General features: G+C 66.7%; 38 protein-coding genes. 27 read left to right on the forward strand and 11 right to left on the reverse strand.

Annotated elements, in window-relative coordinates:
- Positions 1-149 precede the first annotated feature (149 nt).
- Positions 150-1,049: a LysR family transcriptional regulator ArgP gene (locus JF66_RS04210; RefSeq protein WP_035875602.1), complete on the reverse strand. Its 900-nt coding sequence runs from the start codon at positions 1,047-1,049 to the stop codon at positions 150-152.
- Between the two features lie 69 nt (positions 1,050-1,118).
- Here JF66_RS04210 and JF66_RS04215 point away from each other — a divergent pair, with 69 nt between their 5' ends.
- Both JF66_RS04215 and JF66_RS04225 read left to right on the forward strand, forming a co-directional pair.
- The gene (locus tag JF66_RS04215; protein ID WP_369797947.1) at positions 1,119-1,748 is read left to right on the forward strand and encodes a LysE/ArgO family amino acid transporter; all 630 of its coding nucleotides are present in this window, start codon (positions 1,119-1,121) and stop codon (positions 1,746-1,748) included.
- Positions 1,749-3,147: 1,399 nt separating this feature from the next.
- On the forward strand, positions 3,148-3,642 hold the full coding sequence (locus JF66_RS04225; protein WP_156109652.1) for a hypothetical protein: 495 nt from the start codon (positions 3,148-3,150) through the stop codon (positions 3,640-3,642).
- Between the two features lie 342 nt (positions 3,643-3,984).
- On the opposite strand, the gene JF66_RS04230 is transcribed toward JF66_RS04225, so the two are convergent.
- On the reverse strand, positions 3,985-4,584 hold the full coding sequence (locus JF66_RS04230) for a TetR/AcrR family transcriptional regulator (protein ID WP_035875607.1): 600 nt from the start codon (positions 4,582-4,584) through the stop codon (positions 3,985-3,987).
- Positions 4,585-4,702: 118 nt separating this feature from the next.
- Here JF66_RS04230 and JF66_RS04235 point away from each other — a divergent pair, with 118 nt between their 5' ends.
- Genes JF66_RS04235 through JF66_RS04265 form a run of 7 tightly spaced genes read left to right on the forward strand, consistent with a single transcriptional unit; the run spans position 4,703 to position 12,330 of the window.
- Positions 4,703-6,310 carry a carboxyl transferase domain-containing protein gene (locus JF66_RS04235; protein WP_035875609.1) on the forward strand — a complete coding sequence of 536 codons (1,608 nt, stop codon included), beginning with the start codon at positions 4,703-4,705 and terminating at the stop codon, positions 6,308-6,310.
- Between the two features lie 8 nt (positions 6,311-6,318).
- Positions 6,319-8,424, forward strand: coding sequence for a biotin carboxylase N-terminal domain-containing protein (locus JF66_RS04240; RefSeq protein WP_081882137.1), 2,106 nt, complete (start codon positions 6,319-6,321; stop codon positions 8,422-8,424).
- Positions 8,421-9,587 carry an acyl-CoA dehydrogenase family protein gene (locus JF66_RS04245; RefSeq protein WP_035875610.1) on the forward strand — a complete coding sequence of 389 codons (1,167 nt, stop codon included), beginning with the start codon at positions 8,421-8,423 and terminating at the stop codon, positions 9,585-9,587. The genes JF66_RS04240 and JF66_RS04245 overlap by 4 nt, the downstream gene beginning before the upstream one ends.
- Before the next feature lie 34 nt (positions 9,588-9,621).
- Complete coding sequence (locus JF66_RS04250; protein ID WP_035875612.1) at positions 9,622-10,392, forward strand: CoA transferase subunit A; 771 nt, start codon at positions 9,622-9,624, stop codon at positions 10,390-10,392.
- A complete protein-coding gene (locus JF66_RS04255; protein WP_035875614.1) occupies positions 10,389-11,045 on the forward strand; it encodes a CoA transferase subunit B in 657 nt (218 codons plus the stop codon). Before JF66_RS04250 ends, JF66_RS04255 begins: the two co-directional genes overlap by 4 nt.
- Positions 11,042-11,527, forward strand: a complete 486-nt coding sequence (locus JF66_RS04260; RefSeq protein WP_035875615.1) for a MaoC family dehydratase — start codon at positions 11,042-11,044, stop codon at positions 11,525-11,527. The genes JF66_RS04255 and JF66_RS04260 overlap by 4 nt, the downstream gene beginning before the upstream one ends.
- Positions 11,524-12,330 carry a CoA ester lyase gene (locus JF66_RS04265; protein ID WP_035875617.1) on the forward strand — a complete coding sequence of 269 codons (807 nt, stop codon included), beginning with the start codon at positions 11,524-11,526 and terminating at the stop codon, positions 12,328-12,330. The genes JF66_RS04260 and JF66_RS04265 overlap by 4 nt, the downstream gene beginning before the upstream one ends.
- A gap of 14 nt (positions 12,331-12,344) precedes the next feature.
- On the opposite strand, the gene JF66_RS04270 is transcribed toward JF66_RS04265, so the two are convergent.
- The gene (locus tag JF66_RS04270; protein ID WP_035875619.1) at positions 12,345-12,848 is read right to left on the reverse strand and encodes a glutathione peroxidase; all 504 of its coding nucleotides are present in this window, start codon (positions 12,846-12,848) and stop codon (positions 12,345-12,347) included.
- Between the two features lie 303 nt (positions 12,849-13,151).
- Between JF66_RS04270 and JF66_RS22855 the strand changes: the two genes are divergently transcribed.
- Positions 13,152-13,328, forward strand: coding sequence for a hypothetical protein (locus JF66_RS22855; protein WP_156109653.1), 177 nt, complete (start codon positions 13,152-13,154; stop codon positions 13,326-13,328).
- 294 nt (positions 13,329-13,622) lie between these two features.
- A complete protein-coding gene (locus tag JF66_RS04275) occupies positions 13,623-15,308 on the forward strand; it encodes a ribonuclease J (RefSeq protein WP_035875621.1) in 1,686 nt (561 codons plus the stop codon).
- Positions 15,309-15,526: 218 nt separating this feature from the next.
- Here the strand turns inward: JF66_RS04275 and JF66_RS04280 are convergent, their stop codons facing one another.
- Entirely contained in the window at positions 15,527-17,140 is a 1,614-nt protein-coding gene (locus JF66_RS04280; protein WP_035875623.1) for a peptide chain release factor 3, read from the reverse strand.
- A gap of 247 nt (positions 17,141-17,387) precedes the next feature.
- Here JF66_RS04280 and JF66_RS04285 point away from each other — a divergent pair, with 247 nt between their 5' ends.
- Entirely contained in the window at positions 17,388-18,458 is a 1,071-nt protein-coding gene (locus JF66_RS04285; protein WP_081882138.1) for an aldo/keto reductase, read from the forward strand.
- A 62-nt stretch (positions 18,459-18,520) separates the two neighbouring features.
- On the opposite strand, the gene JF66_RS04290 is transcribed toward JF66_RS04285, so the two are convergent.
- The gene (locus tag JF66_RS04290; RefSeq protein ID WP_035875625.1) at positions 18,521-19,111 is read right to left on the reverse strand and encodes a TetR/AcrR family transcriptional regulator; all 591 of its coding nucleotides are present in this window, start codon (positions 19,109-19,111) and stop codon (positions 18,521-18,523) included.
- A gap of 200 nt (positions 19,112-19,311) precedes the next feature.
- Here JF66_RS04290 and JF66_RS04295 point away from each other — a divergent pair, with 200 nt between their 5' ends.
- Both JF66_RS04295 and JF66_RS04300 read left to right on the forward strand, forming a co-directional pair.
- The gene (locus JF66_RS04295; RefSeq protein WP_035875628.1) at positions 19,312-20,661 is read left to right on the forward strand and encodes a pitrilysin family protein; all 1,350 of its coding nucleotides are present in this window, start codon (positions 19,312-19,314) and stop codon (positions 20,659-20,661) included.
- 67 nt (positions 20,662-20,728) lie between these two features.
- On the forward strand, positions 20,729-21,331 hold the full coding sequence (locus tag JF66_RS04300) for a histidine phosphatase family protein (protein WP_035875629.1): 603 nt from the start codon (positions 20,729-20,731) through the stop codon (positions 21,329-21,331).
- 13 nt (positions 21,332-21,344) lie between these two features.
- Here JF66_RS04300 and JF66_RS04305 read toward each other — a convergent pair whose 3' ends face one another.
- Positions 21,345-21,821: a GNAT family N-acetyltransferase gene (locus tag JF66_RS04305; RefSeq protein WP_035875631.1), complete on the reverse strand. Its 477-nt coding sequence runs from the start codon at positions 21,819-21,821 to the stop codon at positions 21,345-21,347.
- Between the two features lie 62 nt (positions 21,822-21,883).
- Here JF66_RS04305 and dapB point away from each other — a divergent pair, with 62 nt between their 5' ends.
- Entirely contained in the window at positions 21,884-22,639 is a 756-nt protein-coding gene (gene dapB, locus JF66_RS04310) for a 4-hydroxy-tetrahydrodipicolinate reductase (RefSeq protein WP_035875633.1), read from the forward strand.
- Complete coding sequence (locus tag JF66_RS04315) at positions 22,636-23,079, forward strand: hypothetical protein (RefSeq protein WP_035875635.1); 444 nt, start codon at positions 22,636-22,638, stop codon at positions 23,077-23,079. Before dapB ends, JF66_RS04315 begins: the two co-directional genes overlap by 4 nt.
- Before the next feature lie 396 nt (positions 23,080-23,475).
- Here the strand turns inward: JF66_RS04315 and JF66_RS04320 are convergent, their stop codons facing one another.
- Positions 23,476-24,084, reverse strand: a complete 609-nt coding sequence (locus tag JF66_RS04320) for a class I SAM-dependent methyltransferase (RefSeq protein WP_035875637.1) — start codon at positions 24,082-24,084, stop codon at positions 23,476-23,478.
- A gap of 41 nt (positions 24,085-24,125) precedes the next feature.
- On the opposite strand from JF66_RS04320, the gene hflX reads away from it, so the two are divergent.
- The 3 genes from hflX (at position 24,126) to metE (ending at position 29,312) form a co-directional block, all read left to right on the forward strand.
- Positions 24,126-25,667 (forward strand): GTPase HflX, encoded by a 1,542-nt coding sequence (gene hflX, locus JF66_RS04325; RefSeq protein ID WP_035875638.1) that lies wholly within the window; start codon positions 24,126-24,128, stop codon positions 25,665-25,667.
- Between the two features lie 286 nt (positions 25,668-25,953).
- Positions 25,954-26,982: a methylenetetrahydrofolate reductase gene (locus JF66_RS04330; RefSeq protein ID WP_051973113.1), complete on the forward strand. Its 1,029-nt coding sequence runs from the start codon at positions 25,954-25,956 to the stop codon at positions 26,980-26,982.
- The gene (gene metE, locus JF66_RS04335; protein WP_156109654.1) at positions 26,979-29,312 is read left to right on the forward strand and encodes a 5-methyltetrahydropteroyltriglutamate--homocysteine S-methyltransferase; all 2,334 of its coding nucleotides are present in this window, start codon (positions 26,979-26,981) and stop codon (positions 29,310-29,312) included. Before JF66_RS04330 ends, metE begins: the two co-directional genes overlap by 4 nt.
- Positions 29,313-29,335: 23 nt before the next feature.
- Here metE and JF66_RS04340 read toward each other — a convergent pair whose 3' ends face one another.
- Together JF66_RS04340 and lexA are read right to left on the reverse strand one after the other, a co-directional pair.
- Positions 29,336-30,565 (reverse strand): glycosyltransferase, encoded by a 1,230-nt coding sequence (locus JF66_RS04340; protein ID WP_197059318.1) that lies wholly within the window; start codon positions 30,563-30,565, stop codon positions 29,336-29,338.
- 372 nt (positions 30,566-30,937) lie between these two features.
- Positions 30,938-31,642 (reverse strand): transcriptional repressor LexA, encoded by a 705-nt coding sequence (lexA, locus tag JF66_RS04345; RefSeq protein ID WP_035875643.1) that lies wholly within the window; start codon positions 31,640-31,642, stop codon positions 30,938-30,940.
- A 292-nt stretch (positions 31,643-31,934) separates the two neighbouring features.
- Here lexA and JF66_RS04350 point away from each other — a divergent pair, with 292 nt between their 5' ends.
- Genes JF66_RS04350 through JF66_RS04385 form a run of 8 tightly spaced genes read left to right on the forward strand, consistent with a single transcriptional unit; the run spans position 31,935 to position 41,713 of the window.
- Positions 31,935-32,300: a LysM peptidoglycan-binding domain-containing protein gene (locus tag JF66_RS04350; RefSeq protein ID WP_035875646.1), complete on the forward strand. Its 366-nt coding sequence runs from the start codon at positions 31,935-31,937 to the stop codon at positions 32,298-32,300.
- Between the two features lie 53 nt (positions 32,301-32,353).
- A complete protein-coding gene (locus JF66_RS04355) occupies positions 32,354-33,451 on the forward strand; it encodes a histidinol-phosphate transaminase (RefSeq protein ID WP_035875648.1) in 1,098 nt (365 codons plus the stop codon).
- Between the two features lie 9 nt (positions 33,452-33,460).
- Positions 33,461-34,084 carry an imidazoleglycerol-phosphate dehydratase HisB gene (gene hisB, locus JF66_RS04360; protein WP_035875650.1) on the forward strand — a complete coding sequence of 208 codons (624 nt, stop codon included), beginning with the start codon at positions 33,461-33,463 and terminating at the stop codon, positions 34,082-34,084.
- Positions 34,081-34,713, forward strand: a complete 633-nt coding sequence (gene hisH, locus JF66_RS04365; RefSeq protein ID WP_035875652.1) for an imidazole glycerol phosphate synthase subunit HisH — start codon at positions 34,081-34,083, stop codon at positions 34,711-34,713. Before hisB ends, hisH begins: the two co-directional genes overlap by 4 nt.
- 58 nt (positions 34,714-34,771) lie before the next feature.
- The gene (gene priA, locus JF66_RS04370; RefSeq protein ID WP_035875654.1) at positions 34,772-35,518 is read left to right on the forward strand and encodes a bifunctional 1-(5-phosphoribosyl)-5-((5-phosphoribosylamino)methylideneamino)imidazole-4-carboxamide isomerase/phosphoribosylanthranilate isomerase PriA; all 747 of its coding nucleotides are present in this window, start codon (positions 34,772-34,774) and stop codon (positions 35,516-35,518) included.
- The gene (locus JF66_RS04375) at positions 35,502-36,329 is read left to right on the forward strand and encodes an SseB family protein (protein ID WP_081882139.1); all 828 of its coding nucleotides are present in this window, start codon (positions 35,502-35,504) and stop codon (positions 36,327-36,329) included. Before priA ends, JF66_RS04375 begins: the two co-directional genes overlap by 17 nt.
- Positions 36,330-36,354: 25 nt before the next feature.
- Positions 36,355-40,941, forward strand: coding sequence for an ATP-dependent helicase (locus JF66_RS04380; protein ID WP_035875656.1), 4,587 nt, complete (start codon positions 36,355-36,357; stop codon positions 40,939-40,941).
- A complete protein-coding gene (locus JF66_RS04385) occupies positions 40,934-41,713 on the forward strand; it encodes a DNA-formamidopyrimidine glycosylase family protein (protein WP_035875658.1) in 780 nt (259 codons plus the stop codon). Before JF66_RS04380 ends, JF66_RS04385 begins: the two co-directional genes overlap by 8 nt.
- 182 nt (positions 41,714-41,895) lie before the next feature.
- Here the strand turns inward: JF66_RS04385 and JF66_RS04390 are convergent, their stop codons facing one another.
- Together JF66_RS04390 and JF66_RS04395 are read right to left on the reverse strand one after the other, a co-directional pair.
- Positions 41,896-42,135, reverse strand: a complete 240-nt coding sequence (locus JF66_RS04390) for a hypothetical protein (protein ID WP_035875659.1) — start codon at positions 42,133-42,135, stop codon at positions 41,896-41,898.
- 4 nt (positions 42,136-42,139) lie between these two features.
- Entirely contained in the window at positions 42,140-42,487 is a 348-nt protein-coding gene (locus JF66_RS04395; RefSeq protein WP_231556288.1) for a DUF1844 domain-containing protein, read from the reverse strand.
- Positions 42,488-42,769 lie beyond the last annotated feature (282 nt).

The following is a 42,769-nucleotide window of genomic DNA, read 5'->3' on the forward strand; positions in this document are numbered from 1 at the left end:
ACCACTCCGCTGGTCGAGGCGCGACACTCCGCTGGTCGAGGCGCGACCACTCCGCTGGTCGAGGCGCGACCACTCCGCTGGTCGAGGCGCGACGAAGGAGCGATCGAGACCCCGTGACCCGATCTCGCATCCGAGTATCGGAGCTGTGGCTAGAACGACCGAAGCGTTGCATGCGCCTCGTCCCGCACCGCCATCGAGACGGCGTCGAGCAGGGGCGACGAGAGGTTCCATCGCTGCCAGTACAGCGGAACATCGACTGCGAGGGTCGGCGCGAGGTCCACCAGTCGACCGTCGACGATCTCCTCGGCGCACTGCTGCTCGGGGAGCATGCCCCAGCCGAAGCCCAGCAGGATCGCGCGCACGAAGTCGTTCGACGTGGGGATGTAGTGGGTGGGGCCACTGCTGCCGCCGCCGGCGTGGTCGCGCAGGAACGCCTCCTGCAGGTCGTCGTTGCGTTCGAAGGCCACGACGGGTGCCTGAGGCAGCCCGGACAGCCCGGGTCCGGCCGGCAGCCAGCGGGTGACGAACTCGGGTGTTGCGACCGCGCGATACCGCATATTGCCCAGGGCTTCCGTGACGCAGCCCTGTACGGGTTCCCTCGTGGAGGTCACGGCGGCCATGACCGTTCCGGCGCGAAGCAGTTTCGTCGTGTGTTCCTGGTCCTCCCGATGCAGATCGAAGGCGACTCCGAGACGGTCGCCGAGCCCGGCCAGAGCGTCGAGAAACCACGTCGCGAGGCTGTCGGCGTTCACGGCCAGTGGTATCAGCAACGCGTCGCCGTCGGAGCGGCCCTCCTGCAGCTCGCGAACCGTGTCTGCCTCCAGCAGCTCGACCTGTCGGGCGTAGCGCAGGAGCACGTCGCCCGCGTCGGTCAGCCGGATGGGTGTCGTGCGCTGCACGAGCACGCGCCCACAGGTCTGCTCCATGGCCTTCACTCGCTGTGACACCGCCGAGGGAGTCACGTGCAACCTCGCGGCGGCGGTCTCAAAGGAGCCCTCACTCACGAGGGCGAGCAGAGTGGCGAGCTGTTCAAGCGTGAAGCGCTGCATAAGCTCAGGTTATCCAGCCTTAGAAACAATAGCTGTACTGAATCACTCCGTGGATCTAGCGTTACAGATGTGATCATCTCCTCAACGCTCCTCCCGGCCCTGCTCGGGCTCGCGACCGGCCTCTCCCTCATCATCGCGATCGGCTCACAAAACGCCTTCGTGCTGCGGCTCGGCATCGAGGGACGCAATCGAGTCATCGTGCCGGTGGTCGCGATCTGCGCGCTGTCGGATGCCGCACTCATCATGGCCGGAGTGTTGGGGCTGGGGATTATCGTGGCCGCGGCTCCGGTGGCGGTGATCGTGATTCGTGTCCTCGGGTCCGGCTTCCTGATCATCTATGGGCTCTTCGCTGCCAGGCGAGCGATTCGCCCCGGCGCACTCGTCGTGTCGGGCGTGGTGGCGTCCACGGGAATGCGGGTAGCCGTCATGTCGGTGCTCGCTCTCACCTGGCTGAATCCCCATGTGTATCTGGACACCGTGCTGTTCCTTGGTGCCGTCGCCAACCAGCAGGGCACGGCGGAGCGCTGGTGGTGGGCCGGAGGTGCCGTCGCGGCGAGCTTCGTCTGGTTCTCGGCGCTCGGCTTCGGGGCGCGCCTCCTGCGTCCGATGTTCGCCAAGCCGGGGTCGTGGCGCATTCTCGACGCGGTGATCGCCGTGGTGATGATCGCCTTGGGCATCCGACTGGCCCTCGGGCACTAAGCCTTGGCCTCTCGAGTGCTTGGCCTCTCGAGTGCTTCGTCGGTCGAGTGCCTCGTCGGTCGAGGCGCGAGGCACGAGCGATCGAGACCCGGCGAGACGATTTTCAGAGGCGGGCCACGTCGAGGACTGCCTTGTGGGGTCTCGATCGCTCCTTCGTCGCGCCTCGACCAGCGGAGTGGGCGGACTTCTAGCCCGGTGGTCGGCTGGGGGTATTGGCTCGGTGGCTGGCGGCGGGCCGCCACGTGCGGGTCGGGTCGAAGAGGCTTGGGTCGAGCCTGTCGAGATCACCGGGCCGCGTACTTCGGGTCGGCCGCGCACCATGCGGATCTCCCAGCCGGAGGTGTGGATCGTCTCGTAGTGGTACCAGCACAAGAGGCATCCGTTCTCGACGTCGGTCTTTCCGTGGTGCTGCCACGGGATGATGTGGTGAACCTCGCACCAGGCGGCGGCTCCTCAGACTGGCTTGGGTCGAGCCTGTCGAGACCAGCACGCAGCCGCCGTCCCTCGCGGCGATCGCCCGTCGCTGGCTGGGGGTGAAGAACCGCTTCTTCTCACCGAGGTGGAGTACTTCGCCGTTCTCGCCGAGGATCACGTTTTGGAACCCGCCGGCGCGCATCTTCTGCCGCACCACCCCTTCCGTCTCGGGGGTGATCGCGCCGGTCGCCGACGCCACGAGCGCTCGTTCCACCCGGTCGAGGTCGTCCGGGGCGACCCGCCGGGCCAGGGGCTCCAGTGCCGTGACAATCACCTCGGCCGCGTCCACCCCGAGTTCACCGGAGGCGAGTCCCTGAGCGACCGCCGGGTGCTGCACCGGAAGCTCCTGCCCGAGCAGCCCGCTTGCGGCACTGGCCGCCCCGGTGATCAGGCCGCCGAGGCGCATCCGCCGTTTCGCTTCCGAACTCGACACCCGGGTCACTCCGGTGATCAGCTCGTACTTGCCCCGGCAACCGTTCTTATATGCCAGAGACTCATGACCCAGCGCCGAATCTGCCCTGGCCGCCACGTCTGTCGCCGACAGCACCCTGACGCCATCCACCCGGCGGCCGATCTTCTCCACCACCGCCATCACGGCGAGAGAACCAGCGCCGTTGAGCCTGGTGAAGTTCACCTCGGCCAGCGCAGCCGCCATCGAGGCCTCGGCCAGCTCTAGCTGGGCGATCACCTCGACATCAGACTTCTGCGTCGTTGACATACCCCCATTCTCCCACGAATCGAACAGAAAGACGAGGATTTATCATTACCAATTCGGAACAATAGAATATTTCTTCCCACTCTCCAGCGCCGCCGCCGTTGGAGGCATGCTGCCTGTTCAACCCGACCTGCGGGCATCGCCGACCGTTCGACAACGCTAGGCTTGGCCGGAAACACTCGGGTGGTGGGGGGACGAATGCAGCGAATCGTGGATATCCGCATAGTGAGGTGGCCCTTCAAGCTCCTGTATGTCGTCGGGGCATGGCTCGTTGGATTTCCCGTCTCGGCTCTCCTGGCTGCAGTGAACGCTCCCGTTCTGGTCGGAAGCCCGCTCAGTGCGGCAATTGCCCTCGCAAGCGTCATGGCCGGGGCAAGGGTGTTCCGTGGCCGAGGTGAACCGGTTGCGCCTCGCCGTCCGTGGTGGAAGATGACGTCCAGGCCGTTGTTGAGTCGCGTGCTCGGCATCATCTTTGTGGTGTCGGCGGCGTCAGCTGTGTTCACTCTTGTCACTGCGCCTCTCGGGGTGGATAGCTCTCTACGGTCATTGCAGTCTCTCGGACCGATGGCCGTCGCCGAGATGACCATCAACGCCCTCCTCATGGCTGTGCTCGCATTCCTGTATCTGAATTCCGCCGTTCGACTGAGGAACATGCCTGCCCGCGTGCGTGAACCGAAGTTCAGAGCGAGAGTGAAGCTCACGTAGGTCGGACGCGGCGTTCTCATTCGCCACCAGAATGACGCCGCGGATCGATCGGATAATGACCGGCGTCCGATCCCGTCATCGCCCGGGTTTCCGGAGAGACGGGCCGTCGCGGCAACCGGCGGGGCCTCGCCTGCGTGTTTCTTCGCGGGTACCCTCGCCGCATCGCCTCTGCGAAATTCACCGTCGTCATTGTCTGGTCGCTGCGGCTCTGCGTCGCGAGCGACGTGTCGCCCGTGCAACTGCTCCTGAGCGTTCCGGTGGCGGCCGTGGGGATTCTCGGGACCGGGCAGTGGTGGAAGACAGCACAGATCACCCGACGTAGTCCGTCAACGGCCGCGACGGTTACGCGGCGGTCGCGCCGAGGGCGGCGAGGGCCATTTCCTCGAGGAGGGCGCGCACGGAGGCCGTCGACGAGGCGCGCGCGCTGTGCGGCGTGGAGTTCAGCAGACCGAACGTTGCATGGGCACGGATGCGCAGCAGTGCCACGTCCACCGAAGGATGCACGCGTTGCAGAACCTGCACCCACAGCTCCACGTACTCGCGCTGCAGCGCTCGCACCCGGTGGCGGTCCGACTCGGCCAGACTGTCGAGGTCACGATCCTGTACGCGGATCACGTCGGGGTTGGTGAGCGCGAAGCGCACATGGAAGCGCACGAGGTCACGGAGGGCGGCCGTGGCATCCGCCGTCTCGGTCAGCACGGCCCGGCCGCCGGCCACGAGGTCCTCGCTCACGTCGATGAGGAGGGCGGCGAGAACGGCCTGCTTGCCGTTGAAGTGCCGATAGACGGCCGGCCCGCTCACGCCGACGGCCGCGCCGAGGTCTTCGATGGAGACCCGGTTGAATCCCGACCGGGCGAAGAGCGTGGCGGCGGCGCTGAGCAGCGCCGAGCGACGGTCGGCCTTGGCCTGGCTGCGCGGCGTCGTGTCTGTCGGTGCGCTCATGGAGTTGCCGCCTTTCAGCTGGACATTTCAGTTAATCCTCACTAACCTGAATTTCAGTTAGTGAACACTAACTGTACTTGATGCCGGGTGATCCGGCCTCACCAACGGGAAGATGTCGATGGAGACACTCGCGAGTCAGCTCGACTCCTCTGCACAGTCGTTCGTGACCAACGATGCCGCCCAGCGGCAGCTCGTGGCCGAGCTGAAACAGCGGCTCGCCACGGCCGCTCTCGGTGGCCCGGAGAAGTCCCGGCAGCGACACCTCTCCCGCGGCAAACTGCTGCCGCGCGATCGCGTCGACCAGCTGCTCGACGAGGGCAGCCCGTTCCTCGAAATCGCACCCCTCGCCGCGACCGGGCTCTACAACGAGGACAGCCCCGGCGCGGGCGTCATCGCCGGAATCGGCCTCGTGCACGGCCGCTTCGTGCTCGTGATCTCCAACGACGCCACGGTCAAGGGCGGAACGTACTACCCGATGACGGTGAAGAAGCACCTGCGGGCCCAGGAGATCGCCCTGGAGAACCGGCTGCCCTGCGTGTATCTCGTCGACTCCGGCGGAGCCTTCCTGCCTATGCAGGACGAGGTCTTCCCCGACCGGGACCACTTCGGTCGCATCTTCTACAACCAGGCGCGGATGTCCGCAGCCAAGATTCCGCAGATCGCCTCGGTGATGGGTTCCTGTACCGCCGGCGGCGCATACGTGCCCGCCATGAGCGACGAGACCGTGATCGTGCGCGACCAGGGCACGATCTTTCTGGGCGGTCCACCCCTCGTCAAGGCGGCGATCGGCGAGATCGTCACGGCCGAGGAACTCGGCGGCGGGGAGCTGCACTCCCGCGTCTCCGGCGTCACGGACCACCTCGCCGAAAACGACGAGCACGCCCTGCAGATCGTGCGCGATATCGTGTCGACGCTGCCGCGTGCGCACGCACCGGCCTGGGACGTCATTCCTACGGTCGACCCGGTCGCCGACGAGGGGGAACTGTACGGCGCCGTTCCCGTCGACGTGCAGGGCCAATATGACGTGCACGAGGTGATCGCCCGCATCGTCGATGGCAGCGAATTCCACGAATTCAAGCGCGAGTACGCCACCACGCTCGTCACCGGGTTCGCCCACATCCACGGGCACCCGGTGGGGATCGTCGCCAACAACGGCATCCTCTTCGCCGATTCCGCCCTCAAAGGCGCGCACTTCATCGAGCTCTGCGACCAGCGGGGGATTCCGCTGGTCTTTCTGCAGAACATCTCCGGTTTCATGGTGGGCCGCGACGCCGAGGCCGGCGGCATTGCCAAGCACGGCGCCAAGATGGTCACCGCGGTCGCCACGGCGCGCGTACCCAAACTCACGGTCGTGATCGGCGGTTCCTTCGGTGCCGGAAACTACTCGATGTGCGGCCGGGCTTACTCGCCGCGCTTCCTCTGGATGTGGCCGGGCAGCCGCATCTCGGTGATGGGCGGCGCCCAGGCATCATCCGTGCTGGCGACCGTGAAGCGCGAGCAGATCGAGGGCGGCGGCGACGACTGGTCGTCCGAGGCCGAGACCGCGTTCAAAGAGCCCATCCTCGAGAAGTACGAGACACAGGGCAGTCCCTATTACTCGACCGGCCGCCTCTGGGACGACGGCGTCATCGACCCCGCCGACACCCGCACGGTGTTGGGCCTCGCCCTCTCCGTGTGCGCCACCGCGCCGCTGGCCGATTCCGCCTTCGGCCTCTTCCGGATGTGAGTGAGACCATGACCGAGACATTTGAGACAGACACATTCGAGACAGAGGCCGTCGAAACCGTGACAGTGACCTTCGACACCGTGCTCGTGGCCAACCGCGGTGAAATCGCCTGCCGCATCATCCGCACGCTGCGCGAGCGCGGCATCCGCTCGATCGCCGTGTACAGCGACGCCGATCGCGGCGCGCGGCATGTGTCACTGGCGGATGCTGCGGTGCGCCTCGGCGCCGCCGCCCCGGCCGACAGCTACCTCAACATCGAAGCCGTGCTGGCGGCAGCCGCGCAATCCGGGGCCCAGGCCATCCACCCCGGCTACGGATTCCTCAGTGAGAACCAGGCCTTCGCACAGGCGTGCGTCGATGCCGGAATCGTGTTCATCGGCCCGAGCGTGCACGCGCTGAACATGATGGGCGACAAGATCCGCTCGAAGAACCATGTCGCCGGCTACGGAGTGCCCGTCATCCCCGGGGTCGCCGAGCCGGGGCTCAGCGACGAGCAGCTCATTACGGCCGCCGTCGACGTGGGCTACCCGATGCTGATCAAGCCGTCCGCCGGCGGTGGCGGCAAGGGCATGCACATCGTTGAACGCGCAGAAGACCTCCCGGCGACGCTTGAGACCGCCCGGCGCGTGGCGCTGAGCGCCTTCGGCGACGACACGCTGCTGCTCGAGCGTCTCGTCGCAACGCCGCGCCACATCGAGGTGCAGGTGCTGGCCGACAACCACGGTGCCGTGATCCACCTCGGTGAGCGTGAATGCTCGCTGCAACGCCGCCACCAGAAGGTGATCGAGGAGGCGCCCTCTCCGCTGCTCGACCCCGCAACCCGGGCACGGATCGGTGAGGCCGCCTGCGCCGCCGCGCGCAGCGTGGGCTACAGCGGTGCCGGTACGGTGGAATTCCTGGTGTCGGCTGCCGCCCCCGACGAGTTCTTCTTCATGGAGATGAACACCCGCCTGCAGGTCGAACATCCGGTCACGGAGATGGTCACCGGCATCGACCTCGTGGACTGGCAGGTGCGCATCGCCGCGGGGGAGCACCTCACCGTGGCCCAGTCCGACGTATCCCTCACGGGGCATGCGATCGAGGCACGGGTGTACGCCGAAAACCCCGAGCGCGGCTTCCTGCCGACGACCGGCACCGTGCTGCAGCTGCACGAGGCCGGCGGCGCGGGTGTGCGAGTGGACAGCTCGCTCACCCCCGGCCTCACGATCGCCTCGCACTACGACCCGATGCTCGCCAAGGTGATCGCGTGGGCACCGACCCGGCTGGCGGCCATCACCCGGCTCGACCGGGCCCTCGCGGACACGGTCGTGCTCGGTGTGCAGACCAATACCGAGTACCTGCGGCTTCTCCTGGCGGATGCCGACGTGCGCGCCGGCCGCCTCGACACCGGGCTGATCGAACGCACGCTTCCCGAGCTGCGGTTTCGCGGAGCCGACGACCACCTGCTGGCTGCCGTCGCGCTGTTCCTGCACTCGCTCGCCGGGTCCGCGCCGTCCGACGCGCATCCCGTCTGGGCGCGGCCGAGCGGTTGGCGGATGGCCTCTCCCCGCCCCGTGCGCTATTGCCTGGGAGTGAGCGCGACCGACGCGGTTGACGTGCGCGTGGCGGGGGAGCCCGGGGCGGCATCCGTGTCGATCGGAGACGGTTCGGCCGTTCCAGCCGGCCTCACGCCCGTCGGTGACCGCCCGGGTGCGTTCGCCGTCGACTACGCCGGTCAGACCCGTGTGTTCGTCATGACCGGGTCCGGAGCGAGCGTGCACATCGGCGCCGACGGGTTTTCGATGGAGCTGCGACACCGGTCACGGGCGGAGCAACTCGCCGAACACCTCGCGAGCCGTGACCGTGTTCCCGGGGCGGTGAGTCCCGATGTGCGCTCGCCCATGCCCGGCACCGTCATCGCGGTGCACGCCGCCACCGGCGACACCGTTGCGGCGGGGCAAACCATCCTCGTGGTCGAGGCCATGAAGATGGAACACAAACTCGTGGCCGCCACGGCGGGCCGCGTCACCGTGAACCTCAAGACCGGCGATCGTGTGGCGCTGGACCAGATCGTGGCATCGATCGCCACCGACACCACCCCAGTAACCATCTCAGACAAGGGAGACTCAGAATGAGCTACGAACTCACCCCCGAATACCAGGCCCTCAGCGACACCGTTCGCGATTTCGCCGACACCGTTGTGGCCCCCGCCGCGTATGAGTACGACACCAAGCGCAGCCTCCCGTATGGCATCATCGCGCAGATGGGAGAGATGGGGCTCTTCGGGCTTCCGTTCCCCGTGCAATACGGCGGCCAGGGCAAGGACTACTTCGCCCTCTGCCTCGCCGTGGAGCAGCTTGCCCGCGCCGACCAGAGCATCGCCGTCACCCTCGAGGCCGGCGTGGGCCTCGGCATCATGCCGGTGTACCGCAGCGGCACCGAGGCGCAGAAGGAAGAGTGGGTGCCCCGCCTCGCGAGCGGGTCGGCGCTCGCCGCGTTCGGCCTCACCGAAGCGGATGCCGGCTCCGACGCTGCCGGCACCAAGACCACCGCCGAGCTCGCGGGCGGCGAATGGGTGATCAACGGCACGAAGCAGTTCATCACCAACTCCGGTTCAGAGATCACCCGCCTTGTGACGGTGACCGCGGTCACGGGGGAGTCCACGCGCGCCGACGGGTCGATCAAGAAGGAACTCACCGCGATCCTGGTGCCCACGCCGACGCCCGGGTTCACGGCGCTGCCGCCCTACGACAAGGTCGGCTGGCACACGTCCGACACGCACCCGCTCGTGTTCGACAACGTGCGTGTTCCGGAGGCCAACCTGCTCGGTGAACGCGGCCGAGGCTTCGCCAACTTCGTGCAAACCCTCGACGAGGGCCGCATCGCCTTCGCCGCGCTCTGCACCGGCGCGGCGCAGGGCTGCCTCGAAGAGTCGATCCGCTACGCGAACAGCCGCAACGTTTTCGGCCGCTCCATCGGGTCCAACCAACACATCGCCTTCAAGATCGCCAGGATGCAGGCGCGTGTGCACACCGCACGCCTCGCGTACTACGACGCCGCACTGAAAATGATCAACGGCAAGCCGTTCAAGATGGAGGCGTCGATCGCCAAGATGGTCGGCAGCGAAGCGGCCATGGACAACGCCCGTGACGCCACGCAGATCTTCGGCGGATACGGCTTCATGAACGAGAACCCGGTCGCGCGGCACTATCGTGATTCGAAGGTGCTCGAACTCGGCGAGGGCACGACAGAGGTGCAGCTGATGGTCATTTCTCGTGCCCTGGGTTTCGCCGGCTGAGCCCTGCCGACCACATGCCGAACGGGAGAACTGAATGATTGACAAGGTTGTCAGCAGTGCCGCGGAGGCGGTGGCCGATATTCCCGATGGCGCGAGCATCGCGGTCGGCGGGTTCGGCCTCTGCGGAATCCCGGAGGCGCTCATCGAGGCGCTGTACGACCAGGGAACCACCGACCTCGAGACCATCAGCAACAACTGCGGTGTCGATGGGTGGGGACTCGGCCGGCTGCTCGCCGACCACCGCATTCGACGCACCGTGAGTTCGTACGTGGGAGAGAACAAGGAGTTCGCCCGCCAATACCTGTCGGGTGAGCTCGAGGTTGAACTCACCCCGCAGGGCACGCTGGCCGAGAAGCTCCGCGCGGGCGGCGCCGGCATCCCGGCGTTCTTCACCCCTGCCGGGGTGGGTACCCAGGTGAGCGAGGGGGGCCTGCCGCAGCGCTACCGTGCCGACGGCACGGTAGCGAAGGCATCAGAGCCGAAGGAGGTGCGCCGCTTCGACGGCGCCGATTACGTGATGGAACGCTCGGTCACTCCCGATTTTGCTTTCGTGCACGCGCTCAAAGGCGACCGCTACGGCAACCTCGTCTTCCATGCCGCGGCCGCGAATTTCAATCCGCTCGCCGCAATGGCGGGCAGGATCACCATCGCCCAGGTCGAGCAACTCGTCGAGCCCGGCGAACTCAACCCCGAGCACATCCATACCCCCGGCATATTCGTGCAGCGGGTCGTTGTCGTCGGCGAGGTGGAGAAACGCGTCGAACGTCGAACCGTGTCGCCGGAACCCGGGGAGGGGACCGAATGAGCCTCAGCAGGGAACAGCTCGCGGCGCGTGTCGCCCTCGAGCTCACAAACGGTCAGTATGTCAATCTCGGCATCGGGATGCCCACGCTGATACCGAACTACATCCCCGATGACATCGAGGTCGTTCTTCATTCCGAGAACGGCATACTGGGTGTCGGTCCCTACCCGACCGAGGCGAACATCGACCCTGACCTCATCAACGCGGGCAAGGAAACGGTCACCGTGAACACCGGTGCGGCCTTCTTCGACTCCGCGGCATCCTTCGGCATGGTGCGCGGCGGCCACGTCGACGTGGCCGTGCTCGGCGCCATGGAGGTTGCCGCGAACGGCGACCTGGCGAACTGGATGGTCCCCGGCAAGATGGTCAAGGGCATGGGCGGGGCGATGGACCTCGTCTTCGGGGCGAAACGTCTCATCGTGATGATGGAACACACCGACAAGTTCGGCCATCCCAAGATCGTGACCCGGTGCAGCTTGCCGCTGACCGGACGCGGCTGCGTCAACCTGATCGTGACCGACCTCGCCGTGATCGAGGTCACGTCCGCGGGCCTTGTGCTGCGTGAGACGGCCCCCGGCGTGAGCGTCGACGAGGTCGTCGCGGCAACCGGCGCAGATCTTCGAATTGACCTGAATCCCCTGGAGAGCATCCGATGAAAGACGATCGACCGTCCGTCGAGCAGCGCGGGCTGTTCTTTGAGGAATTCGACCTCGATGTGCGCTACCTGCACCGTCCGGGGCGCACGGCCACCGAGGCCGACAACGTGATGTTCACCACCATGACCATGAACACCCAGGGGTTGCACCTCGACGCGGCGTGGGCGGCTACACAGCCGTTCGGCGAACGCCTGATGAACTCCATGTGGACACTGTCCACCATGGTGGGCTCCTCCGTCGCCCAGCTCACCCAGGGCACGATCGTGGCCAACCTGGGCTTTGCTGAGGTGACCTTTCCGCATCCGATGCACCACGGCGACACGCTCTACTCCGAGACCGTTGTCACCAGCAAGCGGCTCTCCAGCTCGCGCCCCGGGCAGGGCATCATCACCCTCACCCACACCGGTCGCAACCAGTACAAGGACGTGGTGGGCACTGCCGTGCGAACCGTCATGGTGTGGTGCCAGGACGCGCGACCATGACGTTCCAGCTCGGTCCTGCTCTGCTTTTCTGCCCGGCCGACCGGCCTGAGCGCTATGCCAAAGCCGCCGAGCGCGCGGACGAGGTCATCCTCGACCTCGAAGACGCCGTGGCACCGGGCGCTAAGGACGAGGCGCGACTCGCGCTCGTGGGGCATCCGCTCGACCCCGATCGCACGATCGTACGCGTCAACCCGGTCGGCACCGCCGAGTTCGCCCTTGACCTTGCCGCCCTCGAGGCCACGGACTATCGCTTCGTGATGGCCGCCAAATCCGAGACGGCCACCCAGATGGCGGCCCTGTCGTCGTATCGCGTTGTCGCGCTCTGCGAGACCGCCGCCGGTGTTCAGGCAGCCGCGCTTCTGGCTGCCGCGCCGAACGTGGTCGCCCTGATGTGGGGCGCCGAAGACCTCATCGCCTCACTCGGCGGAACGTCCAGCCGCTTCGCCGACGGTCGTTACCGGGCTGTGGCCCGCCATGCCCGCTCGACCGTCCTGCTCGCGGCGGGCTCGCGGGGTAAGGCCGCCATTGACTCCGTCTACCTCGACATTCCCGATACCGCCGGACTCGCGGCCGAAGCGGAAGATGCTGTGGCAAGCGGATTTCGTGCGACCGCCTGCATCCATCCGAGTCAGGTCGAGGTCATTCGGGCCGCCTATCGGCCGACACCGGATGCCGTGGCTCAGGCCCGCGCCCTCTTGGACGCCGCGCAGGGCCAGCGCGGCGTCTTCCAATTCGCGGGCCGCATGGTCGACGGTCCCGTTTTGCGCCACGCCGAGACGGTACTTCGCCGCGCCGGAGCCTGAGCCGCCTTCGAGCTCTAGGCGGCGGTTTCCGCGAGGGACTTCTCGATCGCGGCCACGATTTCCTTCGACTGCGGCTCCACGTTTGACGCGAAGCGATTGACGATTTTTCCTTCGGGGGTGACCAGGAACTTCTCGAAGTTCCACTTCACGAGGCCGGGAAGGATGCCAGTCTTGAACTTGGTGAGCTGAGTGAAAAGAGCGTGCTGGTCCTTGCCGCGCACGTCGATCTTGGTGGTCATCGGGAACGTCACGCCGTAGTTCATGTCGCAGAACTCCGCGATGTCTGTTTCGGTTCCGGGTTCCTGGCCCATGAACTGGTTGCTCGGCATGCCGAGGATCACCAGGCCGTCTGTGGCGTACTTCTTGTACAACGCTTCGAGTCCCGCGTACTGCGGCGTGAAGCCGCATTTGGATGCGGTGTTGACAACGAGCACGGTCTTGCCGCGGAATTCACCGAACGTCGTCTCGGTGCCGTCGATGAGGGTGAGGGGGATCTCGTAAAGCGAAGTGGTGTCCATGAAGGCGATGCTATCGGCGTGGCCTCGGAGGTGGCTGCGTGCGGGCTGCGGCCGCGGCCGCGCGGCTGGTCACCGCCTGTGTAGATGCTGTGCCCCCGGTCACTATTGCACCTTTATGCGCACGTATGAAGTATCGTAAAGACATACCCGGAACTACGTGAGGCTGATTGTGGCCCCTGTTCCGGCCCGCGCGGCGCAGCGCAGACTTCCCGCCGACCGGGCCCACCCGCGTATGAACAGCACCTGTGTTATTTCTGCCACCCCGGCCCGTTGTTCGGCATTCGCAGTAACACAAGGAGCACCATGAATTCCTACGTCACACGCACCACCCGTCACACCGATGAGACCACCGGTTATGTCAGCCTCAGTGGACACCGCGCAACGGTCGGCACCGGCTACGTCACGCACCAGAGCCAGCAGGAGCAGGTTGGCGGCTACGTGTCGTCGACCGGCAAGAAGACTGGGCGTCGCGCCGCCTAACGGTCGGCCGTTGTCTCAAGGAGGGTCCCGCCACGTGGCGGGGCCCTCCTTTTGTGTGTGCGGTGCGAGGGTTTGTCCGGCCCCGGTACACTGGAAGAGCTAGTGGCACAACGCACGCCTGTCGTGCCCGCCATTTTTATGACTCAGGCCAGGCATCCGGTTCACGTCATTCGGGCTGAAGCTATTCGGTTCGAGCTCGTGAGGCCCAGGTCGCCGGCTTCCGGTCTACACCCCCTGCACGCCTGCGTCTCCTTCTGCTGAGACCTGCACAACGTACAAATAGAAAAGAGATTCATGAGTACCCACGACCTGGACCTGTCTGCTCCTCCGGTTCTGCCCTCGCGCGGCCTGCGCATCATTCCGCTCGGCGGACTGGGCGAGATCGGTCGCAACATGACCGTCTTCGAGCACAAGGGCAAGCTGCTCATCATTGACTGCGGTGTTCTCTTCCCGGAAGACAACCAGCCCGGCATCAACGTGATCCTGCCTGACTTCTCCATCCTGCGCGATCGCCTGCAGGACATCGAAGCCATCGTGCTCACCCACGGCCACGAAGACCACATCGGCGCGGTGCCCTACCTCCTCAAGGAGCGCGGCGACATCCCCGTGATCGGCGCCAAGCTCACCCTCGCCTTCCTCGCGGCCAAGCTGCAGGAGCACCGCCTCAGCCAGAACTTCGTCGAGGTCAAGGAGGGCGAACGTCGCACAGTCGGCGTCTTCGACCTTGAATTCATCGCGGTGAACCACTCCATCCCCGACGGCCTTGCCATCGCATTGCGGACCGAAGCCGGCCTGCTGCTGCACACCGGTGACTTCAAGATGGACCAGTTCCCCCTCGACAAGCGCCTCACCGACCTCGGTGCCTTCGCGCGCCTGGCCGAAGAGGGCGTCGACCTGTTCCTCACCGACTCGACCAACGCCGAGGTTCCCGGATTCACCACCGCCGAGAAGGACATCGGACCCGCGATCGACACCGTGTTCCGCACCTCCCCGCGCCGCATCATCGTGTCGAGCTTCGCGAGCCACGTGCACCGCATCCAGCAGGTCATCGACGCCGCGGTCAAGCACAACCGCAAGGTGGCCTTCGTCGGCCGTTCCATGGTTCGCAACATGGGAATCGCAACCGAGCTGGGCTACCTCAAGGTGCCCAAGAACCTGATCGTGGACATGAAGGCCCTCGAGCGCATGAAGGACGACAAGGTCGTCCTCATCTGCACCGGCTCACAGGGAGAGCCCATGGCCGCCCTGTCGCGCATGGCCAACCGTGAGCACATCATCAAGATCGGCGAGGGCGACACCGTTCTGCTCGCGAGCTCGCTGATCCCCGGAAACGAAAACTCGATCTACCGGGTCATCAACGGCCTGACCCGCTGGGGCGCCAATGTCGTGCACAAGGGCAACGCCAAGGTGCACGTCTCCGGCCACGCGAGCGCCGGTGAGCTCGCGTACTGCTACAACATCGTCAAGCCCACCAACGTCATGCCCGTGCACGGCGAGTGGCGCCACCTCAAGGCAAACGCCGAGTTGGCCGTGCAGACCGGTGTTGAAGAAGACCGCGTTCTCATCGTCGAGGACGGCGTTGTCGTCGACCTCATCGACGGTCGCGCGTCGATCACCGGCCGCGTTCAGGCCGACTACGTGTTCGTCGACGGCATGACCGTCGGTGGCGCATCCGAAGCAGCCATGGAAGACCGTCGCCGCCTTGCCGAAGACGGCACGATCACCATCCTCGGCATTCTGAACGCGAAGACCGGCCTGCTCTCCGAGCCGGTGGAGTTCCTCGCCCGTGGTTTCGTGCACGACGACGAGTGGGTCCGCGGAGCCACCAAGGTCATCGACGAAGCCATGAAGGTCGCCAACCGCGTGAAGACCGTCAACGGCGCAGAGCTCGAAGACCTCTTCACCTCGTCCGTGAGCCGTTGGATGCAGCGCAAGTACCGCCGCAGCCCGCTGATCACCTCGGTGGTCGTCGACGCCTAAGCGCCACACACAACAAAGCCGGCCGACCCCTCGGGGTCGGCCGGCTTTGTTGTGCCCGGTTGCATTCGACCGGATGCCGCCTCTGCGGCGGATACAGGAACTTCCGTCCCCTCGATGCCGGCGCCCGCACTGTTCCGGCGGCGACGACATCCGGTCGTGGCTGGTTTCATGAAGTCGCCACGAGGGCAGGGCGGTGGGGGCGAGTCGGGGCGCGGCGGCTAGCGAAAGTCGTCGACCGTGGCGTTCGCGATGTCCACGAGCACGAGGGCGGGGTTCTCCTTCTGAATGGCCTGCAGACGCCACGGCGTGCTGAAGAGCGCAAGCAGTGTGTCGTCGGAGCGAGTGAACACCTCGACCTGGCGCATCGGGGCCAGCAGCAAGGCGCTCGCCTTGTCCGTGCGGCGGGCCACCTGATAGGGCAGCGCCTCCATGCGGATATCGGCGTGGAAGTCGTGAATCATGCGGTCCTCCACGACCTCGAACTGCATCGGACCCACGGCGCCGAGCACGGGCGCCTGCTCTCCGCGCACCTCGGAGCGCATCACCTGGATCACGCCTTCGTGGTCGAGCTGCTCAATCCCACGACGGAACTGCTTGTGCTTGCTGCTGTCCACCGGGCGAATGGCGCGAAAGTGCTCCGGGGAGAACAGGGGGAGCGGCGGATATTCCACCGGCTCGTGCTCAAAGATCGAGTCGCCCACACGCAGCGCCGAGGCATTGACGAGCCCCACGATGTCGCCGGGCCACGCCTGGTCGATGACGGTGCGCTCACGGCCGAACAGCTGTTGGGCGTACTTCGTTGCAAAGGGGCGACCCGTGGCGGCATGCGTCACGATCATGCCCCGACGAAATTCTCCGGAACACACCCGAACGTACGCCACGTGGTCGCGGTGCGCCGTATTCATACCGGACTGTACCTTGAACACGAAACCGGAGAAAGCGGATGTCACGGGGCGGGGCACACCGGTGATGTCCGGTCGCGCCTCGGCCGGGGGAGCGAACTCCACGAGCGTGTCGAGCAATTGCTGCACGCCGAAGTTCGCGACGGCGGCGCAAAACAGCACCGGTGTCGTGTCGCCGGCCAGGAACAGCTCGGAATCGTGGTTTTGGCCTTCGGAGTCCAGCAGTTCGGACTCGTCCGTCGCGTTGGTCCAGGCGGCGCCTTCCTCGTCCGCGGCATCCGCAGCGCTCACCCGAGTGGAGACGGCGGCGGTCGCGCTGCCGGGAGTGCGGGTGAAGCGCAGAAAATCACCCGAGCGACGGTCCATCACACCGCGCAGGTCGCCGGCTTCGCCGACCGGCCAGTTCAGCGGCGTGGGCAGCAGGCCGGTGCGGTTCTGGATCTCGTCCATGAGCGCCAGAGCGGATGCACCGGGCCGGTCCCACTTGTTGATCACGGTGATCACGGGCAGGCCGCGTTGCTTGCACACCGCGAAAAGCTTCATGGTCTGCGGCTCAAGGCCCTTGTTCGCGTCAACGAGCATCACGGCGGCATCGACGGCGGAGAGCACCCGGAAGGTGTCCTCGGAGAAGTCGGCGTGTCCGGGGGTGTCCACGAGGTTGATCACGGCGTCGTCGTACTCGAACTGGATGGCGGCACTGGTCACGGAGATGCCTCGGGCCTTTTCCATCTCCATCCAGTCGGAGACGGTGCCGCCGCGGCCGGCTTTTCCGTGCACGGCTCCAGCGTGCGTGATCGCGCGCGCGTGCAGCAGCAGGGCCTCCGTCAGGGTGGACTTACCCGCGTCGGGGTGGGAAATCACCGCGAAGGTACGTCGACGACGTGCCTCGACGGGCACGTTGATGTTGGTCACTTCAGCGAGTTGAGTCATGAATGCTTTCCGGCGAATGATTCGGCAGGCCAAAAGTGGGCCCTACATCGGCTTCCGCACGAATTCGCTCTCCCCCCTACCCTAACTTGCGCCCGTGGGAGTCGGCCCCGAAACGACTCTTCCGCTCGTGGCCGTGCGGGGCGGGCCAGAATGCCTTTTTGTGACTTTTTTTCGCACAACGTGTCGCGTCGCCATGGCGAAACCGGGGGATCGCATTAGTGTCACTGCCAAGAGTGAGGAGACAGGGATGTCCCGATTGGCTGTTTTGCGACCAGCACACCCCACAGGGGCCCACGCCATCGTGCCGGGAGACAGTGGGACCCCGTCGCCGCCGAACTCGCCGCCTCACCCCCAGCTCCCGTTCATCGGGCCTGTTCTCGAGACCGATGTGGGCGGTGTCCCGAGCCGGCGGCTCATCGCCGATACGACCCTGTCGGTGCATGCGCTCGCCCTCGGGTGCAGCGCGTTCGGTTGGTCGGTCGACGGCGAGATGAGCAGGCAGATCCTTGACGCGCATCGCGACCTGGGCGGAAACTTCCTGGACACCGCCGACAGCTATTCGGCGGGCCGCAGCGAAATCATGATCGGCTCATGGTTGCGCACCCGGGGCGACCGCGACAAGACGGTCATCGCCACCAAGATCGGCCGAAACCTCGATAATCCAGGCCTGAGCCCCCGCAACATCATCGGGGCCGTGGATGCCTCGCTCGAGCGTCTCGGAACCGACTACATCGATCTGCTCTACTTTCACTTCGACGATGTGCGGGTTCCCCTCGAAGAGAGCCTCGGCGTCATGAGCACGCTGATCGCGAGCGGCAAGGTGCGTTACCTCGGGGCGTCAAACTTCTCGGCGGACCGCCTATTTGAAGCGAGAGTTCTGGCCGCCAACGGACTGCCCCGCTTCGTGGCTTTGGAGACGCACTACAACCTGCTGCACCGGGAGGCATTCGAGTCGACGCTCGCTCTCGTGACCCAGGCACAGGGAGTGGCCGTCATGCCGTATTTTCCGCTGGCCCATGGTTTCTTGGCCGGCCGATATCGCACCAAAACGGATGTGGCAGACAACACCCGGGGCCGCCGCGCCGCCGCCTACGTCAATCGCCGGTGCCTGCGTGTACTCGCCGTGGTGGATCGCATCGCCGCGGAGCACGACGTGCCAGCGGCAACGATAGCGCTCGCGTGGCTCCTCGCCCGACTCAGCGTGACCGCGCCCGTCGCCGGTGCAAGCCATCCGGATCAGGTTGAGGCGCTCGTCGCGGCCCCGGGCATCCGGCTGGGCCGCAGCGACCTGATCGAACTCGACCGAGCCTCGTCCTGACCGGAGTGACGCCGGCATCGTGAGTGCCGGCACCGTGAGTGCCGGCACGGACGGTCTCGGGGTCAGCCAGCCGTCTCGTCGAGCACGCGCTGGACAGCGCGCAGCAGCGCCGTGTGCGCACCGATGGGGTCACCAAGATTGGCACCGGCGAACGCTCCGTCGCGGGCGAGGAAGAAGTCGTCGGCCGCGTCACCTGGACGCGCGTGGCCCATGCCGCGGAACAGATCTTCCAGAGCGGCGCCGTACCACTCGCGGTGGGTGGTGACCGCTTGGCGAACCGGGTGGCTCGGGTCGGCGAATTGCGCGGCGGCGTTGATGAATGGGCAGCCGTGAAAGCCTTGGCGGGTGACCTGGGTGGAGATCTCGGCAACGATGCCGCGGAGCCGCTGTTCAGGCGTGTCGTAGCGCTTGTCGATGGACGCCAGAAAGTCGCGAGCAATGCGGTCCCGGCCCTCCAGATACACCACGATGAGGGCGTCCTTGGAGCGGTAGTACTTGTAAAACGTCGCCTTGGTCACCTTGGACTCGCTGATGATGCGGTCGACGCCGACCGTGTGCACTCCCTCGGCGTAGAACAGCCGGTCTGCCGTGGCGAGGATTCGCACCTTCGCGTGGGTCGCGGGTCGTGCCACCGTGTCGGTCAGTTGAACCATCCGGTCAACTCCTTTGTCCTGTCGGGCCAGATATGAGGTTGTGGTCGGGTGACTGGGGTAGACCCCACACCGCGTGTCCAGACTGTAGCACAGACTAGACAGACTTGTCTGTCGGCATTCGGGGGTCGGCGAGAGTCTTTCCGCTCGGTGCCGTGGCGGCGGGCAGGGCGGGCCGGTGCCTGACGTAAGCTGGATCAGATATGAACGGTGCTGTTGAATTTCCTCTGGACGTGCCCGAACTCTCATTTCTGGCGGCCGGTGACGCGCTGGTTCGGCGCACCGTACTTCCCAGCGGTGTGCGAATCCTCAGCGAGCGGGTGCCGGGCAGTCGCAGCCTGACCATCGGTTACTGGGTAGCCGTGGGCTCGCGCGACGAGCTGCCGGGACATTTCGGTTCGACGCACTTTCTCGAGCACCTGCTTTTCAAGGGCACGCCCTCGCGCACGGCCTTCGACATCGCCATTTCGTTCGATGAGGTCGGTGGTGAGCACAACGCGATGACGGCGAAGGAATACACCTGTTACTACGCCAAGGTGCAAGACAGAGACCTGTCGATGGCTGTCGAGGTCCTCACCGACATGATGACATCGTCGGTCCTCGACCCCGCCGAGTTTGAGACAGAGCGCGGGGTCATCCTTGAGGAACTCGCGATGGCCGACGACGATCCGTCCGACGTCGCCAACGAACGCTTTTTCGAAGCGGTGCTCGGCGAGCATCCGCTCGGCCGCCCCATCGGTGGGAGCCCCGACACGATTCGTTCCGCCACTCGATCCGCCGTCCATGAGCACTACCAGGCGAATTATCGGGCACAGGACCTGGTGGTGTCGGTCGCCGGTGCCGTCGACCACGACACGCTCGTGTCTGACGTGGTCAGCGCCCTCGAACGCGCGGGCTGGGACCTGAGCATTCCCGCGACCCCGGTCAGCCGCCGTTCGGGCGCCCCGGCACGCATCACTCAGGGCAAGCCCATCACGATCGTGCACCGCCCTCTCGAGCAGGCCAACCTGCTTATCGGTATGCCCGGGCTGCTGGCGACGGATGACCGCCGTGTCACGATGAGCGTGTTGAACTCCATCTTCGGGGGTGGAATGTCGTCGCGGCTTTTTCAGGAGGTGCGCGAGAAGCGCGGCCTGGCCTATTCGGTCTATTCCTTCGCCCCCGGGTATTCCGATGCCGGCCTGTTCGGCATGTACGCGGGTTGTTCCCCGGCTAAAGCCAGCGAGGTAGCCTCCCTTATGCTGAGCGAACTCCACCGGCTGGCGGATCACGGCGTCACCGACGATGAGATGCGCCGCGCGGCCGGTCAGCTGTCCGGGGCATCCGCTCTCGCACTGGAAGACTCCGATACCCGCATGTCACGTCTGGGGCGTTCCGAGATCACGATCGGAGAATTCGCCGACCTCGACGAGGCACTGCGTCGCCTCGCGCTCGTCACCGCTGAGGACGTGCGGCAGCTGGCCCTCGAGCTGGTCAGTGGCCCCGTGTCGATCGTCGCGGTCGGTGCACTGGACGACGACGCGTTCGACGGCATCCTCCCCGCCCACACCTGATTCTTTTCGTTTCTTCCCGTCATCCGCCCGCTTCACGGCAGGCCGCACAAAACCGAAAGGGCCAACGATGCCCCAGTATCTTTACCTGGTTCGCCACGGCGAGCAGATGGATGCCGAGCACGGCCTGCAGGACGGCCCACTGTCCCCCCGCGGCAAGCGACAGGCGCAGCTGATCGCGGAACGTCTGGGCGGAGTGCCGTTCACGAGTGCCTGGCATTCTCCCCTGCAGCGGGCGGAAGAAACCGCCACCATCATCGCCGAACGGCTGCCCGCGCTCGTGTCGGAACCCTCACCGCTCCTGATGGATTGCATTCCCTCCGGGCGCGCGACGGAAACCCCCTCGGCCTACGACCCGTTTTTTGGATCGGTCACGGACGAAGACATCGACGCCGGCCGCGCCCAGATGGAAGACGCCGTCGCGGAGTTCCTGCAGCCACGCCGCCGGCAGCGACACGACCTGCTCATCACGCACAACTTCGTGATTGCCTGGTTTGTGCGTGAGGTGTTGGGCGCTCCCGACTGGCGCTGGGTCGGAATCAACCAGGCTCACTGCGGGCTCACCGTGCTGCAGCAGAAACCGGGGCGACCCTGGACGCTGGTGACCCACAACGACCTCGGCCATCTGCCCGTGGAATTGCGCACGGGCTTGCCGGAGCCGTTGTTGTTCTAGCATCAGCGCCGAGTCAGTCGAGCTCCTTGCCGTACCAGTTGGTGGCGTTGGGGTTGTCGTTGTAGGCGGCGATGCTCTCGTAACCCGAACTGAGGTACAGGCCGGCGGCGGCGGCCAGGCTCGCATTCGTGTCGAGCACGAGGTCCTCCGCACCGAAGAGCCGGGCACGCCGCTCAAGCTCGGCGAGCAGCAGACGGCCCCAGCCTCTCCCGCGCGCCCGCGGCTGCACCCACACATGCTTGACCTCGTAGCGCACGCGGTCGGCGGGGGAGTCCGCAATGCGGCGGACGCCGCCGCACCCCACCGGATCCGCGGCGTCACCGAGCAGAAGGAACACACCGAGCGGCGGCACGAACTGCTCCGGCGCCGGAAAGCTGGGCCGATAGACGCCCTGGGCAGCGGGAAAAGACAACGCGCGGTCGCCGAAGTATTCGGTGAGCAGCGCGGCGGCTCGGGGATCCGCGACGGAAACGTCCGTGAAGTGTGGCATGACCCAAGGCTACGACGCGTGCGCCCGCCTCTCACCACGGTGGGGCTTGGTAGATTGGCAGTATGACAACGAGGGTGGCCGTAATCGGCGCAACAGGCAAGATGGGCCGGATGGTCTGCGACCTCATCGAGCAGACCGACGGCTACGAGCTCGTGGCCCGACTGAGTTCGAGCAGCAGCCTCGACGAGATGATCGGAGCGGATATCGCGGTCGACCTCACGCGCCCCGGCGTCAGCCAGGCCGTGGTCGAATTCGCCCTAGACCACGGCCTCCGGGTTCTCGTGGGAACCTCGGGCTGGTCGCAGGACCGCATCAGCTCGCTCGCGCATCGACTCGGCGACCGCGACGACGTCGGAGTCGTCATCATCCCTAACTTCTCTCTCGGCTCCGCATTGGCCACGGCGTTCTCCGCCCTCGCCGCCCGATTCTACGACTCGATTGAAATCGTCGAGGCCCATCAGGCCGGCAAGGTGGATTCGCCGTCCGGCACAGCCGTGCGCACCGCCGAGCTGATCGGCAAGGCGCGCGCGAGTCGCGGCCCGGTTTCGGCGCCCCACACCGACCAGCGGGCGCGCGGCCAGCAGGTCTCCAACGTTCCCGTGCACAGCCTGCGCCTCGAGGGGCTCCTCGCCCGCCAGGACGTCTTCCTCGGCGGAACCGGGGAGACGCTGACCATCAGCCACAACACGCTCTCACAGGACGCCTACGCGCAGGGCATCATGCTGTCCCTCGACGCCACCCGCGAGGCCCGCGGCGTGACCGTGGGGCTCGACCAGATCGTCGACCTCGGGTTGAGCCTCCCGGGAGCCACCGCATGAAGGGCCGCATCGCCGTCGGCTTCATGTCGCTGCTGCTCGTGCTCTACCTCGTTCTCATGGGCTGGCGGGCGGTGCTGTTCATCCAGAGTGGGGAACCGGTCGGCATCATCATCGGTCTGGCCCTTCTCGTACTGCCGATCATCGGCTTCTGGGCGCTGCTGCGGGAGATCCTGTTCGGCATCCGGTCGGAGCGCCTTGTGCACCTTCTGGAGGCCGAAGGCGGACTTCCCGTCGATGACCTGCCGCGCCGTCCGAGCGGACGTCCCTACCGGGAGGCAGCGGATGCCGAGTTTCCCCAGTACCAGGCCGAGGCCGAGGCTGAACCGGACAACTGGCGGGCTTGGCTGCGGCTCGGTTTCGCCTACGACGCCTCCGGCGACCGCAAGCGCGCCCGTCGCTCCATCCGCACGGCCATAGCGCTCGAGCGCGCCCCGCACTAGCCGGAACCACCGGTCGTGAGTCGCTGGTCGAGGCGCGAGGAACGAGCGATCGAGGCCTGGTGGGGTGCTGTCGTGTCGGGTGTGAGCGTTGGCTTGCGGGGTCTCGGTCGCTCCTTCGTCGCGCCTCGACCGGCGGGGTGCTTGCGTTGGTCGAGGTGCGAGGCGCGAGCGATCGAGACCCGGCCCGCCGCGCCGGGCTGCGTCGTTGGTCGAGGCGCGAGGTACGAGCGATCGAGACCCGGTGACTCGCTCCGTGGGGCTGGCCGGGTGTGCCCGTTGGCGCGCGTGGTCTCGATCGCTCCTTCGTCGCGCCTCGACCGGCGGGGGTGCTTACGTTGGTCGAGGCGCGAAGGAGGGGCTATCGAACTGGTCGGTGCCTTGACGGTGCGGCGCGCGTCATTCTCGGGAGACGAGCAGAATTCGGAAACCCTTGCTGATGGCCTCCCGCGAGACCGCGTACTCATCGCTCAGCTCGGCCTCGAGCCAGCGCTGGAGGGAATCGGAGCCGAGGTTGCGCTGCACGACGAGCCAGGCGTCCGCTTCGGACTCCAGGCGCGGCAGCCAGGTGGTCATCAGATTGTGGAGTTCGTCCTTGCCAACGCGGATGGGCGGGTTCGACCAGATCGTTCGAAAACGGATGTCCGCGGGCACGTCGGCAGGCTGGACCGCCCGAATGTTCGTCAGCCCGAGTGCGGCCGCGTTCGTACGCACGAGATCGAGCGCGCGCTCGTTCACGTCGACTGCCCAGATGGTGGCTTCCGGGGACGCGAGGGCGAGGTGCAGGCTGATCGGTCCCCAGCCGCATCCGAGGTCGAGGACGTCGCCCGTGGCCGGCGGGGCCGGTGCGTACTTGATCAGCACCTCGGTGCCGGTGTCGATGTGGCCGGGGCTGAAAACGTTGTTCGCGGTGGTGACCTCCCGGGTGACACCGCCGAGCTCGACGGTGATCGTTCGCGTGCGCAGCTCGGTGCCGGGCGCGGGGGAGAAGTAGTGGTCGGATGACATAAGTGGAACCTATCCGAGTTCATTGAACTAGAGTTAAAAGAATGGTTGATCCAATCGTGCCCCATGATGAAGACGATGTCGTAGCCCGCGTGCTCGCGAGCGCCGAAACCCGTGCCGCCGGCTACTCATTGTTCCGCAGTGGAAGCGCTCAGGCGCTGCAGGCGGAATCGACGTCCGGCGCGCCGGAGTACAACGAACACGACGGCGAACAGACCCAGCGTGAGGACCGCAATGCCCTGCGCCGCGTCGGCGGGCTCTCCACCGAGCTGCAGGACGTCACCGAGGTCGAGTACCGGCAGTTGCGCCTCGAGAACGTCGTGCTCGTCGGCGTGTACACCCATGGCACGGTTGACGACGCCGAAAACTCGATGCGGGAGCTCGCCGCCCTCGCGGAGACCGCCGGGGCCACCGTGCTCGACGGCCTGCTGCAGCGCCGCGCGACGCCGGACCCCAGCACGTACCTCGGCAAGGGAAAAGCCCAGGAAGTGGCCGACATCGTCAAGGCCATGGGCGCCGACACCGTGATCGCCGACACCGAGCTCGCGCCCAGCCAACGACGCGCCCTCGAGGACGTGGTCAAGGTCAAGGTCATCGACCGCACCGCCGTCATCCTCGACATCTTCAGCCAGCACGCCACGAGCCGTGAGGGCAAAGCGCAGGTTGAACTCGCGCAGCTCGCCTACCTCCTTCCCCGCCTTCGCGGCTGGGGCGACTCGATGTCGCGCCAGGCCGGTGGCCAGGTCGGTGGCGCCGGCGCCGGAATGGGTTCCCGTGGCCCCGGTGAGACCAAGATCGAACTCGATCGCCGTCGTATCCACACCCGCATGTCTCGCCTGCGCAAGCAGATGATCGAGATGAAGCCGGCGCGGGAGGCAAAGCGGGCCAACCGCAAGCGCAATGCCGTGCCCTCCGTCGCGATCGTCGGGTACACGAACGCCGGCAAGTCGAGCCTGCTCAACCGCATCACCCGTGCGGGCGTACTCGTGGAAAACTCCCTCTTCGCCACCCTCGACGCCACCGTGCGCAAGTCCACGACCGAAGACGGCCGCCTGTACACCCTCACCGACACGGTCGGATTCGTGCGCAACCTGCCCCACCAACTGGTCGAGGCCTTCCGCTCGACGCTGGAGGAGGTCGCCGACGCCGACGTCATCGTTCACGTCGTCGACGGGTCGCACCCCGACCCCGTGGCGCAGCTCTCGACCGTGCGCGACGTCATCTCCGAGGTCGGCGCCCGGCACATTCCGGAACTCGTGGTCTTCAACAAGAGCGACCTGATCAGCGAGGACGAACGGCTCGTGCTGCGCGGTCTTGAGCCCAAGGCCACGTTTGTGTCTGCCCGCAGCGGCGAGGGCATCGAGACCGTTCTTGCGGCCATCTCCGCGCTGCTGCCCACGCCGCAGATCGAACTCGACCTGCTCATTCCCTACGACCGCGGCGACCTGATTGCCCTCCTGCACGACGACGGCCGGGTTGTCTCGACGGAATATGTGGAAGCCGGCACGCGGGTGCACGCGTTCGTCACGCCGGAGATTGAGCCACAGTTCACGCCATTCGTGGCTTTGCCGGCGGTCACCGCCTGAGTTTCTGACCACCCTGCGCAGCCGAGAGCTGCCGCGTCGACAGTCGTCCTCCCGTCGGGAGGGCGACTTGTGTCGTTTCGGGGGCTCGAGTCGACTTCTGGCGTCACACTCTGGCACGACGACGGATGGTGTTATAGGTTCGATCCAATCGTTGCCTTCGGATCTGTCCGCTCGGCATGGAGCGACAGCCGAGCCCGGCACCCGCCCGCGAGTCTCCGCCGGATATCTCCGGCGGTTCGCGGCCGCCCGGCCGCACTGCACACCGCTTCTGCCGAATGAGGAGACCATGACCGAGACGCGAACGAGCCCCACGAGCGCGACCACCGGCGTGCCGTTCTCGTTCGAGCTCTATCCGCCGAAGACGGATGCCGCCGCGACCGCGTTGCACACCACCATCGATCACCTGGCCGCCGCCGGACCCGAATTCCTGTCCGTGACCTACGGGGCCAATGGGTCGAGCCGCACGTCGTCACTCGACCTGCTGCGCTACATCCTCGCGCACACCGACGTGGACCCGATGGCCCATCTCACCTGTGTGGGGTCCTCACACGCCGAAGCGAGCGTGTTGATCCGGGAATTCCTCGATGTCGGAATCCGCAGCTTCCTCGCCCTGCGCGGAGACCCGCCGCAGGGGGCCGTGGAGGGCGAGTCTTTCCTCGGCGATCTGCACAGCGCCGCCGAACTGGTGCAGCTCATCCACGGTGTGCAGACCGAGCGCGTGCCGTATCGCGAGACCGTGATTCCCGGCCTTCCCGACGCCCGCAGCGTCAAGACCGAACCGGTGAAGGTGCGGATCGCCGTTGCGGCATTCCCGAACGGACACCCGCGGTCGCGGTCCACGACGCAGGACATCGACACCCTCCTGGCCAAGCAGGCCGCCGGCGCGAACCTCGCGATCACCCAGCTGTTCTTCCACGCGGACGATTTCCTGTGTTTCAGCCAGCGCGCCCGCCAGGCCGGAGTGGAGTTCCCCATCCTCCCGGGCATCATGCCCGTGACCAGCCCGGGTCGGCTGCGCCGTATCCTCGAGCTCTCCGGCGAGCCGCTCCCGTCCGAGTTGTCGATCAGCCTCGAGGTTGAACCGACAATCGAAGGCCAGCGTGAGATCGGCATCGAGCACGCCGCGCGGCTCGCCGCGGACGTGCTCGCCGGCGGCGCTCCCGGCGTGCACCTGTACGCCTTCAACCAGCATGAAACCGTGCTCGAGGTGCTGCGTCGCTGCGGCGCCCTCCCCACAGCCACCAGCCACCGTTCCCCCGCTTCCATCCACCCCGCCGCGCACTCCGCGGCCCACAACGTCAGGGAATCAGCATGACCACCACCGCAGAGTTTCCGTCCGGCACCATCCTGGGTTACCCGCGCATCGGGCGCCGCCGTGAGCTGAAGAAGGCCGTCGAGGCGTTCTGGGCCGGGTCGATCACCGCCGCCGAACTGGAAACAACCGCTGCCCAGCTCCGCGGCGCCACGCGAGAGCGTCTCGCGCAGCTCGGACTGGGGCGCACGGACTCGGCCATTCCCGAGTCCTTCTCCTTTTACGATCAGGTGCTCGACACCGCCGTAACCGTGGGCGCCGTTCCCGCTCGTTTCGCTGCCCTGGTGGGCGCCGATGGCCGGATCGACCTCGCGGGTTATTTCACGCTCGCACGCGGCGAAGGCGACAACCTCCCGCTTGAAATGACCAAGTGGTTCGATTCCAATTACCACTACCTCGTTCCCGAGATCGGCCCGGAGACCGTGTTCTCACTCGCCAGTGACCGCATCGTGCGTGAATTCGTGGAGGCGAAGGAGGCGGGATTCATCACGAGGCCCGTCATCGTCGGCCCGCTCACCTTCCTGCTGTTGAGCAAGGCGAGTGATGAGGCTCCCGCGGGTTTCGAGCCCCTCTCCCGCCTTGACGACCTTCTGCCCGTGTATGCCGCGTTGCTGGACCGCCTCGCGGCCGTCGGTGCCCTCTGGGTGCAACTGGACGAGCCCGGGCTCGTGAGCGAGAGCAGTGACGTTCCGCGGGAGGACACCCTTCAGGCCCTGGCATGGGCCTACGCCGCACTGGGCCGGTTGGCACGTCGCCCGGCCATTTTCGTCGCCGCGCCTTACGGCAGCCTCGATGACGCCCTCCCGGTGCTCGCCGCCACGCCGGTGGAGGCAATCGGGCTCGACCTGGTGCGGGGAACCGTGCCCGAACCAACCCCGGGCCTGGCCGACAAGGTTCTGGTGGCCGGCGTGATCGATGGCCACAACATCTGGCGCGGTGACCTGGGCGCGGCACTCGACCGAGCGGTGGCCCTGCGAGAGCTGTCGCCAACCGTGGCCGTCTCCACGTCCACATCGCTGCTGCACGTTCCGCACGATGTCGCCGACGAATCGTCGCTCGGAGAGCCCCTCAGCAGCTGGCTCGCCTTCGCCGACCAGAAGGTCGGTCAGGTGCACACGCTGGCCCGGGGCCTCCTGCTGGGCGCCGGGGCCGTCGAGCAGGAGCTGGGCGCAGCGGATGCCGCCCTCGCGACCCGCCAGGCTGCCCCGGGCGTGCGTGACGGGGCCGTGCGCGGGCGCGCCGCAGCGTTGACAGACGCTGACTTCTCCCGCGGTGAGTACGCCATCCGGCTGAAGGCCCAGGAGGCGGCGTTGGGATTGCCGCTGCTCCCGACGACGACCATCGGCTCGTTCCCGCAGACCCCGGACATCCGCCGGGCTCGTGCCCGTTTTCTCCAGGGCACCGTGACCGAGCACGAGTACCGCACCCTGATGCAAGCGGAGATCGCCCGCGTCGTTGAGCTTCAGGAAGAGATCGGGCTGGACGTCCTCGTGCACGGCGAGCCGGAGCGCAACGACATGGTGCAGTATTTCGCGGAGAATCTCGATGGTTTCGCCGTCACCGAGAACGGCTGGGTGCAGTCCTACGGCAGCCGCTGCACGCGGCCGTCGATTCTCTGGGGCGATGTGTCGCGTCCGAAGCCGATCACCGTGGAGTGGTCGAGCTACACCCAGGGGCTGACCGCGAAGCCGGTCAAGGGCATGCTGACCGGACCGGTCACCATCCTCGCGTGGTCGTTCGTTCGTGACGATCAGCCCCTGGGCGAGACCGCCCGCCAGGTAGCCCTCGCCCTGCGCGACGAGATCGGGGATCTGGAGGCCGCGGGAATCGGCATCGTGCAGGTCGATGAGCCCGCCCTGCGCGAGTTGCTTCCGCTGAAGACGAAGGACCACGCCGAGTACCTCGATTGGTCGGTCGGATCCTTCCGCCTTGCCACGGCCGGCGTCGCCGACACGACGCAGATTCACACTCACCTGTGCTACTCAGAGTTCGGCGTTGTTCTCGAGGCCATCGCGAATCTGGACGCCGACGTCACGAGTATCGAGGCGGCGCGGTCGCGCATGGACGTCGTGCATGACATCGAGGCTGGCGGATTCGACCATGGAATCGGTCCGGGGGTATGGGACATCCATTCCCCGCGGGTGCCGGGCGTCGCGGAAATCACCGAACTCCTGGAGACAGCGGTGGGGGCGATCCCTGCGCGTCAGGTATGGGTGAACCCGGACTGCGGACTCAAGACGCGCGGGTACGCGGAGACCGTGGAGTCGCTGCAGAACATGCTCGAGGCCACGCGCATCGTGCGCGAACGCATCGGGGCAGCGGTCAACGCGTAGCCGACGACGACGGGGGACCGCCGCTATTTCCAGCGACGGGCGGTCCCTCCGAGGAACTGCGCGTATCCGACGAGCGAGGCGATCGAACAGAAGACCTGGTAGACGAGCAGGAACAAGAGATAGCCGCGGAGGTTTTTCCGCACGAAGAGGCCCAGCGGGCCGAACACTCGGGTGCGTTGGTAGTGACGCAACCCGCCGTAAATGATCAGGGTTGCGGGAATCACGGTGAGGGCCCATAACGAGACGATCGTCGGGTCGCCGAAGAAGACAAAAAGCACGAGTCCCGGAAGCCAGATGAGGGCATAGCCGATGTCCAGCAGGGGGATGAGGAGGTTGATTCCGGCGATCAGACCGGCGAGCTTGCGCGTCTGGCGCCACGGCGGAACGGCGCGGATGCCTTCCAGCATGCCCCGGGCCCAACGGGCACGCTGGCGCATGAAGTGTTTCAGGGCGCCCGGGGCATCGGTGAACGCCACCGCGGTGGGCTCGAAGATCACCCGGTCGCCCTGCTCGAGCAGTTTCCAGGTCATCACGATGTCTTCGCCGATGGCGTCGGGCCAGCCGCCGATGTCACGCACTCTCTCGGTGAGGTAGACGGAGAAGGCGCCCTGGGCCACCAGCGTGGACTGGAAGAGACCCTGCATGCGCTTCACCCCGGCAATGCCGAGGTAGTAGTCCCACTCCTGCATGCGGGTGAGCAGGTTCGTGCGTGAATTGCGAACGAGAACCGTTCCGGCCACGGCCACCGTGTTCGGCGGAGCGGACTCCAGCCGGGAAATCAGGCGACGCAGGGCGTCCCGATGCAGAAGGGTGTCGGCATCCACCGTGATGACGTATTCCGTCGTCACGTGCGTGAGGGCTGTGTTGAGGGCGTTCGACTTGCCGGCGCGTTCCTCCCGCACGATCGTCAGGTTAATGCCGACCTCGGTGGCCGCGATCTGGGCGAATCGCGCCGTGTCGTCGGTTGAACCGTTGTCGGCCAGGATGACGCGCACGGGTCCGGCGTAGTCCGTTCGCGCGAGGCACCGGATGGTCTCCGCGATTCCGCCCTGCTCATTGCGGGCGGCGACAATGATCGTCAGCGGGCTGGTCGGATCGAGAACCCGAAGGGGCGGCTGTCGATCGAGGATGAGCGACATGGCCATGAGGGCCACCACATACCCAGGCAGATAGGCCACGAGCGACACGATGATCCAGGCGGCGGGCGCTCCGAACGAGGTCGTGAGATCGTCGATCCAGGCTGGCTCAGCCATACCGCAATCGACGTCCAGAGCACCGCGAACGTGACGGCGATCACGTATTTGGTCGTCACCGACAGGTAGAAACGCTTGAAGTGAGCGGGGCGAGCCAGGTCGGAGGCCGGTGCCGGAGCGTGGGGTTCGCTTGACGTGGGGCTGTGCGGCGAGGCCGTCTCGGACATCTGTTTCCCTGCTTGCGTGGTGGCGCCTGAACGCCATGGTTCGCAGAACGGAGATAACAGTGTTCGGCGGCTCAGTACTGACAATACGTCAGGACTGGCTGATTAGAGCCAATCTCCCAGAAAAAAACAGATGCACGGCTTCCAGAACAAGTCCCCGTTGGAGGGTCATTTCTGCGGACCCAAGACCCGGCGCGTGCGCTCGCGTCTAGACAGAACGCAGGACAGCCACGACCTTGCCGAGAATCTCGGCGAAGTCACCGACGATGGGCTCAAAATTCGTGTTGCGGGGGAGCAGCCACGTGTGCCCGTCACGCTGACGGAATACCTTCACGGTCGCCTCGCCATCGAGCATTGCGGCGACGATCTCGCCGTTCTCGGCGGTCTTCTGCTGACGGATGACGACCCAGTCCCCGTCGCAGATGGCAGCGTCGATCATCGACTCGCCGATGACCTTCAGCATGAAGAGTTCGCCCTTGCCCACGAGCTGACGGGGAAGCGGAAAGATCTCGTCGATCTGCTGCTCGGCCATGATCGGAACGCCGGCCGCGATGCGCCCGACGAGGGGAACCATGGCCGCGTCGCCGACCTGCATGGGGCTGTGGAAGGTCTCGCCGTCGCGCACTCCCGGATCGTCAGCGGCACGGGGAACCTCAATGAGCACCTCCAGTGCGCGGGGACGATTCGGATCCCGCCGCAGGTAACCGCTCAGCTCGAGCTGGTTGAGCTGGTGGGTGACGCTGGACAGCGAGGCGAGACCGACAGCGTCGCCGATCTCCCGCATGCTCGGCGGATACCCGCGCTGGCTCACCGACCGCTGAATCACATCGAGAATGGCGAGTTGTCGTTCGCTCAGGCTCTTGCGGCGCCTGGTGCCGCCCTTGTCCTGGGAACCGCTGGTGTCTTTCGTCACGTTGTTGCTCCTCGAGTCGGTCCCGGTGTGGTGCTAAATGCGCCGCTCCGCGGGAATGTCGGTGGTGTCTGGTGAGGTGGGAAAAGAACAAATCCTCTATCGAAACTTTATCCAGTTTGCACGCTCGTCACAAACATCTATTCGAGCATGTCGCGAATATTTTCTGGGAAAAGGCGCATAAAGGGTTGATTGTTCGAATATTCGAAGATACATTCGGAACATAGTTTCGCATTCGGTTCTCCCGGCCGAGAGCCGAATGCGGAACTGCACGACTCACACCTGGAGGTTCAACATGAGCGTAATCACGAGCACCACGATGGCAACCCCGCGAATTCGCCTGACCCGACGCGGACGGGTCGTACTCATGGCTCTGGTGGCGTCCCCCCTCGTCGCCGCCGCGATTGTCCTGGCCCTGAATGGCGGCGGCGCCTTCGCTGCCGGTCCCGCCAACGGTGCGGGCGACGGTGCCCTGCGCACGGAGCTCGTGTCGTTCACGTACGTGACGGTGTCTTCGGGGGAGTCCCTCTGGGACGTGGCCCAGAGCATCGCGCCCACAGCGGACCCCCGCGATGTCATCGTCGACATCATCAGCCTGAACCAACTGTCGACTGACTCAGTGCAGCCCGGCCAACGCCTCGCCCTCCCCGCCGGCTACTAGTAACACGAGGCGGCAGAGCGATCGCCGCCGCCGCACGGCCGTAGCATGGGAGAGTGATTAGTCTCAGCGATCTTCCCCTGCGCGATGACCTGCGTGGTCAAATTCCCTATGGAGCCCCGCAGCTGCACGTGCCGGTTGCTCTCAATGTCAACGAGAACACCCACCCCATCCCCGAGCCGGTGGCACTCGATATCGTGCGCGCGCTTGCTCAGGCCGTGCTCACCGTGAATCGCTACCCCGACCGGGAGTTCACCGAGCTGCGCGAACGACTCGCCGCCTATCTGGGTCACGGGCTCACCCTCGACAACATCTGGGCAGGGAATGGCTCCAACGAGGTGCTTCAGCAGGTGCTGCAGGCCTTCGGCGGGCCGGGCCGTTCGCTGCTCGGGTTCGCGCCCACGTATTCGATGTACTCGATCCTCGCGTCAGGCACCGGGACAGCGTGGATCGCCGGAGATCGGGATGCCGACTACCGGCTCTCACCGGAAACCGCCGCCGACTGGGTCACGCGCACCACGCCCGACCTCGTCTTCCTGTGCTCGCCGAACAACCCCACCGGTACGCCGCTGTCGCTTGAGACGATTGAAGCCGTCTACGAGGCGAGCACGGGAATTGTCGTCGTCGACGAGGCCTACGCCGAATTCAGCCCGGTCGGCACACCGAGCGCGCTTACCCTCCTGCCGGGGCGTGAGCGCCTGCTCGTGTCTCGCACCATGAGCAAGGCCTTCGCCTTTGCCGGTGCGCGCGTGGGCTATCTCGCCGCCGATCCCGCCGTCACCGACGCCCTGCGGCTCGTTCGCCTTCCGTACCACCTCTCCGCGCTGACCCAGGCGGCCGCGAATGCGGCGCTGGGGCACACCGACGAGATGCTCGCCATGGTCGACGATATCCGCGGGCAGCGCGACCGTCTGGTGACGGAGCTGACGCGCCTCGGCTACACGCCGCACGACAGCGGAAGCAACTTCGTTCTTTTCGGCGGCGTTGCGGACCCGCACGCCACGTTTGAGGCGCTCCTGGCAGAAGGGATCCTGATTCGCGACATCGGAATCGCCGGTCACCTGAGGGTGACGGCGGGTACGCGCGCCGAGACGACGGCATTTTTGGCTGCTCTGGAACGCCTCGGTGGGGCGACCGGGGCCGAAGCCGAATAAACTAGGGTCATGAGCTCTTCGTCAACGCCGGCCGCGCCGCGCATCGCCCACCTGCAGCGCGAGACCAGCGAGTCGAGCATAGAGCTGTCGCTCAACCTGGATGGAACCGGGGTGAGTGACATTCACACCACGGTGCCGTTCTTCGACCACCTGCTGACAGCATTTGCGAAGCACTCGCTGACCGACCTGACCGTTCGCGCGCACGGTGACATCGAAATCGACGTTCATCACACGGTCGAAGACGTGGGCATCGTACTCGGTCAGGCCATTAAGCAGGCCCTGGGCGATAAGTCCGGAATTGCCCGGTACGGTGACGCCCTGGTTCCGCTCGATGAGGCTCTCGCCCAGGCGGTCGTTGACGTGTCCGGTCGACCGTATCTCGTGCACACCGGTGAACCAGCCGGCTTTGAGTTCCACCTGATCGGCGGGCACTTCACCGGCTCGATGGTGCGCCACGTCTTCGAGGCAATTGCCTTCAACGCCGGTCTCACGGTGCACGTGACCGTGCTGGGCGGCCGAGACCCGCACCACATCGCCGAGGCCGAGTTCAAGGCCTTCGCCCGGGCCTTCCGTCTCGCCAAGGCGCTTGACCCGCTCGTGACCGGTGTCCCGTCCACGAAGGGCGCTCTGTGACGCGCGTCGTCGTCTTCGACTACGGAACGGGCAACGTTCACTCGGCCGTCAAGGCCCTGGAATTGGCCGGCGCCGACGTCACGCTGACCCACGATCGCACGCTGGCCCTCGAGGCCGACGGGCTCGTGGTGCCCGGTGTGGGTGCCTTCAGCGCGGTCATGACCGCGCTGAAGTCCGTGCGTGGCGATGAGATCGTGGACCGACGTCTCGCGGGTGGGCGCCCCGTGTTGGGGATCTGCGTCGGGATGCAGGTGCTCTTCGAAGACGGTGTCGAGCGCGGCGTCGATACCGCGGGACTCGGCGAATGGCCCGGCAGCGTTACCGAGCTCCCGGCTCCGGTGCTGCCGCACATGGGGTGGAACACGGTCACGGCCGATCCGGCATCGCAGTTGTTCCGGGGCATCGAAGAGGAACGGTTCTACTTCGTGCACTCGTACGCCGCCCAGTCGTGGACCCTCGACGTGCAGCCGCCGTTCCCGCAACCGCGTCTCACGTGGGCGGAGCACGGCGCGCCTTTCCTTGCGGCGGTCGAAAACGGGCCGCTCTCGGCCACTCAGTTCCATCCGGAGAAGTCCGGGGAGGCGGGCATTCGCCTGCTGTCGAACTGGCTCGCCACCCTGAAGAACTAGGCCTCGTTCACCCGCCCAGTCTTCAGACCACATCTTTGTCACACAATCGAGGAAATCCATGAGTGAGTTCAACAAGACCCCCCGTCTCGTGCTTTTGCCGGCCGTCGACGTCGCCGACGGCAAGGCCGTGCGCCTGACCCAGGGGCGCGCCGGAACCGAGACGAATTACGGAACGCCCGATGACGCCGCCGCGGATTGGGTTCGTCAGGGCGCGGAGTGGATTCACCTCGTTGACCTCGATGCCGCTTTCGGCCGGGGAAACAACACGAGCGTGATCAAGAAGGTCATTCGCCAGGTGAAGGGCGTCAACATCGAGCTGTCGGGCGGAATCCGCGACGACGAGTCACTCGAGGCCGCCTTGAGCACGGGCGTCGAACGCATCAACCTCGGCACCGCTGCCCTCGAAAACCCTGAATGGGCCGCGAGCGTCATCGCCCAGTACGGCGAGGCCGTGGCCGTGGGACTCGACGTGCGTGGCACGACCCTCGCCGCTCGTGGCTGGACCAAGGACGGCGGCGACCTCTGGCAGGTTCTCGAGCGTCTTGAGGCCGCCGGCTGCCCCCGTTATGTCGTGACCGACGTCACCAAGGACGGCACCCTGCAGGGGCCGAACATTGACCTCCTGCGCCAGATCCTCGACAAGACCCGCCGACCGGTGATCGCCTCGGGTGGCGTGTCGAGTCTCGATGACCTGATCGCGCTGCGCGAGCTCGTGCCGCTGGGCCTCGAAGGCGCCATCGTCGGAAAGGCACTGTACGCCGGCGCCTTCACCCTCGCCGAGGCCCTGGATGTCTCGGGCTCGTAACCTCGGTTCCACCGGCCGGCCGGGCGGACCGGAGGGCTCTGGCGAGTCTGTCGGTCCGGGTGGTACCGATTCCGCCGGCCAGCCCTGGGCCGGGCGCGCCTTTGAAACGAATGAGAGCGCGGATGACGACGGGTTGGCCCCCGAGGCCCTGATCGCCGCCCTGCGCCTCTTCCACGCGCGCGAAGCCGGCGAAGAAGGTGTCGTCGAGGCCATCCGAGTGTCCCGGCTCCTGATACCGCTCGTCACCGCTCTCGGCGAGGCCGGCGAGAATGAGCGCGGCGTGACGATCGACAAGACTCAGGAACTGTCGATTATCACGGTTGCCGGCCCCGACGGGCGGAATGTGCTGCCCGCTTTCACCTCCACCGCCGCCATGACGGCCTGGAATCCTGACGCTCGTCCGGTGCCGGCGGACGCCGTGCGGGTGGCCCTCGCTGCAGCACAGGAGAACACGGACCTCGTCGTGCTCGACCCGATGTCGCCGACCGAGTACGTCATTCGGCGCCCGGCCCTGTGGGCCATCGCCCAATCCGTGCCGTGGACGCCGAGTTACGCGAGCGTGCCGGTACGGGCGGCGTTTGAGGCATCCGTAGCCACGGAGCTATCCGTGCTCGGCGTGCAACTCGTGGCGGGGGATCCCGGCGCCCTGTTGAGCGGACCCGAACTCATCGTGCGCCTCGAGTTGATCGACGGTCTCACCCAGGCCGAACTCGACGCGACGCTCGCCCGTCTGGCCACACGCTGGTCCGAGAACGATCTGATCGCCACGGGCGTCGATTCGCTGCGGGTGCAGCTCGTCGCGTCTGTCTGACAGTGGGTGGAGCCAGAATAGAACCATGACGGTGCTTGATCGGTTTTCGCCCGCGACCCGGGCGTGGTTCGACGAGGCCTTCGCGGCGCCCACCGCGGCGCAGCTCGGCGCCTGGCAAGCCGTCTCGGGTGGAGCGCACGCCCTCGTGGTGGCGCCCACCGGCTCAGGCAAAACACTCGCCGCGTTTCTGTGGGCCATCGACCGGCTCGCGGCGCGGGCCAACGAGCCCGCCGCCGTGCCGGCCGCTGTCCCGTCGACGCGGGTGCTGTACATCTCACCGCTCAAGGCCCTCGGGGTCGACGTGGAGCGCAACCTGCGAGCCCCGCTCGTGGGAATCACCCGGGCCGCGGAGCGACTGGGGCTCCCGGCGCCGCAGGTAACCGTGGGCGTGCGTTCGGGCGACACACCCGCCGCCGAACGCCGAACCCTCGTGAAGTCCCCGCCCGATATCCTCATCACGACTCCTGAGTCCCTGTTCCTCCTGCTCACCTCGGCCGCACGGGAATCCCTGCGCGGGGTGGACACGGTCATCATCGACGAGGTGCATGCCGTGGCGGCGAGCAAGCGGGGCGCCCATCTCGCCGTGTCCCTGGAGCGGCTCGACGCGCTGCTCGCCAAGCCGGCCCAGCGCATCGGCCTGTCGGCCACGGTACGCCCGCACAGCGAGGTGGCACGGTTCTTGGGCGGCAGCGCTCCCGTGCAGATTGTGGCGCCGCCCGCGCCGAAGCGGTTCGACCTGCGGGTTGTCGTGCCGGTCGACGATATGAGCCAGCTGGGCCCGGTGGCGCCGCGCGAGGGGTCGACCTCGGCATCGTCGGCGCAGACCGGGTCGATCTGGCCGCACGTCGAAGAGGCCATCGTCGATGAGGTGCTCGCGCACTCCTCGTCCATCGTGTTCGCCAATTCGCGGCGTCTCACCGAACGTCTCACCGCCCGGTTCAACGAGATCTACGCGGAACGGCTGGCGGATGCGGCGGAGGTCGACGGCGACGTGACCTCGGCATCCGCTCCGCGCCCGAGGCCGCCGGCCGAGTTGCTCGGGGCCAGCGGCCAGACCGCAGGTGCCGAGGCCGTGCTCGCGCGCGCGCACCACGGCTCGGTGAGCAAGGAACAGCGTGCCCTGATCGAAGACGACCTCAAGGCAGGGCGGCTGCGGTGCGTTGTCGCCACCTCCACCCTCGAACTCGGCATCGACATGGGCGCCGTCGATCTCGTGGTGCAGGTGGAGTCCCCACCGTCGGTGGCCAGCGCGCTGCAGCGCGTGGGGCGAGCCGGCCACCAGGTGGGGGAGATCTCCCGTGGGGTGATCTACCCCAAGCACCGGGCCGACCTCATCCACGCCGCCGTCACGGCCGAACGCATGTTGACCGGTCAGATCGAATCCTTGCGGGTGCCCACCAACCCACTGGACATCCTCGCCCAGCAGACCGTGGCGGCCGTCGCGCTCGACGAGATCGACGTGGAGGAGTGGTTCGAGACCCTGCGCCGCAGCGCGCCCTTCGCGAGCCTGCCGCGCTCCGCCTACGAGGCCACCCTCGATCTGCTCGCCGGCCGGTATCCCTCAGACCAATTCGCCGAGCTGCGCCCGCGCATCATTTGGGACCGGGTGGCCGGTACGCTCTCCGGACGCCCGGGGGCGCAACGGTTGGCCGTGACCAGCGGTGGCACGATTCCTGATCGCGGGCTTTTCGGCGTCTTCATGGTGGGCGGTGATGCGGTGGGCGGCAAACGCGTCGGTGAACTCGACGAAGAAATGGTCTACGAGTCCCGGGTGGGCGACGTCTTCGCGCTCGGCACCACGAGCTGGCGCATCCAGGAGATCACCCACGACCGCGTGCTCGTGCTCCCGGCATTCGGGGAACCCGGCCGCCTGCCGTTCTGGAAGGGCGACGGGCAGGGCCGCCCCGCCGAACTCGGCGAAGCCATTGGAGTGTTTGTTCGCGAGGTCTCCGCGCTGTCCGGCGACGCCGCCCGCGCGCGCTGCGCCGACGCCGGCCTCGGCGAGCGGGCGATCACCAACCTGCTCGCCTTCCTGAACGAGCAACGCGCGGCCACCCGGCACCTGCCGACCGATCGCACCCTGGTGATCGAACGGTTCACCGACGAACTCGGCGACTGGCGGGTCATCCTCCATTCCCCGTACGGTATGCAGGTTCATGCGCCGTGGGCCCTTGCCGTGGGAGCACGGGTGCGAGAGCAGTTCGGCCTCGACGGCAACTGCGTGGCGAGCGATGATGGCATCGTCGTGCGCATCCCCGACACGGGAGCCGAACCGCCCGGCGCCGACCTCTTCGTCTTCGACCCCGACGAGCTCGAGCAGATCGTCACGGAACAGGTGGGGGGTTCCGCCCTGTTCGCCTCCCGCTTTCGCGAGTGCGCCGCCCGGGCGCTGCTCCTGCCGCGCTACAACCCCGGCTCCCGCTCGCCGCTCTGGCAACAGCGGCAGAAGGCCGCGCAACTGCTCGACGTGGCCCGCGAGTACCCGACGTTCCCCATCATCCTCGAGACCGTGCGCGAGTGCCTGCAAGACGTCTACGACCTGCCGGCGCTGGCCCGGCTGGCGAAGCAGATCGAATCACGGGCGATCCGCCTGATGGAGGTGCACACGGATGCCGCGAGTCCGTTCGCGAGCACCCTGCTGTTCGGCTACGTAGCCGCGTTCATGTATGAGGGGGACACGCCGCTCGCCGAGCGGCGTGCGACGGCCCTGTCGATCGATTCGAGCCTGCTGGCCGAGTTGCTCGGGCGGGTCGAACTGCGCGAACTTCTCGACCCCGTGGTGATTGATGCCACCGATCAGGAACTGCAGCGTCTCGCGCCCGACCGGCGGGCACGGGGCCTGGAGGGCGTTTTTGACCTGATGCGAGGGCTGGGCCCGCTCACCCTCGACGAGTTCGGCCCGCGCCTGTCGGAGGGCGTGGAATCCGAGCTGGTCGGGCACCTCGCCGCTCTTGTCGAGGCGAAACGGGCGGTGAGCGTGAGCTTCGCGGGCCGCGACTGGTGGGCGGTGATCGAGGATGCAAGTCGATTGCGAGACGCCCTCGGGGTACCGCTTCCGCTCGGCCTCCCGCGCATCTTCAGCGAGGGCGTCGCGGATCCGCTTGGTGACCTCGTGAGCCGCTACGCCCGCACGCACGGTCCGTTCACGACAGAGGCGGCGGCGGAGCGTTTCGGCCTTGGTACGGCGGTCATGCAGCAGGCACTGCGGCGGCTCGCCGATTCCCGGCGCATTGTGGAGGGCGAGTTTCGACCCAACGGCACCGGCAGCGAGTGGTGCGACGCCGAGGTGCTGCGCCGACTGCGCCGGCGTTCGCTCGCTGCCCTCCGCCACGAGGTCGAACCCGTCGATCAGGTCACCATGGCCCGCTTCCTGCCGGAGTGGCAGCACGTGGGCGGGCGACTGCGCGGAGTCGACGGAGTGGCCGCCGTGATCGAACAACTTGAAGGCGCACGCATCCCCGCCTCGGCCTGGGAATCGCTCATCCTGCCGGCCCGCATCGAGGGCTATCTGCCGGGCATGCTCGATGAGCTGACGAACGCGGGCGAGGTGATTTGGGCAGGAGCGGGCTCCCTCGCCGGGAATGACGGGTGGATCAGTCTTCACCTGGCCGAAACGGCGCCGCTGACCCTTCCGCCGCCGCTCGACCGGGACCTCACGCCACTGCAGCAGGAGGTTCTCGCGACCCTGGGCGGTGGAGGCGGCTATTTCTTCCGCCAGCTCTCCGATGCCGTGGGCAATAAAGTGGATTCCGAGCTGGTCGACGCGCTCTGGGACCTGGTCTGGGCCGGGCTGATCAGCAACGATACCTTCGCCCCGATGCGCTCCCGCCTGAACGGCGGTCGACCCTCCCACAAACCCAGCCGCTCGGCGCCTCGCGCACGGATGCACCGGGGCGGCTCCGTGCCGCGCTCCGCGCTGCCCACCCGTGGCGGCCCGCCCACCGTGTCCGGGCGGTGGTCGATCCTTCCGCTCGCCGACACCGTGGCCACCCGGCGGGCCCATGCCCTCGGGGAAACCCTGCTCGAACGGTACGGCGTCGTCACGCGGGGCGCCGTGCAGGCGGAGGGCATCGTCGGCGGATTCGCCCTCGTGTATCGCACCCTCAGCGGCTTCGAAGAGACCGGACGCTGCCGCCGCGGCTACTTCATCGACGGACTCGGCGCCGCGCAGTTCGCGGGCGGCGGCACCATCGACCGGCTGCGGTCCTTCGCGGCCTCCTCGGAGGGCGCCGGTCGGCGGCATCCGGTGGCCCTCACCCTCGCGGCCACCGACCCCGCCAATCCGTACGGAGCCGTATTGCCCTGGCCGCCCCTCGCCGAGGGCACCGGCCATCGCCCCGGGCGCAAGTCCGGTGCCGTCGTGGTTCTCGTGGACGGCGTGCTCGTGCTCTACATCGAACGCGGCGGCAAAACCGTGCTGTCGTATTCGGTCGACGATGAGGTTCTGGCGAAGGCGGCCACGAGCCTCGCGGACGTGGTGACGGCCGGCCGCATCGACAAGGTCGCCGTGGAAACCGTCGATGGTGTGTTTGTGATCGGCACCGTCGTCGGCACCCAGCTGCAGCGCGCCGGGTTCACGCTCACCCCCAAGGGGCTGAGGCTGAGTGCCTGAGGGTGACACCGTCTACCGGGAGGCTCACGCGCTCGACGCAGCCCTGAGTGGAACCGTCATCGTCGGCTGCGATATCCGTGTGCCGGAATTCGCCACCGTCGACCTCACGGGGGAGACCGTGCGCGTCGTCGCCAGTCGCGGAAAGCATCTGCTGATGCGCACGGACAGTGTCAGCGTGCACTCCCATCTGAAAATGGAGGGCTCCTGGCACCTCTATCGGCCCGGCACGGCCTGGCAGCGGCCGGCATTTCAGGCCAGGATCGTGCTGCGAACGGCGGACTGGACTGCCGTGGGGTTCGATCTGGGCGTGCTCGAACTGATGCCTCTCGCTACGGAGGCCGCCGAGCTCGGCTATCTGGGACCAGACCTGCTCGGCGCCGACTGGGACGCCGCCGAAGCCGTGCGGCGGTTGACGGAGCGGCCGGAGGTTCCGGTGGCCGTGGCGCTGGCCGACCAGAGAAACCTCGCCGGCCTCGGCAACGTGTACGTGAACGAACTCTGCTTCCTGCGCGGGCTCCTGCCCACCCGACCCACCGGCGAGGTGGCGGATGTGCCCGCGCTGGTAAGCCTGGCCCATCGCCTGATCATGGCCAATCGAGACCGGGTCGAACGCACCACGACCGGCAACACCCGACGCGGTGCCCGGCTCTGGGTCTACTCCCGTAATGCCCAGCCCTGTCGACGCTGCGGCGCTCGAATCCGCCGATCACAGATCGGCCGCACCGAGCTGGAGCTTCGGGACACCTACTGGTGTCCCCGCTGCCAGACCTGAACCATCCCGCTGGTCGAGGAACGCCGTCTACGGCGTGTCTCGAGGCCCCGCTGCCAAACCTGAACCCTCCCGCTGGTCGAGGAACGCCGTCTACGGCGTCGGTTGTCGAGCTGGTCGAGACACGGGCCCCGCGAGCCGACTCTCAGACTCGGCTCGCGGGGCCCGACCGGGGGACTCCCGCGCTAGCGGCGGGAGTCTCCCGCGGCATCCGTCTTGGCCCAGTAGTTGCCCAGGATCGTGAGGGCGGCGAAGTCGCCGATCAGCACGAACCAGACCCACGGGCCCGGCAGAATCGTGAACGACAGCACGAGGGCCACGAAATAGCCGATGAAGAGAACGTAGAAGATCCGTCGTCTCTCGGGAGTGGCCATCTGCGCGAGTTTGGCGTCGCGTCGGAACGGGATGAGAAGGCGAAGGTCCACCGGGCTAGTTGACCGGACCGGTGTACTTCTCGCCCGGGCCCTCGCCGATCGGGTCGGGGATGGTGGATGCCTCGCGGAAGGCGAGCTGAACCGAGCGCAGGCCATCCCGCAGGCTGCGGGCGTGCATGTCGGAGATTTCGGGAGCCGCTGCCGTCACCAAACCGGCGAGGGCGGTGATGAGCTTGCGAGCCTCGTCCAGGTCGGTCTGCGTGCTCGGGTCATCGGCCAGTCCGACCTTCACGGCCGCGGCGCTCAGCAGGTGTACTGCCGCCGTGGTGATGATCTCCACCGCTCCCACATCCGCGATGTCCCGTGTTGCTTGGGCGGTCTCTTCGTCGTAATTGGTACTCACTGCCATCCTCTGCTAGAGTTATGTCGGTTCCGAGACATCAGTCTCGGTACGAAAGTGGAGAATCTCCCACCCGCGCTTGACCGCTTCATAAAGGTTACCGGGTAGTTAGCACTCCGTCGTCGCTCGCTGGTTTCCAGAGGTCGAAGGCAGCCAGGGTGCCGTGTGGTTGGTTGAGCAAGTGAGCTCGACCGAATGCTCGTGATTTTCCTCTCTTCGTCCCCAGCCGGTATCCGCCGGCTTGTTGTAGCCACGAAGTTAACCAAGAGGAGAGACGCATCAGCG

The organism is Cryobacterium sp. MLB-32 (genome assembly GCF_000738085.1).
Classification (GTDB): domain Bacteria; phylum Actinomycetota; class Actinomycetes; order Actinomycetales; family Microbacteriaceae; genus Cryobacterium.

Excerpts from the sequence above, each read along its gene's own strand:
- JF66_RS04210 (WP_035875602.1), bottom strand. The coding sequence starts at position 1,049 with ATGCAGCGCTTCACGCTTGAACAGCTCGCCACTCTGCTCGCCCTCGTG.
- JF66_RS04320 (WP_035875637.1), bottom strand. The coding sequence starts at position 24,084 with ATGTCATCCGACCACTACTTCTCCCCCGCGCCCGGCACCGAGCTGCGC.
- JF66_RS04350 (WP_035875646.1), top strand. The coding sequence starts at position 31,935 with ATGAGCGTAATCACGAGCACCACGATGGCAACCCCGCGAATTCGCCTG.
- JF66_RS04375 (WP_081882139.1), top strand. The coding sequence starts at position 35,502 with ATGTCTCGGGCTCGTAACCTCGGTTCCACCGGCCGGCCGGGCGGACCG.
- JF66_RS04285 (WP_081882138.1), top strand. The coding sequence starts at position 17,388 with ATGTCCCGATTGGCTGTTTTGCGACCAGCACACCCCACAGGGGCCCAC.
- JF66_RS04250 (WP_035875612.1), top strand. The coding sequence starts at position 9,622 with ATGATTGACAAGGTTGTCAGCAGTGCCGCGGAGGCGGTGGCCGATATT.
- JF66_RS04295 (WP_035875628.1), top strand. The coding sequence starts at position 19,312 with ATGAACGGTGCTGTTGAATTTCCTCTGGACGTGCCCGAACTCTCATTT.
- hflX (WP_035875638.1), top strand. The coding sequence starts at position 24,126 with ATGGTTGATCCAATCGTGCCCCATGATGAAGACGATGTCGTAGCCCGC.
- JF66_RS04265 (WP_035875617.1), top strand. The coding sequence starts at position 11,524 with ATGACGTTCCAGCTCGGTCCTGCTCTGCTTTTCTGCCCGGCCGACCGG.
- JF66_RS04280 (WP_035875623.1), bottom strand. The coding sequence starts at position 17,140 with ATGACTCAACTCGCTGAAGTGACCAACATCAACGTGCCCGTCGAGGCA.
- JF66_RS04270 (WP_035875619.1), bottom strand. The coding sequence starts at position 12,848 with ATGGACACCACTTCGCTTTACGAGATCCCCCTCACCCTCATCGACGGC.
- hisB (WP_035875650.1), top strand. The coding sequence starts at position 33,461 with ATGAGCTCTTCGTCAACGCCGGCCGCGCCGCGCATCGCCCACCTGCAG.
- JF66_RS22855 (WP_156109653.1), top strand. The coding sequence starts at position 13,152 with ATGAATTCCTACGTCACACGCACCACCCGTCACACCGATGAGACCACC.
- JF66_RS04255 (WP_035875614.1), top strand. The coding sequence starts at position 10,389 with ATGAGCCTCAGCAGGGAACAGCTCGCGGCGCGTGTCGCCCTCGAGCTC.
- JF66_RS04380 (WP_035875656.1), top strand. The coding sequence starts at position 36,355 with ATGACGGTGCTTGATCGGTTTTCGCCCGCGACCCGGGCGTGGTTCGAC.
- JF66_RS04235 (WP_035875609.1), top strand. The coding sequence starts at position 4,703 with ATGGAGACACTCGCGAGTCAGCTCGACTCCTCTGCACAGTCGTTCGTG.
- JF66_RS04330 (WP_051973113.1), top strand. The coding sequence starts at position 25,954 with ATGACCGAGACGCGAACGAGCCCCACGAGCGCGACCACCGGCGTGCCG.
- JF66_RS04290 (WP_035875625.1), bottom strand. The coding sequence starts at position 19,111 with ATGGTTCAACTGACCGACACGGTGGCACGACCCGCGACCCACGCGAAG.
- JF66_RS04230 (WP_035875607.1), bottom strand. The coding sequence starts at position 4,584 with ATGAGCGCACCGACAGACACGACGCCGCGCAGCCAGGCCAAGGCCGAC.
- priA (WP_035875654.1), top strand. The coding sequence starts at position 34,772 with ATGAGTGAGTTCAACAAGACCCCCCGTCTCGTGCTTTTGCCGGCCGTC.
- JF66_RS04300 (WP_035875629.1), top strand. The coding sequence starts at position 20,729 with ATGCCCCAGTATCTTTACCTGGTTCGCCACGGCGAGCAGATGGATGCC.
- dapB (WP_035875633.1), top strand. The coding sequence starts at position 21,884 with ATGACAACGAGGGTGGCCGTAATCGGCGCAACAGGCAAGATGGGCCGG.
- JF66_RS04240 (WP_081882137.1), top strand. The coding sequence starts at position 6,319 with ATGACCGAGACATTTGAGACAGACACATTCGAGACAGAGGCCGTCGAA.
- JF66_RS04305 (WP_035875631.1), bottom strand. The coding sequence starts at position 21,821 with ATGCCACACTTCACGGACGTTTCCGTCGCGGATCCCCGAGCCGCCGCG.
- JF66_RS04340 (WP_197059318.1), bottom strand. The coding sequence starts at position 30,565 with ATGGCTGAGCCAGCCTGGATCGACGATCTCACGACCTCGTTCGGAGCG.
- JF66_RS04315 (WP_035875635.1), top strand. The coding sequence starts at position 22,636 with ATGAAGGGCCGCATCGCCGTCGGCTTCATGTCGCTGCTGCTCGTGCTC.
- metE (WP_156109654.1), top strand. The coding sequence starts at position 26,979 with ATGACCACCACCGCAGAGTTTCCGTCCGGCACCATCCTGGGTTACCCG.
- JF66_RS04245 (WP_035875610.1), top strand. The coding sequence starts at position 8,421 with ATGAGCTACGAACTCACCCCCGAATACCAGGCCCTCAGCGACACCGTT.
- JF66_RS04260 (WP_035875615.1), top strand. The coding sequence starts at position 11,042 with ATGAAAGACGATCGACCGTCCGTCGAGCAGCGCGGGCTGTTCTTTGAG.
- JF66_RS04275 (WP_035875621.1), top strand. The coding sequence starts at position 13,623 with ATGAGTACCCACGACCTGGACCTGTCTGCTCCTCCGGTTCTGCCCTCG.